This window comes from Thermoclostridium caenicola (genome assembly GCF_900142095.1).
GTDB lineage: Bacteria > Bacillota > Clostridia > DSM-8532 > DSM-8532 > Thermoclostridium_A > Thermoclostridium_A caenicola.
In genome coordinates this window covers 1-57,671 of sequence record NZ_FQZP01000010.1, presented here as the reverse complement: position 1 = coordinate 57,671, position 57,671 = coordinate 1, and the positions used below count along the sequence as shown (strand labels likewise).

Annotated in this window: 46 protein-coding genes, 1 pseudogene and 2 riboswitches (1 of these 49 running past the window's edge); of the genes and pseudogenes, 12 read left to right on the top strand and 35 right to left on the bottom strand. The window is 51.1% G+C overall.

The genetic code is table 11. The features are described from left to right. Positions 1–666, bottom strand: the 5' portion of a protein-coding gene (locus F3H12_RS04710) for a hypothetical protein (RefSeq protein ID WP_149678206.1). 168 nt of this gene lie to the left of the window's left edge; the window shows 666 of its 834 coding nt (coding positions 1–666); the start codon lies at positions 664–666; its stop codon lies beyond the left edge, outside the window. Between the two features lie 291 nt (positions 667–957). Here F3H12_RS04710 and F3H12_RS04705 point away from each other — a divergent pair, with 291 nt between their 5' ends. Together F3H12_RS04705 and F3H12_RS04700 are read left to right on the top strand one after the other, a co-directional pair. Beyond that, on the top strand, positions 958–1,203 hold the full coding sequence (locus tag F3H12_RS04705) for an AbrB/MazE/SpoVT family DNA-binding domain-containing protein (protein ID WP_149678205.1): 246 nt from the start codon (positions 958–960) through the stop codon (positions 1,201–1,203). A gap of 239 nt (positions 1,204–1,442) precedes the next feature. Further along, positions 1,443–2,585: a type I phosphomannose isomerase catalytic subunit gene (locus tag F3H12_RS04700; RefSeq protein WP_188118383.1), complete on the top strand. Its 1,143-nt coding sequence runs from the start codon at positions 1,443–1,445 to the stop codon at positions 2,583–2,585. 24 nt (positions 2,586–2,609) lie between these two features. On the opposite strand, the gene F3H12_RS04695 is transcribed toward F3H12_RS04700, so the two are convergent. Further along, a complete protein-coding gene (locus tag F3H12_RS04695; RefSeq protein WP_188118382.1) occupies positions 2,610–5,060 on the bottom strand; it encodes a beta-mannosidase in 2,451 nt (816 codons plus the stop codon). Positions 5,061–5,368: 308 nt separating this feature from the next. On the opposite strand from F3H12_RS04695, the gene F3H12_RS04690 reads away from it, so the two are divergent. After that, on the top strand, positions 5,369–5,923 hold the full coding sequence (locus F3H12_RS04690) for an NADH peroxidase (protein WP_149678202.1): 555 nt from the start codon (positions 5,369–5,371) through the stop codon (positions 5,921–5,923). A 104-nt stretch (positions 5,924–6,027) separates the two neighbouring features. Here the strand turns inward: F3H12_RS04690 and F3H12_RS04685 are convergent, their stop codons facing one another. The 12 genes from F3H12_RS04685 to F3H12_RS04630 all read right to left on the bottom strand — a co-directional run bounded on the left by F3H12_RS04685 (position 6,028) and on the right by F3H12_RS04630 (position 19,658). Next, on the bottom strand, positions 6,028–7,491 hold the full coding sequence (locus F3H12_RS04685) for a methyl-accepting chemotaxis protein (RefSeq protein ID WP_149678201.1): 1,464 nt from the start codon (positions 7,489–7,491) through the stop codon (positions 6,028–6,030). A gap of 163 nt (positions 7,492–7,654) precedes the next feature. Next, positions 7,655–7,915, bottom strand: a complete 261-nt coding sequence (locus tag F3H12_RS04680; RefSeq protein WP_149678200.1) for a glutaredoxin family protein — start codon at positions 7,913–7,915, stop codon at positions 7,655–7,657. Between the two features lie 126 nt (positions 7,916–8,041). Further along, on the bottom strand, positions 8,042–9,106 hold the full coding sequence (locus F3H12_RS04675) for a WG repeat-containing protein (RefSeq protein ID WP_188118381.1): 1,065 nt from the start codon (positions 9,104–9,106) through the stop codon (positions 8,042–8,044). 102 nt (positions 9,107–9,208) lie between these two features. Next, a complete protein-coding gene (locus F3H12_RS04670) occupies positions 9,209–9,949 on the bottom strand; it encodes an NAD-dependent protein deacylase (protein WP_149678198.1) in 741 nt (246 codons plus the stop codon). 175 nt (positions 9,950–10,124) lie between these two features. After that, on the bottom strand, positions 10,125–12,662 hold the full coding sequence (locus tag F3H12_RS04665; RefSeq protein WP_188118380.1) for an ABC transporter substrate binding protein: 2,538 nt from the start codon (positions 12,660–12,662) through the stop codon (positions 10,125–10,127). Between the two features lie 309 nt (positions 12,663–12,971). Continuing rightward, positions 12,972–13,199, bottom strand: coding sequence for a DUF1858 domain-containing protein (locus F3H12_RS04660; protein ID WP_149678196.1), 228 nt, complete (start codon positions 13,197–13,199; stop codon positions 12,972–12,974). A 208-nt stretch (positions 13,200–13,407) separates the two neighbouring features. After that, positions 13,408–14,253, bottom strand: a complete 846-nt coding sequence (locus F3H12_RS04655) for an SAM hydrolase/SAM-dependent halogenase family protein (protein ID WP_149678195.1) — start codon at positions 14,251–14,253, stop codon at positions 13,408–13,410. A gap of 19 nt (positions 14,254–14,272) precedes the next feature. Beyond that, a complete protein-coding gene (locus tag F3H12_RS04650; protein WP_243133195.1) occupies positions 14,273–15,115 on the bottom strand; it encodes an SAM hydrolase/SAM-dependent halogenase family protein in 843 nt (280 codons plus the stop codon). Positions 15,116–15,164: 49 nt separating this feature from the next. After that, the gene (locus F3H12_RS04645; protein ID WP_149678194.1) at positions 15,165–16,511 is read right to left on the bottom strand and encodes a Sapep family Mn(2+)-dependent dipeptidase; all 1,347 of its coding nucleotides are present in this window, start codon (positions 16,509–16,511) and stop codon (positions 15,165–15,167) included. Then, positions 16,508–17,362: an energy-coupling factor transporter transmembrane component T family protein gene (locus tag F3H12_RS04640; protein WP_188118379.1), complete on the bottom strand. Its 855-nt coding sequence runs from the start codon at positions 17,360–17,362 to the stop codon at positions 16,508–16,510. The genes F3H12_RS04645 and F3H12_RS04640 overlap by 4 nt, the downstream gene beginning before the upstream one ends. Beyond that, positions 17,340–19,067: an ABC transporter ATP-binding protein gene (locus F3H12_RS04635; RefSeq protein WP_149678192.1), complete on the bottom strand. Its 1,728-nt coding sequence runs from the start codon at positions 19,065–19,067 to the stop codon at positions 17,340–17,342. The genes F3H12_RS04640 and F3H12_RS04635 overlap by 23 nt, the downstream gene beginning before the upstream one ends. Positions 19,068–19,070: 3 nt before the next feature. Beyond that, positions 19,071–19,658, bottom strand: a complete 588-nt coding sequence (locus tag F3H12_RS04630; RefSeq protein ID WP_149678191.1) for an ECF-type riboflavin transporter substrate-binding protein — start codon at positions 19,656–19,658, stop codon at positions 19,071–19,073. Positions 19,659–20,130: 472 nt separating this feature from the next. Further along, positions 20,131–20,304: riboswitch (Lysine riboswitch) on the top strand. A gap of 87 nt (positions 20,305–20,391) precedes the next feature. Here F3H12_RS04630 and F3H12_RS04625 point away from each other — a divergent pair. Then, positions 20,392–22,047 (top strand): Na+/H+ antiporter NhaC family protein, encoded by a 1,656-nt coding sequence (locus F3H12_RS04625; RefSeq protein WP_149678190.1) that lies wholly within the window; start codon positions 20,392–20,394, stop codon positions 22,045–22,047. A gap of 85 nt (positions 22,048–22,132) precedes the next feature. Here the strand turns inward: F3H12_RS04625 and F3H12_RS04620 are convergent, their stop codons facing one another. The 3 genes from F3H12_RS04620 to F3H12_RS04610 all read right to left on the bottom strand — a co-directional run bounded on the left by F3H12_RS04620 (position 22,133) and on the right by F3H12_RS04610 (position 23,883). Continuing rightward, positions 22,133–22,396, bottom strand: a complete 264-nt coding sequence (locus tag F3H12_RS04620; protein ID WP_149678189.1) for a hypothetical protein — start codon at positions 22,394–22,396, stop codon at positions 22,133–22,135. Between the two features lie 208 nt (positions 22,397–22,604). Then, positions 22,605–23,627 carry a zinc-dependent alcohol dehydrogenase family protein gene (locus F3H12_RS04615; protein WP_149678188.1) on the bottom strand — a complete coding sequence of 341 codons (1,023 nt, stop codon included), beginning with the start codon at positions 23,625–23,627 and terminating at the stop codon, positions 22,605–22,607. Further along, on the bottom strand, positions 23,599–23,883 hold the full coding sequence (locus F3H12_RS04610) for a hypothetical protein (protein ID WP_149678187.1): 285 nt from the start codon (positions 23,881–23,883) through the stop codon (positions 23,599–23,601). The genes F3H12_RS04615 and F3H12_RS04610 overlap by 29 nt, the downstream gene beginning before the upstream one ends. An 80-nt stretch (positions 23,884–23,963) precedes the next feature. Here F3H12_RS04610 and F3H12_RS04605 point away from each other — a divergent pair, with 80 nt between their 5' ends. Beyond that, complete coding sequence (locus F3H12_RS04605; RefSeq protein ID WP_149678186.1) at positions 23,964–25,112, top strand: ROK family transcriptional regulator; 1,149 nt, start codon at positions 23,964–23,966, stop codon at positions 25,110–25,112. A gap of 50 nt (positions 25,113–25,162) precedes the next feature. On the opposite strand, the gene F3H12_RS04600 is transcribed toward F3H12_RS04605, so the two are convergent. After that, the gene (locus F3H12_RS04600) at positions 25,163–26,638 is read right to left on the bottom strand and encodes an ABC transporter substrate-binding protein (protein ID WP_188118378.1); all 1,476 of its coding nucleotides are present in this window, start codon (positions 26,636–26,638) and stop codon (positions 25,163–25,165) included. Positions 26,639–26,935: 297 nt separating this feature from the next. Here F3H12_RS04600 and F3H12_RS04595 point away from each other — a divergent pair, with 297 nt between their 5' ends. Continuing rightward, positions 26,936–27,190, top strand: coding sequence for a CPF_0552 family protein (locus F3H12_RS04595; RefSeq protein ID WP_149678184.1), 255 nt, complete (start codon positions 26,936–26,938; stop codon positions 27,188–27,190). A 108-nt stretch (positions 27,191–27,298) separates the two neighbouring features. Here the strand turns inward: F3H12_RS04595 and wrbA are convergent, their stop codons facing one another. The 9 genes from wrbA to F3H12_RS04550 all read right to left on the bottom strand — a co-directional run bounded on the left by wrbA (position 27,299) and on the right by F3H12_RS04550 (position 38,315). After that, positions 27,299–27,913: an NAD(P)H:quinone oxidoreductase gene (gene wrbA, locus F3H12_RS04590; RefSeq protein WP_149678183.1), complete on the bottom strand. Its 615-nt coding sequence runs from the start codon at positions 27,911–27,913 to the stop codon at positions 27,299–27,301. Positions 27,914–28,129: 216 nt separating this feature from the next. Further along, entirely contained in the window at positions 28,130–28,924 is a 795-nt protein-coding gene (gene thiD, locus F3H12_RS04585) for a bifunctional hydroxymethylpyrimidine kinase/phosphomethylpyrimidine kinase (protein ID WP_149678210.1), read from the bottom strand. 77 nt (positions 28,925–29,001) lie between these two features. Beyond that, positions 29,002–29,658 (bottom strand): HAD family hydrolase, encoded by a 657-nt coding sequence (locus tag F3H12_RS04580; protein WP_149678182.1) that lies wholly within the window; start codon positions 29,656–29,658, stop codon positions 29,002–29,004. After that, the gene (thiE, locus tag F3H12_RS04575) at positions 29,655–30,296 is read right to left on the bottom strand and encodes a thiamine phosphate synthase (protein ID WP_149678181.1); all 642 of its coding nucleotides are present in this window, start codon (positions 30,294–30,296) and stop codon (positions 29,655–29,657) included. Before thiE ends, F3H12_RS04580 begins: the two co-directional genes overlap by 4 nt. Beyond that, positions 30,283–31,104: a hydroxyethylthiazole kinase gene (thiM, locus tag F3H12_RS04570; protein ID WP_149678180.1), complete on the bottom strand. Its 822-nt coding sequence runs from the start codon at positions 31,102–31,104 to the stop codon at positions 30,283–30,285. Before thiM ends, thiE begins: the two co-directional genes overlap by 14 nt. A gap of 78 nt (positions 31,105–31,182) precedes the next feature. Further along, a riboswitch (TPP riboswitch) is annotated at positions 31,183–31,293 on the bottom strand. Positions 31,294–31,409: 116 nt separating this feature from the next. Continuing rightward, positions 31,410–34,757 (bottom strand): DEAD/DEAH box helicase family protein, encoded by a 3,348-nt coding sequence (locus F3H12_RS04565; RefSeq protein ID WP_149678179.1) that lies wholly within the window; start codon positions 34,755–34,757, stop codon positions 31,410–31,412. A gap of 17 nt (positions 34,758–34,774) precedes the next feature. Next, the gene (locus tag F3H12_RS04560; RefSeq protein WP_243133194.1) at positions 34,775–35,902 is read right to left on the bottom strand and encodes a restriction endonuclease subunit S; all 1,128 of its coding nucleotides are present in this window, start codon (positions 35,900–35,902) and stop codon (positions 34,775–34,777) included. Beyond that, positions 35,895–37,364, bottom strand: coding sequence for a type I restriction-modification system subunit M (locus F3H12_RS04555; RefSeq protein WP_149678177.1), 1,470 nt, complete (start codon positions 37,362–37,364; stop codon positions 35,895–35,897). Before F3H12_RS04555 ends, F3H12_RS04560 begins: the two co-directional genes overlap by 8 nt. A gap of 66 nt (positions 37,365–37,430) precedes the next feature. Beyond that, entirely contained in the window at positions 37,431–38,315 is an 885-nt protein-coding gene (locus F3H12_RS04550; protein WP_149678176.1) for a radical SAM family protein, read from the bottom strand. Positions 38,316–38,505: 190 nt separating this feature from the next. On the opposite strand from F3H12_RS04550, the gene F3H12_RS04545 reads away from it, so the two are divergent. Both F3H12_RS04545 and F3H12_RS13625 read left to right on the top strand, forming a co-directional pair. Beyond that, complete coding sequence (locus tag F3H12_RS04545; protein WP_188118377.1) at positions 38,506–39,936, top strand: extracellular solute-binding protein; 1,431 nt, start codon at positions 38,506–38,508, stop codon at positions 39,934–39,936. 45 nt (positions 39,937–39,981) lie between these two features. Continuing rightward, a pseudogene (locus F3H12_RS13625) lies at positions 39,982–40,050 on the top strand (DUF4256 domain-containing protein); the annotation flags it as partial. A gap of 75 nt (positions 40,051–40,125) precedes the next feature. On the opposite strand, the gene pgmB reads toward F3H12_RS13625, so the two are convergent. Further along, positions 40,126–40,782 carry a beta-phosphoglucomutase gene (gene pgmB, locus F3H12_RS04535; protein ID WP_243133193.1) on the bottom strand — a complete coding sequence of 219 codons (657 nt, stop codon included), beginning with the start codon at positions 40,780–40,782 and terminating at the stop codon, positions 40,126–40,128. Positions 40,783–41,034: 252 nt separating this feature from the next. Here pgmB and F3H12_RS04530 point away from each other — a divergent pair, with 252 nt between their 5' ends. Continuing rightward, on the top strand, positions 41,035–43,260 hold the full coding sequence (locus F3H12_RS04530; RefSeq protein WP_149678173.1) for a methyl-accepting chemotaxis protein: 2,226 nt from the start codon (positions 41,035–41,037) through the stop codon (positions 43,258–43,260). A 119-nt stretch (positions 43,261–43,379) separates the two neighbouring features. Here F3H12_RS04530 and glgP read toward each other — a convergent pair whose 3' ends face one another. From glgP to F3H12_RS04500, 6 genes are all read right to left on the bottom strand, one after another. Next, a complete protein-coding gene (gene glgP / locus F3H12_RS04525; RefSeq protein WP_149678172.1) occupies positions 43,380–45,020 on the bottom strand; it encodes an alpha-glucan family phosphorylase in 1,641 nt (546 codons plus the stop codon). Between the two features lie 49 nt (positions 45,021–45,069). Beyond that, positions 45,070–46,758, bottom strand: coding sequence for an alpha-amylase family glycosyl hydrolase (locus F3H12_RS04520; protein ID WP_149678171.1), 1,689 nt, complete (start codon positions 46,756–46,758; stop codon positions 45,070–45,072). Between the two features lie 35 nt (positions 46,759–46,793). Next, positions 46,794–47,633 (bottom strand): sugar ABC transporter permease, encoded by an 840-nt coding sequence (locus tag F3H12_RS04515; protein ID WP_243133192.1) that lies wholly within the window; start codon positions 47,631–47,633, stop codon positions 46,794–46,796. After that, positions 47,633–48,964, bottom strand: a complete 1,332-nt coding sequence (locus F3H12_RS04510) for a carbohydrate ABC transporter permease (RefSeq protein WP_149678170.1) — start codon at positions 48,962–48,964, stop codon at positions 47,633–47,635. The genes F3H12_RS04515 and F3H12_RS04510 overlap by 1 nt, the downstream gene beginning before the upstream one ends. A 129-nt stretch (positions 48,965–49,093) precedes the next feature. After that, a complete protein-coding gene (locus F3H12_RS04505; RefSeq protein ID WP_207706802.1) occupies positions 49,094–50,365 on the bottom strand; it encodes a sugar ABC transporter substrate-binding protein in 1,272 nt (423 codons plus the stop codon). Between the two features lie 425 nt (positions 50,366–50,790). Next, positions 50,791–51,822 carry a LacI family DNA-binding transcriptional regulator gene (locus tag F3H12_RS04500; RefSeq protein WP_149678169.1) on the bottom strand — a complete coding sequence of 344 codons (1,032 nt, stop codon included), beginning with the start codon at positions 51,820–51,822 and terminating at the stop codon, positions 50,791–50,793. 269 nt (positions 51,823–52,091) lie between these two features. On the opposite strand from F3H12_RS04500, the gene F3H12_RS04495 reads away from it, so the two are divergent. The 3 genes from F3H12_RS04495 (at position 52,092) to F3H12_RS04485 (ending at position 57,397) form a co-directional block, all read left to right on the top strand. Continuing rightward, complete coding sequence (locus F3H12_RS04495; RefSeq protein WP_149678168.1) at positions 52,092–53,855, top strand: alpha amylase N-terminal ig-like domain-containing protein; 1,764 nt, start codon at positions 52,092–52,094, stop codon at positions 53,853–53,855. 198 nt (positions 53,856–54,053) lie between these two features. Next, entirely contained in the window at positions 54,054–55,070 is a 1,017-nt protein-coding gene (locus F3H12_RS04490) for a LacI family DNA-binding transcriptional regulator (protein WP_149678167.1), read from the top strand. 29 nt (positions 55,071–55,099) lie between these two features. Beyond that, positions 55,100–57,397 carry a family 65 glycosyl hydrolase domain-containing protein gene (locus F3H12_RS04485; protein WP_149678166.1) on the top strand — a complete coding sequence of 766 codons (2,298 nt, stop codon included), beginning with the start codon at positions 55,100–55,102 and terminating at the stop codon, positions 57,395–57,397. A gap of 163 nt (positions 57,398–57,560) precedes the next feature. Here F3H12_RS04485 and F3H12_RS04480 read toward each other — a convergent pair. After that, positions 57,561–57,671 (bottom strand): transposase (locus F3H12_RS04480; protein ID WP_149677403.1); only part of this gene is annotated, 111 nt, incomplete at its 5' end.

Genomic DNA, 57,671 nt, shown 5'->3' with positions numbered 1-57,671 from the left:
CTGACCGCCAATATTGAGATATTCAATATCCCCGGACTGTTCTACGCCCTGGGCCTTGAGTCCCTGGACGGCCATGTTCATATAAGTTTTGAGGTCCTTAATCAGGCTTCCGTACTGGCTGATGTTCTGCGCCGTGCATGCCAGGTTGGAATTGGGACCGATACTGCTGGACGGATCCTGTTCAGCAATAATAATGAGGGGAACGATCTGCAGCGTTTCCAGATCAATGGTTCCGGCTCCGGAGTCGTTTTCCAGATAGTCCAGCGCAGCGTTGAGGAGCTGGGCCAGCTGTTCCCTGGTCGCGACAAACCATCCCTCGGGGATGGGCAGGGTGAAACCAAAATAGCCGTTGGTGTAAGTGTTGCCTTCCACGGTTCCCAGCACCAGGTCGGCTTCCACTTCGCCGGTCTGTGCCGGTTCGGAAGCGGACTCGGGCGTATCGGTTGCAGGCTCTTCTGCAGGCTCTTCAGTGGGCTCCTCGGAAGCTTCTTCGGGTGTGCTCGCCGGGGTCTCCTCGGGCTCGGGAGTGGATGTATCTTCCACCTTGTCTGCAACAGCCACATCAGGGGTGTCTTCGGGTTCTTCCTTCCTCCCGCAGCCGGCAAATGCGGTAGCCATCAGCATAACTACGAGAAAGATTGCGAATACTCTCTTGATGCTTTTCATCGATTTTTCCTCCAAATAGCTTTGTTTCTCTCATGGCCACTTCTGTTTCTATAGCCCATGAATGTAATTATTACATATTTTTACTTCGAAGGCAAGTGCTTTTGGGATGGGGTTTTCCGCAACCGGTTGCGACAAAATGAACTATTTTTTCGGCCGATTCATCCTAGATTTATAACATATTTCAATAAATTCTTTCTGTATTGTTAAAATATTTCACCGAAATCTTGACATATTTTAGCCATAGCGTTAAAATTCAAACGTATCAAAATAAATTTGGGGGGGGTACTTAAGATGAAGGCTACAGGTATGATCCGAAGCCTTGACCAATTGGGCAGAATCGTCATTCCGATTGAACTGCGCAGAGTGCTGGACATAGAGATCGGTGATGGACTGGAATTCTACTCGGATGATGACGCCATTATATTGAAGAAGTATGAGCCAGCCTGCATTTTCTGTGACAACGCCCGTGACATCAGGCAGTACAAGGGTAAGAACGTCTGCGGAGAATGCTACGAACTCCTTAAAAACAAGGAGTAAAGCCATTGGTCTGTTAGGTGAGGAACGTACAGTGGATGCGACTGTACGTTCTTTGTTTTTGGGGAAATCCTGCGGCCTGTACGGGGAAATGCCTTCCCGGGAAATTCCGGGCATCCGGCCTTGACATCTGTCTGAACCTACAATACAATGAACCCACCAATTCATTCCTTTCTATGCCTAATGACTCTTCCAGGGAATTTTATGCGAACACGACTTCAGAAAGTGGGGTGTCACTGATCATGTATCGCGAACAGTCGGAAAACGGCATATCGGCCAATAAGAAGGTACTTCAGGGCATTCCGCAGAATGATGTTCCGTTGTACCCGATAAAATTCCGCCCTCTCTATAAGAACTACATCTGGGGAGGAAGAAATCTGGAGAGACTGGGAAAGGAACTGCCCGAAGGCAGGGTTGCGGAGAGCTGGGAGATATCCACCCACCCGGACGGCATGGGCATCATCGCCAACGGGCCTTTTCAGGGGCATACCCTCCAGGAGCTGATCCGTGCGCATCCCGTAGCCATCGTCGGAACAGCCAGCTATCAGGCATACGGGGAACACTTCCCGCTGCTGCTTAAGCTCATCGACGCCAACGACTGGCTCAGCGTGCAGGTCCATCCCAACGACCGTTACGCCGCCCTTCATGAAAGGGACACCGGCAAGACCGAAGCCTGGGTGGTGCTTGAAGCGGAGCCCGATGCCACGATCATCCACGGCCTCAACCGGGATATCAGCCGGGAGGAACTGAAGGCTTATCTCCAGGAAGGCAGGCTGAACCAGATCCTGAAGTACCGGCCGATCCGGAAGGGGGATGTGGTCTACATACCCGCAGGAACCATCCATGCGGCCGGCAGGGGCCTTCTCCTTGCGGAGGTCCAGCAAAATTCCAACGCGACCTACCGCCTGTATGACTATGATCGCAAAAACCCTGACGGGACTTCCAGGCCGCTGCATATAGAAAAGGCCCTGGACGCCATAGACTACGGCAGGGTCCGCCAGGACGGCTTTGTGGATGGACTTAAGGTTTGTCCGGAACCTGGCCTGTGCGTGGAATACCTGATAGCCGATCCCCATTTCTTCATCCAACGCCTGACCGTCACGTCGGAAGCCGCATGCATTGCGGACGGCCGATCCTTCCATGCCCTGATCATCCTGTCCGGCCAGGGCCAGTTGTCCTGGAAGGGCGGAACGCTTCCCTTCAGGACCGGCGAATCCATCCTCATACCGGCAGAACTGGGAAGCTACCGAATCCAAGGCCATGCCGCCATCCTGAAATCCTTCGTGGGCGACCTGACCAGGGATGTCCTGGAGCCCCTGGCGGAAGCAGGCTATTCCCCGGAAGCGATCCGGGAAAAAGTCGCCGGCTTCCAGCGTCAGGATTGACCTTTCTGTTGCATCTTCATTCGTTTATGCGATATCAAACACGCTGTTGACAGACAACAGGCCCGCTAGCTCATGGGCTGAAAAACCATCGGGCAGCTGGGCCTTTTCGACCGTGACAACCCATTCCCGGCCGGCGGTAAGATCAAAATAGTTGTCGCTGAACACAAGATCCCTGTCCGGCACCGAGAGCTCCACAAACCGGGCATACGCTTTGGACTGAAGCCTTATCACAAATGCCGCTTCGCTTTCCTCCACGCGCCAGGTTATTCCGGGATCCGAAAAATGATAATGCTTGGGCTTGACGAAGAGGCTGGTTCCCCGGGAAATCACCTGTCCTCCCTCGAGCAGCTCGTACTCCAGGTACCGGTTCATCCGCACTTCCTTAGCGGCGATTTCCTCCGCCAGATCCAGCTCGGCAATATTCCGGGCCGAAAGAGCGGGAACCTCCGCGGGTGCCGAGTCCTCCCTGACAACCGAGCCATCGTTATTCCGGATAAACCACCTGACAACCCCTGAAAAGGGTATCCTGCGTTCATTGCTCACGTTCAGAATACCCACGCCTTCCCCCAGGTCGCAGGACAGCAGGACGGGCGCAAAGAAACGTTTGGCCGCGTAATGGAGGGCCTTCCAGCGGCCATGGTAATCGATGCTGGACCAGGAGGCCACCGGCCAGCAGTCATTGAGCTGCCAGTAAAGGGCGCCCATGCACCGCCCCCTGTTCCTGCGCATATGCTCAACGCCGAAGGCGATGGCCTCCGCCTGGAGAAGCTGGGAAGCGTAAACCAGTTGGCGGAGATCCCTGGGATACCGGTAGTTCTGCGACAGATAGGCCAGTATTCTGCCGTTGGCGGTTTCATTTTTCTGGTGCCGCTCCATAACGTAGGAAAAGATATTCCTGTCCTGGGGCAGGGTAAAGCTTTCGATGGTCTTCATGGCGGGAAAGGACTGGAAGCCGAATTCCGAGCAGAACCTGAAATAATGGTTCCTGTAGTCCTCAAAGGGTTTCATGCCATGCCACACATCCCAATAGTGGGTATCGCCGCAATTGACATCCTCCGGACGCTGGAAGCCGCCGAAGCTGGATGGCGAGGACGGCCAGTAGCTGTGCTCATCGTCATGCTGGGCCAGTATTCCGGGTATCAGGCGCTCAAAAAGGTCTATATAATCGGCTCTCAGCTTGTCGTTTGCGGGTATGTCCCAGTTCACAAGGCCTGTTTCAATCTCATTGTTGCCACACCAGAGGGCCAGGCAGGCATGATGGCGCATCCGCCGGACATTGTCTTCCACTTCCCGGGCAATATTCTCCCGGAAAGCCGGGTTCAGATCATACAGGGCACAGGCAAAGGCGAAATCCTGCCATACCAGGATCCCATAGCGGTCGCAAAGGCTCAGCAGATAATCGTCAGCATAGTGTCCGCCGCCCCAGATGCGCAGCATGTTAAAATTGGCCCGTACGCAATCCCGGATCAGGCGTTCGGTCTTTTCGGGGGTACGGCGCCCCAGCAGGCAGTCTTCCGGGATATAGTTGGCCCCCATGGCGAATATCCTGACCCCGTTGACCACAAAGGCGAACTCTCTTCCCCACTGATCCCGGCCCGTGCTCAGTTCAACGGTCCGAAGCCCGATTTCATATTCCCGCTCATCCAATATCTCCTGATCCCTGATGATGACCTTCACCCGGTAAAGGGGCTGATCGCCGTAGCCGTTGGGCCACCAGAGCCTTGGGTTTTCCACCATGGTTTCAAGAACGCAGCCTTCCTGTTCAAAGCCTGTGCAGGCATGGGTTACGCTGCCGTCGGGATGCAGAATCGTCATTTCCGCCGTCAGCCGTCCTTCCCGGAAACGCTTCACCGTGATTTCCGCGGAAAGCTCAACCCTGTTCTCCCAGTGGCGCTGCCTGAAACGGACATCCTCCAGGGCTGCAATCCGGTATCCCTGGATGGCAATGCTTCTCCAGATGCCCATATCGGGCAGAACCGGTCCCCAATCCCAGCCAAACATGCAATGGGCTTTGCGGATATGCTGGTAGCCGGGCATGGTATGGGATGCACCCCACACCGGGCGTTTCCTGTCCATCTTCCGGACATAATCCACGGGAGAGGAAAACCGGATGCACAGATGGTTTTCCCCCAGGCGCAGGTAATCCTTTATGGGAAATTTGTAGGTCCTGTGCATGTTCTCAGCCTTTCCGACAGTCCGGCCATTGAGAAGGACGGTGGCCAGGGTATCCAGCCCTTCGCAGACAAGCCATACCTCGTCCTGGGAAAGCAGGGCTTCATCGGCCTCAAAGGTCCTCGAGAAAGCATAATCCTCCTCGCAGACCCTATAGGCCTCTTCTTCGTTGTCGCGCCAGAAGGGATCAGGGATCAAGCCTGCGTCCAGAAGGCTCTCGTATACGCTGCCGGGAACCTTTGCAGCCGCTACGGGCCGCCTTTCCTTTTCCAATGTCCATGTACCGTCAAGCATACGCTTCATAGCCGACATCCTTTCAAAAGGTATTTCCCATATTTCCCGCACTCAAAGAGGATTTACCGTTGATGTCGTCCGGGTTATGCAATCTCCGGAAGGCGCTGTGGGCAGTTGCAGCATGCGCAGCCCGAATGATGATATCGCCTTCCTATCATATACCACAGTGCATCAGGATATAAATCTTTATTCATCCGCCTTCCATATGGAAAAAAATTTTAATTTAGGTGTTGACACCGATATCATGTTTTGCTATTATATATTTGTAACGATTTCAAATATGTAATAATAACATAATTCATGGAGGGGTTTTTATCATGAAGAAGTTTGTATGTTCCGTATGCGGCTATGTTCACTATGGGGATGAGGCTCCTGAGAAATGCCCTCAGTGCCAGGCCTCAAAGGAAAATTTCAGAGCGGCAGTTGATCTTTCCAACCTTGAGTTTGCCGACGAGCACAAAGTGGGCATTGCGGCAGGGCTTGATCCCGAAGTCGTAGAGGGACTGAGGGCCAACTTCATGGGAGAATGCACCGAAGTGGGCATGTACCTGGCCATGAGCAGGCAGGCCGACAGGGAAGGTTATCCCGAGATAGCCGAGGCTTACAAGCGCATTGCCTTTGAGGAAGCCGAGCATGCGGCCAAATTTGCTGAGCTTCTCGGCGAAGTTGTTTCCGCCAGCACAGAGGCCAACCTGAGGACAAGGGTTGAGGCCGAGCACGGCGCAACCCAGGGCAAGAAGGATCTGGCTACAAGGGCCAAGGAACTGAACTATGACGCTATCCATGACACCGTTCACGAGATGGCCAAGGACGAAGCAAGGCATGGAAAGGCATTCAAGGGCCTGCTCGAAAGGTATTTCGGCAACAAGTAAAAATAAGACCCATATCGGCAAATATGGGCTTTCTGATAGCAAAACCGGAATGGTGTAGACCATTCCGGTTTTGCTTTTCTTCCCACGATATCAGCCCGTGCGGTTCAAGCGCTGAACAGTTGCTCGTTCCGCCCGGACATCTCAGTAACCTTTTGCTCAACAACCTCAAACAGCTCAAAGATCCTGCGGGAGCATGCCAGGGTCTCCTCCAGCAATTGCTCGGCCTCCGTCCAGCGATTCCCCCTGATGGCCGCCAGCACCTTTTCGCCCTTCCTGTGCAGTTCGTCGTGAACTTTTCCGATCTCCGACCATTCATAAGCAATGTTTTCATGTTTCACATGCAGAACATGGTAAATATGCCCGAAGGCACACTTGGTGCTGTCGGTCTGCAGGGGCTCAGGCTTCCGGTTGGCAACGATGCGTCTGAGCTTTTCTATCCACTTGCCGTGCGCCTCTTTTGCGGCATTGATGTGCGAGAGGAACTGTTCGTTGTTCATGGCATGGATACCGCCCATGACCAGATTATAGATATCCGCTGTCAGCCTGGACATATTGGCATCAATGACGGAGATGATTTTTGCCGACTCTGCCGCCGTCCGGGATTGCTCCACGATGCCCTCGGTCATGAAGGTTATGCGCTGTGTCTCCTCACTGGTGTTCTTCATGGCTTTATTGATTTCATTGGCGGCAAGGGCGATCTCATTCATGGCCGAGGCCAGATCGTTGACGCCGTTCACAGTCTCTTTCAGGCTGTTGACATTCTCATGGATGGATTTGCTGATGTCCTCAATCCTTTGCGACATCTCCATTGTGGATTCAATGGTGTTCGACATGCTCTGTCTGCCCTCGTTGGCAGCTTTCTGGATACCTTGTATAAAGCTTCTCATGCCCTCGAGGTTGTTCTTGGTGTCATCGGCCAGTTTTCTGATCTCATCGGCAACCACGGCGAAGCCCCTGCCCGACTCCCCCGCGCGGGCAGCCTCAATCGCCGCGTTCAGGGCCAGCATGTTGGTCTGCTCGGCTATCTCCTCAACGCCTGCCACAATCTCGTTCACCTTGGCGACCATTTCAACCAGGGCCTCTATCTTGGCGGACATATCGTTGGCATCTTTTATCACGTTGTCCTTGATTTGATTGATCTCCTCGATCTGTCTGATACTCCTGCCATTCAGTTCGATCAGATCCTGGGATTGCCTGGTGATCTTATTCAGCGTTTCGGTGTGGTTCTTGATGGAGTCATTGACATGATCCATGCTGGCGGTCGTCTGCTCCACGATGGCCATATTGGTTTCGCTCATCGCGGTCATTTCCTCGGCAAACTGGCTGATGGACTCCGCCAGAAACGACATGTTCACATCGAAATCGCTGAGTTTTGATATCTCGCCGAGCATTTCCACCGATGTGGAAGCCAGGGACTCCTCATTGTTCAGGAGCCTTTCAAACTCATTAAGAATGCGCTGATGGATAGGGCGTTGAACCACCGGTTTTTCGACTTGCTTGCCGCTTAATCTGGCAGTGACATAATTGATAATCAGATCAGCTTCATGACAGGCCTTGGCTCTGAGCATCCTGCATCCCCCCGCGAACGATTTAAAATGAACTGATCAACATACTTTGAGTAATTGTTTTATACCCAGATTCGCCCGGCCAATAACAGAGGATGGCCCCGGATGCTCATTGTAAGGCATCTGTCTGTTATTACAAAAAAAGCGGGCTGCCGCCCGGTTCATCTTACTTCAGGGCGGCTTTCAGCACAGCCTCCACTTTTTCCAGGGTGGGCACGCCCTCATGCAGCTTTTCCCTGCCGATATAGAAGGCCGGAACATACCAGTAATCATATTGATCCGCAATATCAGGTCTTGCGGTCTCGTCGATCCGCTCTATCTCCACAGCACGGTACTCGGGATTCTTCTCCATCAGGTTTTTGAGATATTCTTCCGCCTGTTTGCAATACGGGCATCCTGGAAGTTTGAACATGGTTACCCTTTTCATAAAGTCACCTGCCCCCTTAATAGCTTTTATAATTATATTTTCCCCAAAACAACGGGCTTGCAAGCGTTTTGCTCGGTCCGCAAGGATACCGCAGGCTTGCTGATGCAGCCTTACCGCTTTCCCCGCTCACTGGACCCTGTAACGTCCGGAATGGACAACCTTCCCGTTCCCATCAAGAATATAATAGGTAAAATCATTATATTTATACGCCCTGGCATAGCCGGTCGTGAAATCCTCCACCTCATCGTAAACCGCATCGACGACCATGTTACCGGAGGTATTGATGAATCCCCATTTTCCTCCGGCCTCCATCCGGGTCTGGACAGCTGCCAGCCCGTTCCGGAAATCCTTCGCCCAGGCGAACCGGGGTTCTATGGCGATTTTCCCGTTCCTGTCGATATAGCCGTACAGATCATCTTTCCGGAAGACGGCCAGTCCGTTGGAAAAGGTACCGAAGGCATGTTCAACGGCGGCCACAGGGTTACCTGTCTTGTCGATGATGAATTTTTCGCCGTCCTTCTCCGCGTAAGCCAGGCCTTCCCAGAAATCGCCGGCATCCGTGTACCGGGGCTCAATGGCGATGGTATAGTCGGCACCGATATAGCCAAACAAATTGTCCTGCCTGATCAGGGCCAGTCCGTCTGAAAACCGGGAGCAAATCTCATAATCCTCCGGAATGAACACCTCACCGTCGGTGTTGACAAAGCCTCTGACCACTTCCTCCCCGCGGAATGCCCATACCAGCGCCCGCCCCTCGGGCGTGAAGCTTTCGGCATACAGAAACCGGGGTTCGACGAGCTCCCGTCCCGTGGCATCAATAAACCCCCACAGGGCGTTCCCGGACTCCCAGTCGCCTTTGCATACCACCGCATATCCGTTGACAAACGCATCGGCACCGTCATATCCGGGCGGTATCACAACCTGGTTCTGCTTGTTGATATAACCATACCGCTCCCCGTCGGAAAAGATGGCCAGCCCTTCCGAGAAATATCCGGCATAGGCGTAGACCGGCTCTATGACCGTCTCGCCCCGGGGATTGAGATATCCCCATTTGCCGTCTGCTTCAAAGGGCAGCAGGACCTCATCCATATCCCGTGATAAAACCGCTTTCCCTGTCCCGGATCCGGAACAGGCACCCAGGCACAGCATGGCTGCCAGCAGGCAAAAAATCCGAAGAATACGCTTGTTCATGAACCGTCCTTCCCGTTTTCGCAAAATACGGAACAGCTTGATGAAGCCATCGCGGAAACTGCAGCGGACATCCGGCATCAGCAAGGGGCTGAAAGCCCCGAATCAGCCGAATACCGCCTCACCCAAAACTTTTCCTATGGCATCGGTGATGACCAAATCAGCCCGCTGGTCATAGGGCGTGGGGGATTTATTGATCAGGACCAGCCTGTTCCCGCTGTAGTAGTCGATGAGGCCGGCCGCCGGATAGACGGCCAGGGATGTTCCCCCCACAATCAGCATGTCCGCCTTCTGGATATGGGAGGTGGCCCTCTTCAAAATACGCATGTCCAGGCCTTCCTCATAAAGCACCACATCCGGACGGACCATTCCGCCGCATTGGCGGCATTTGGGGACTGTCTCCGGATAATCCACCACATACTTGAGGTCATAATTCTCCCCGCATTTCATGCAGTAGTTCCGGAAGACGGAACCATGGAGCTCCAGAACCTCCTGGCTTCCGGCCATCTGGTGCAGTCCGTCGATGTTCTGGGTGACCACCGCTTTCAGAATCCCCCGCTTCTCCAGTTCGGCAAGGGCCTGATGGGCCCGGTTCGGTCTGGCTTCAGCGAAGATGAGATTGTTCCGGTAATATTCGAAAAACTCCTCCGGATGGGCCATAAAAAAGGTATGGCTCAACAGTTGCTCGGGCGAGCGCCCGTATTTTGTCAGGGTTTTGTAAATCCCGTCCTCGCTTCTGAAATCGGGTATATTGCTCTCGGTGGAAACGCCGGCCCCGCCGAAGAAGACCACATAGCTGCTGCTTTCAAGCATCTCCTTCAATGCTGCCAGTTTATCTGCACTCACCGCAAACACCCCCTTCTGGCAATGGAACGCCGCATCTTTTATCCGCAGCCTTCCGGGCAGGGTATCCCGCCCCTATCATTATAGCACTTTTATCCTGTACAGCCCGTCCATTCCGGGGAATAACAGAAAAGGCACCGATAGGGGTTGCTATCAGTGCCTCCGTCATTGCCCGGCGCTAAACGGTTTCCTTCACCAGCGGGTTGCTCCAGTCCCTGCAGAGCACAATGGCCTGATCCTCGGGCATCGGCTTGCTGATGAAATAACCCTGAGCCCGATGACATTTTCGCTTGATAAGGTACTCTATCTGCTCTTTCTTCTCAACGCCTTCTGCCAGGACCACAAGGCCCATCTTGCGTCCCATCATGACAATGGTATCGATAAAGCTTTCACCGATTTGGCCCGTGCTGATGCTGTCGACAAAAGACTTGTCGATTTTCAGCGTATTGATGGGCAGCTGCTTGAGCGAGCTGAGGGACGAAGAACCCTTTCCGAAATCGTCCAGGGCGATCTTCACGCCGGCCTCCTTCAGCTGGAGCAGCCTTGTCCTGATGGTCTGATAAGACTCCACCAGAATCGACTCGGTGATCTCCAGCTCCACCTGTTCCGGCTTAAGCCCGGATTCTTCAATGGTGTTCAGGACCATATCCACAAAGTTTTCCTGGAGCAGCTGGAGTATGGACACATTAACGGCTATCATCATATCCCGATAGCCCATATCATTCAGCTTTTTAAGGAACATGCAGGCATTTTTGAGGACCCACTGGCCGATGGGAATAATAAGATGGGTCTCCTCGGCAATGCCAATAAAATCCAGAGGCGGGACAAACCCCAGTTCAGGATTCTGCCAGCGGAGGAGGGCCTCAAACCCTGTAATTCTGCCATCCAGGATATCCATCTGGGGCTGGAAGTACAGGAAGAACTCATTGTTGTCCATGGCACCCCGCAGGTTCTTCTCAATCTTCATCCTTTTCTCAAAGGCGATTTGTAGATCCTTATTATATATAAAGTACTTGTTCTTGCCGGTGGCCTTGGCCCGGTACATGGCCAGATCCGCATGCCGCAACAGTTCCTCGGTATCGGTTCCATGATCCGGATAGATGGCAATGCCAATGCTCACGGTGACATATAACGTACTTCCGCCTATGGTAAAGGGCTTGGCAAAGCTGTGAATGATCTTCTGGGCGAAATCTTCCACCGCCCTGATGCTTCTGGGAGAGCAATAACAGATGATGAACTCGTCACCGCCCAGCCTGTAGATGGTCTGATTCTTTCTCAATATGGCCGACAGCCTTTTGCCCATCTTGACAATCAGCTTGTCACCATTGGTATGACCCAGCGTGTCATTGATAAACTTGAAATTATCGGAATCCACATACAGGAGCGCGCACAGCTCGTCTTTTCTGGTCTTGATGATTTCCTGCATGTTCTCAAACAGGGACAGCCTGTTGGGAAGCCCGGTCAGGGAATCATGATAGGCATTCTGGCGGAGCTTTTCCTGGATGTCCTTCATTTCCTCATACTTGACGCTCAGCTCACCCTGGGTGGCAAAAAGCTCCTCATAGGTGGCTTCCATTTCCTCATAGCTTTCCTGGAGCTTCTTTTCGGCCACTTTCAGACGCCTGACATAGATGACCAGGACAACGATCAGAACGGTGAGGATGATGATTACGCCCAATACAACCAGGACTTCCAGCTTGTATTCGTCGAAAAAGGAGAACGGACTGTTGATGACTTCACTGTTTGGGTCTATCCGGTCGAGGGGAATGCCGAACCGGGCCAATTGCTTGTAATCATAGATCGTTCTCACGGTTTTTTCCCGGGATACGGGTATGTCGGAGGCGGATTCCCCGTTCAGTATGCGCAGAGCGATCCTGGCCGCATGCTCTCCCTGCAGCCGGCCGCTCAGCATGCTCCCGCCTATTGCGCCGTGCCCTATGGTGAAATCATACAGGTGGAAAACAGGCACCTTGCTCCGCTGGCTGATCATATGGCACAGCTGCTCAAAGCTCATGCTGTTTCCGTCCTTGTCGGAATAGAAAGAGACGATGTAGATGGCGCTGTCGGATTCGATGCGCTCAACGGTATCAAAGATCTCCTTGTAGGTCATGTTGTTGAGGCTGATGCCCTCGATGTCGGGCCTGATTTTCTTCAGCGTGGAAAGGGCAAGTTGCCCGGAAGACATGCCGCTTTCGGTCGTGTCATAAAGGATATAGATCTTTTTCAGGCCGGGCATGGCTTCAATAGCCAGCCGGACCGTGTCACCGGGATCAACCTGTTCAAGGATGCCCGTCACATTATCATGTCCGGATACGATGGCGTCCATTCCCATCTCATTGACACCGCAGAACACCACCGGCGCATTGGAAAACAGCTCCGCCCGGTTCTTCAGGGCAAACTCCAGGGCGGCATCATCCGAGGTGATGATCACATCGAGCTGCCGATCCCTGTACTTGTAGCGGTAATACTCCGCCAGGCGCCTGAGGTTGTCCTCGTTGGGGTAGTTCTTCCAGTCCATGTATTCGACGGAGATATTCAGGATATAATCGGATTCATGGAGGGTATCGAGAATCCCGCCGACGATCTCGCGGGTCCATGTGAAGCTTTCATGATAGGAGTTCAGGATAAGCACATGCTTTTGCTCGTCCATTGGGCGCGCATGGGCAGAAACCATGACAAACATGGCAAGCATTACAAGGAGAATAGCAAATATCAAGATATGTCTAGTCCCTATCCTGAAACTCATATCATCACCATAATCAACATAAATCATCTTTTTTTGCACTTCTCTGTGTCTTTATCTTTTTATCTCTATGCAGATAATTCACACAGGCATATGCCAATCATTACAAGAAGCCATGAAATTTTTACCACAGTTTTACGGGGCCGAAACCGGTTATTTATTACTTTTTGATTGCATAAATATGTAAGTCGCCGTAAGTATCGGGCCTTCGGGCGGCAAAAAAAATCTCCTTGCGCTCTCACGCAGGGAGATTTTTCTATGGGAAATATGCTTATGGGACGCTTACTCAATCACGTCGTACCCTCTTTGCCGGAAAGCTTCCTTAACTTTTTCCAAATCGATCCCTTTCATGGCCGCTCCCTTCGGGATGGTCATGTAACGGCCAACCGTGCGAAGCATGGCAGGATTCGTGATACTTTTGAACCCCAGCTCATTCATGATATCCATGATTTCCGGGTTTTCGCTGCAAAGCTCATAGACGGTTTTCCTAAGATCGATCTGCCCGGCCATATCCTCCCCTCCCCGTCGCAACCGTTCGCTGAATAAGAACTTACATTTTCTTCTTACCCGGTTGTAGCCCGTCGAATCAGCCGCAGACCAATTCTCCCTCATCTATTTTCCGATAACCGGCGCAAGAAAATACAATGGGGCGGGATTTTTATTCCCGCCCCGAATGACCAATTAACCGTTTCCATTGAACGCAGGCTGAACCTGCGGATCAGAGCTGTGCCTTTTTAATGGTGATCTTCCAGTTGGTTCCCGACGAAACATTATACGCTTTTGAGAAGGATCCCTGGTTGATGGCCACAGCAATATAGTCCAGCGAATTCACATAGACCAGGGGCTCGCCTATGTAAACATCGGCAAAGGATTTTACATACCGTATGATATTGCGGTAGACTTCCCGCGTATCATTCATGATGGTTATCTCCACCCTGCCGCCATAGGGGACATCCAGCGTTTTGAACAGATCCCTGCTGATGTTTGTCCAAAGGCTTCCAAACCGGACGTCCAGGATGTCGATGGTGCCCGTAATGGTGTCTCCTTCCTTAACAGGCTCCGATACAGGAAGCTCCACGATGCTGTCCACATCAACCAATGGTCCTATGTCCTCAAAGCTGATGATGCCTGCCGCCAGCCTGGCGCCGGTGTAGGCATAGATATCCCTGCCATGGAAGGTATAAGACTCGCCGGAGTTGGGAAGGCGGTTGGTTTCCTCGTCTATCTCCCTGGCCTCCCGGATGCCCAGCATTCGCTTGATATGGGTCAGCGTGCCGTTATCCGGCGTGATGATGTACTGGCCGTTTATGGTCCTGGCTGCAATGCTCCTTCTCGTGGAACCCACGCCGGGATCCACCACCGAAACGAACACCGAACCCTCCGGCCAGTAGTTAACAGTCTGAATCAGGCGGTAGGAAGCCTCCCAGATATTGTACTGGGGTATTTCATGGGTCAGGTCGCATATCTTCAGATCCCTGCATACCGAGTAGGCCACACCGTACATGGCACTGACCGCGCCGTCAGCTATACCGAAATCGGATTGGAAAATCAAAAGACTGCTCATAACGTTCACCTCGCTCACATTATGCCTTCTCAAACACAACCGTCCAGTCACTGCCAAAGTCCACATGCCAGGTTTCGCGGAAATTGCCCATACAGGTGGCGACCGCGATGCGCATGAGCTCATTGGTATAGATAACGGTTTCCCCTTTATTGACATACCCGAAGGACCTGGCAAAGAGCGCCTTTTCACGATGGACTATCCTGCCCTCATGGCATATGGTCATGTCCAGCATATCGCCATATTCGAATCCGTTGCTCAGAAACAGGTCCACGGGGATATTGGTCCACATGTTCCCGAAATTGGGATCGCAGATCTCAAAGATGCCTTCGGCCCGGTTCGGGCTGACCCTGGGTTCCATGATGGGATGCATGACGATCTCTTCCACAGGATAGTTTGGTCCCACTTCCTCGTAGGTAATGATGCCGCTTGCAAGCCTTGCGGCGCAATAACCGAACAAATCCCTGCCGTGGAAGACGCTGGTCCCCTCCGTGCTTTTCAGACGGTTGCGGGTCTCATCGATCTCGCGTACTTCCTGAATGCCCACATAGGCTTTCAGATGGGTCAGCGTACCGTTGTCAGGGGTGACAACATAATAGCCGTCGCAGGTTTTTGCCACGCAGGCCCGGCGTGATGTGCCCACACCCGGATCCACAACCGAGACAAAAATGGTGCCTTTCGGCCAGAACCGCATGGTCTGGTACAGGCGATAGGAGGCACTCCATGTATCAAAATGAGGGATTTCATGGGTGCCGTCAAAGATCTCCAGGCTGCGGTCCACCGATTTGACCACGCCATACATGGCGCAGACCGCGCCTTCCTTATAGGTAAAGTCTGTCTGAAATACGAGAATCGGTTTCTCCACGTTCTCACCTTCTCCTGTCGATGTCTTTCCCGGGATGCTATTTTTCGGCTCACAAAGTTGCCAGCCGGATCATGGCGGTGGTGTATATCTCGAAAAGCTGTTTGACTCTTTCAATTTCTATCCGTTCATTGGCCTGGTGGGCCAACTCCTGTTCGCCTTCCCTGAAGGGTCCGAAGGCAACACAATTACCGATGGCCTTCCCATAGGTCACACCGCCGCTTATCACAGGCTCTGCCCCGGCGTCCCCGCTGAGCTCCCTGTAAGTATCCAGCAGGATTTTCAGCCAGGAGGAATTCTTATCGGCCAGGGTGGGCCTGTCGTCATACCGCAGGGTCACCTTCAGGGGCTTTAAGACCTCCTGTAACCTGCCTGTCAGGATATCGGAGGTAATGCCATAAGGATACCGGCAGTCCACCTCGGCCGATACCTGGTTCTCCCTGACTTTGAGCACCCCCAGGTTCATGGTCAGTTTGCCCATGGGCGCGATGTCATAGTCCAGGCCTGCACCCTTGCCGTTGTGATCAGAGAAGCACCGATATAGAAGATCCGCCAGCGGATCGGCGCTTACACAGGCAACCAGCTCCAAAAGGCGCACCGTGGCATTGGCTCCGTCCTCGGGCCTTGAGGCGTGGGCCGCCTTGCCAAGGACCCGAAGCCTGATCCGGTCTCCTTCCCGGGACACCTCGCCCGGATACCCCTTTTGCTCCAGCATGTTCCGGTACGCGTCAGCGCTTTGGCCGCACCGGATCAAAGCCCAGGCCTCCGGGCTGACGACATTGCACTGGATGCCGCCCTCCAGCGCTTCCATGCAGGTCTCCATGTGCCCTTCAACAGACCACATCAGGGCGCCCTTCTCGCCCAGGGTGTAAGGGAATCGGCCGTCAGGTGTGAAGGCGAACGCCGGAACTCCCGACTTTCGGGCATAATACTTCATATCTTCCATGGTCCGCTCCTCATCGCAGCCGATGACCACACGGAGTTCCCTTTTCAGCGGTATCCCATGATCCTTTATATATTTCAGGGCATAATAAGTCAGCATCAATGCGGCCTTCATATCCTGGGTACCCCGGCCATGGATGAATCCGCCCGAAACCTCTCCGCTGAAGGGATCGGCAAGCCATCCGTCGCCGGGGGCTACCACATCCAGGTGGGAAATCACGTCAATCCGCTCACCCGTGCTGTTTCCGGGGATGCGGATCGCCAGGGCATGGCCATCGAATTCCAGCACCTCGAACCCGTCGGAAAGGGCCTTCCTTTTCAGCCACTCATACCCTTCATGGATGTATTTCCCATAGGGCATGATCGGCGTCACCGATGCCGCGTCATAGACCGTGGGTATTCTGACAAGTTCGGATATGCTGCTGATGATATCAGGGTAATACTGTTCCAAATTCATGCGAATGGGTACCACATCCTGAAATCCTGGGGCATGGTGTTGTGGGTGATGATCCAGTATGCGCAGAACAGCAGCAGGGCAACGTAAATGACCTTGAAGGCCTTGTCGGCTTTCAGCTCTTCATGCTCGCTGTAATAGGTCCTGGTCTTTCCCCTGCCGTATCCCCTCAGATCCATGGCATTGGATATATTGGCCACCCGGTCGAAAGAGGAGATGATGAGGGGGATCAGGATCAGCACGTTCTGCTTCAACCGGTCTTTCAGGGACGCCTTCTTGGGATCCAGCTCCACGCCTCTCGTTTGCAGGGATACCTTGATATTCTGGAAGTCACGCCCGATATCGGGGATATACCTGAAGGCCAGCGAGAAAATGGTGCATATCTTGTAGGGCACCTTGATGGAATACAGGCCGGCTGCCAGTTCCGACGGCGTTATGGACAGGATGAATACCACCGAAACCATGAAGGAAGTAATCATCTTGATGAAACGGACCATCAGATACCAGAGGGTCTCGGCTGTCAGGTAAAAGCGGTCGGTCAGCTTAAACAGCACCGTATGGCCTCCCCCGCACCAATAGGCCCCGATGTCCGGATCCGCCAGCCAGAAAAGCACAATGTTGAGCAGGTTGACTGCCACAATGATGATAAAGAAATACTTAAGCGTCTTCCAGGCTGGCTTCAGCGACTTGAGACCGATGATGCCCAGGATGAACAACGGCAGAATCAGCCGAAGATCAAAGGACATGATGAGGTAAATCAGGAGCACGATAAACGTGCGGACCTTGGTCTTGCCGGTCAGCCTATGAAGGAAGGTGTCGCCGGGGATCAGGTTAATCAGCAGCTTGTTTTCCATGAACCCGCACCATCCTTTCATAATTGATGAAGTGTTCGATATAGGCTTCCGGCTCGAACCCCAAACGCCTGGCCAGGGTGTAGAGGGAGGTTTGCTTCAGGTTGGCCTTGGTAATGACCTCATCATTGGACAGCACCCTGAAGACCGAATCATCGGCCACCAGTTCGCCCTCAGAGAAGACAAGCGCCCGGTCGGTGTACTGGATGGCCAGGTGCATGTCGTGGGTGACGAAGAGGATGGTGATGCCATACTCCCTGTTGAGTTCGTCCAAAAACTCCATGATCTCGGTATAATGGCGGAAATCCTGCCCGGCTGTGGGTTCGTCCAGGATGATGATCTCGGGCTGGAGCACCAGGATGGATGCAATGGTGGCCCGTTTCTTCTGCCCGTAGCTCACCGCCGAAACCGGCCAATTCCTCATGGGATAGAGTCCGCACATCTTAAGGGTCTTTTTGACAGCCTCATCGATCTCCGCCCGGCTCTTTCCCCTGAGCAGCATGGCCAGCTCAACCTCATCCTTGATGATATCCTTCACCAGCATCTGGTTGGGGTTTTGCATAACATAGCCGATTCGCTCGCCGATCTCCTTGATGGAATACTGTGTATAATCGGTGCCGTTAATCAGCACACGCCCTTCCCGGGGCCTGACGATGCCGCAGAGCAGTTTGGCCAGGGTGCTCTTTCCGGCCCCGTTCTTGCCCACAACGGCGATCTTTTCACCCTTTCTTACCGAGAAGGATATGTTCTTAAGAACCGGATCTTTATCATAGGCGAAGGTAACGTTTTCAACCTTCAGGATCTCCTCGCCGAGCCTGGGAACATATTTCTCAAGCTTCATCATCTGCTGCTTTTTAAGCTGCTCTTCAAAGGGGGACAGATCCACCGTCTGGATGTCCGCCAGTTTCTGTTCGCTCGACAGCTCGCAGCCGGCATATTGCAAAGCCTTGATATAGAGAGGCTCACGAATACCGTAACGGGTCAGGAGATCGGAAGCCAGAAGCCTGTCGGGATCGCCGTCATAGACAATGCTGCCCTCGTTCATCAGGACAATCCTGTCCACGCTGCGGTGCAGCACATCCTCCAGCCGGTGTTCCACGATCAGGACCGTCTTGTTCTGTTCCTTATGGATGCGGTCGATGAGCTCCACCGCGGTCATGCCCATCATGGGGTCCAGGGAAGCCAGGGGTTCGTCAAAGATCAGGAGGTCCACATCACCGTGCAGGACACCAGCCAGGGCCACTTTCTGCTTCTGTCCTCCCGACAGCTCGTAGGGCACATGCATGAGAAAATCGGACATGCCCACAACCCCGGCCGCCCATTCCACCTTCGGCAGCATCTCTTTCCGCGGCACGCTCTGGTTTTCCAGGGCAAAGGCGATATCTTCCCCAACGCTCAGGCCCACAAACTGGGCATCCGAATCCTGGAGGACGGTTCCCACCACCTTGCTCAGAGCAAAAATGCTGGCATTTTTGGTTTCCATGCCAGCAACTTTGCATGAGCCTGTGATAACCCCATCGTATGAAAAAGGATTTAAACCGTTGATGCAATTTGCCAGCGTCGACTTTCCGCTTCCACTGGGGCCAAGGATGAGCACCTTTTCCCCCTTGTAGATGGTGAGGTTGATGTCGTGAAGCGTTGGTTCCGACTGGGATTTATATCTGAAGCTGAAGTTCCTGAATTCTACAATGGGTGTACGCACTGGCATCTGTTATTCCTTTTCTTCCTCCATTTTCAGGTTTGTGCTGTGGGCGCTGCGCCTTGCGAGGGCATACAGGATGGGAATACCGATTATGACCAATACGGCTGTGTTGGCAATACCGCCTGCAAAAGCCTGAAGGAAAGTGATGGTCAGTTCACCGCCATAAAAAGCGACTGTCATCAATGGAGTGACAACGCCAAATGCGAGCGCATTGCCAACGATACATGTAATGGCATAGATAACGGCATGGACGGGCTTGAAGATTCCCTCGTTGATCCTGGCGCCATAGAACGGCAACAGTCCCACGATAAAGCCCAACACGCCATTACCCACCGACCAGTCGAACCAGAAGCCCCAACCGCCGATGAGATCCGCGATGGTGTTGCCGACAAAGCAGGTGATGAACGCCGGAACGGGACCAAACATGGAACCCACAATAACAGGAACGATCATGGCCGTCGTCAGCCTGGTGTTTGTGTAAATCGGGATTCCGCCGAAATTCATCAGCACGCCGAAAAGGGCCGCACCGATGGCGATGGCAACGACCGTCTTGGTATTCCATACACCAAGCAATGTTTTGAGAAAGCTCTTCTTCATCTTTGACCCTCCAATTCCAAATTTCTATTCACGTATGCATAACCCGCACATCCGGATTATGCATATAAAAAACGGTTGAGCCATGATGCCATGAAAATCCTGTCTATTGCAGGAATATCAGCCGATCATGGGAACAGGAGGTTTTTCCCACTTTTCATCTATGTTTAATATCATGTCTTTAATACCAATATGGCATTTTTCGCGCGTTTAGTCAATAGAATATTACTTGAAAGCTATTATTTATAAGCGTTTCCGAGTATTTTCTGCAAGTTTTTCATTTTTCTGAATACCACCCTGCTTTTCAAAACGGCTCCCTTGCGACTTGCGCCTGTATTCCTTGACTTCCGCTGAAACATGCTTTCGTTCCGGCACGGGTGCATACGCCACAAATTCTGCTAAAAACCTTATACTTATTGACATTTGGCTATCGCATTGAATATGCTTAAGAAAAGAGCTGAAAATCGAATCAGGAAGGAATGATAGAGGCGCGGTCCTTACGAGTAATCTGTCCTTCATGACCTGGCAAACGGGGCAGACGAAAAGAATGACCGCCGAGGTTTCGGTTTCCACCAGGAGGAGCCGTTGCCGGGCTGGCACAGAATATGTGTCAGACTGTCACTTTTTAAAGTGGAGCGCTATCATGTCTGTTGATGTATGTCGACTGCAAACATGAGGCCCCCGGTGCCTCATGTTTTTATATAGGCCGAAAATTCATGATTTATGGAGGTAGGTTATGAAACCAAGAAAACTGCTCCTGCTGCTGCTTGTTCTTGCAGCCATACTCACCGTCTTTGCGCTGCCTGTCTTTGCCGAAGACGCCTCCGGTGAAGAAAGCCAGAGCTTTGTTTATGGCACATTCTGGGCCCTTCTTCCGCCAATTATCGCCATCGTTCTGGCCCTCATCACGAAGGAGGTGTACAGCTCGCTCTTCATAGGCATCCTGAGCGCCGCCTTGCTGTATGCCAACTTCAATCCTGTTAATGCCTTCACCGTCATGTTAAATGACGGCTTTATCGCATCCCTGGCCGACAGCTGGAATGTAGGCATCCTCATTTTCCTGGTGGTGCTGGGAACCATCGTATGCCTGATGAACCAGGCCGGCGGTTCTGCCGCCTACGGAGAATGGGCCAGCAGAAGGATAAAAACCCGAAAAGGTGCCATCCTGTCTACCTTTGGGCTTGGCGTCCTGATCTTCGTGGATGACTATTTCAACTGCCTGACCGTTGGCAACGTAATGCGTCCCATCACCGACAAGCACAGGATCTCCCGCGCAAAACTGGCCTACCTGGTGGATGCCACGGCCGCTCCCATCTGCATGATCGCTCCCATCTCCTCCTGGGCGGCAGCCGTTACAGGCGTAGTGGAGGGCTATGACGGCTTTGAGCTCTTTATTCGCGCCATTCCATACAACCTGTATTCCCTGCTGACCCTTGCCATGATTCTGATCATCGCCTTCCTGGGCATTGAGTACGGGCCAATGAGAAAACATGAGGAAAACGCCCTGAACGGGGATCTTTACACAACGCCCGATCGTCCCTTTGAAGGGCAGGAAAACCAGGCACGGAACACGAAAGGAAAGGTGCGGGATCTGGTCATTCCCGTCATTGTCCTCATCGTATGCTGCATCCTGGGCATGCTCTATACGGGCGGCATTTTGGAAGGTGAGAACATTGTGAACGCCTTCGCCAATTGTGACGCTTCACTTGGCTTGTCGCTGGGCTCGGTTCTGGCCCTGATCATCATCATTATCTATTTCATTGGCCGAAAGGTGCTTTCTTTCAATGAATGCATGGCATGCCTGCCCAATGGTTTCAAGGCCATGGTTCCCGCCATCCTCATCCTGACCCTTGCCTGGACTTTGAGCGGGTTAACCAAGTCTCTTGGTTCAAGCGAGTTTGTAAGCGGCATTTTCAATGAAAGCGCCGCCACAGTATTCCTGCCGGCCATCGTGTTCGCCATAGCCGTAGGGATGTCCTTCGCAACCGGCACCTCCTGGGGTACTTTCGGCATCCTGCTGCCCCTGGTGGTCGATGTCTTCGATAAGTCCGCAGCCTTTTCCGGCGGAACTCCCGAGCTTCTGATTGTTACCATATCCGCCTGCCTGGCCGGAGCGGTATGCGGCGACCATTGCTCACCGATTTCCGATACCACCATCATGTCCTCCACCGGAGCCATGTGCAGCCATATCAACCATGTCTCCACCCAGCTTCCCTATGCCCTCACAGTGGCTGCTGTCTCCTTCCTGGGCTATATCCTGGCCGGATTCATCCCCTCCGCGTGGGTTGTCCTGCCGATATCCCTGGTGGTCCTCTTCAGCGTGCTCATGATCATCCGGGCTGCTGTACCTTCCATCAAGGGCGGAGAAGCCGGGAAATCCGCAGCGCGTTAAGACTTTTCACTGCAAACATGTCCATAAAAAAGGAGGCATCCTTCCCGGGATGCCTCCTTTGCATATCTTGAATGCTTCGATCATTTCAACGCTTTCTTTGCCTGTTTTTCCGGCTTTGGCTGCCCAGCCTTGATACAACCCAGATAAGCCCTGCCACGCCTGCCAGGGGGATAATGGATGAGGGATTTATAACGGCCGCGATAAAGCCCATTATGATGATGACGATCCAGAAGTAGCCCTGACCGCTGAGAAACGCGGCTTTCCTGCCGGACTCTTGCCCGGACATCAGCTCGCAATAGGGACAGTTATCGTAATAATAGTTCCTGCCGCAATGTTCGCAGCGGCGCATAGGCGTTCACCCCCGTTTACACAAGATGGTCTTATCGTGGCCTATATATTTATTATACCATGCATACCGTCCCGCAGCTTTTTGCGTCAGGCAAAAGGCCTTCACAATCTGAACATAAAAAAGGGGACTCCGTATGGGTCCCCTTCCCCCCCCCCATGCCCCCGGGCAGAAATCCCGGCGGTCATACGAGAAAAAGAATGTTATTCTTTCAGCCCCCGACAATCACCTTGATGGATTCATCCGACATCTGCATCAATATGGCTTCTTCAAGCTGATCAATCGGGTAACGGTGTGTGATCAAAGGCTTCAGCTGGATACGCCCGCTGTTGATGAGCTGCACCGCCCGTTCATGGGTGTCCGGATTGATCTTTGAACCCATGATGGTCAGTTCTTTATGGAAAACATCATCCAGGCTCAGGGGATAGACCGATCCCACCTTGGGCACGCTGAAGAGCAGCACGGTTCCACCGTGCTTGGCAGCCTCAATGGCCTGGCCGGTAGCTATGACGTTCCCCACGCACTCGATGACCACATCGGTACCCTGGGTGCCCAGCAATTCCTGAAGCCTCTGGGGCAGTGATTCATTGACAGGATCCACCACATAATCGGCGCCAACCGAAAGGCCGATCTCCCGGCGATGCTGGACCGGTTCGCTCAGAACAACCCTGGATGCGCCCGAAAGTTTCGCCAACTGCACCATCATCAGCCCAATTGGACCTCCACCGACAACGCAAACGGTATCGCCCTGCCTCATGTTCAGCCGGTCTATACCGTGCAGGCAGCAGGCCAGAGGCTCAGCCATGGCACCATTTTCAAGGGGCACGGATTTATCCAGCTTGTAGCACTGGGACTGGGGAACATAGCAGTATTCCGCAAATCCCCCGTCGCGGTTGACGCCGACGGCAAAGAGATTCGTACACATCTGCTTCTTCCCGATTCCGCAGAAATGGCATCTCCCGCAGTAGATGTTGGGATCGACCGAAACATGATCCCCTACCGCTACCTTATCCACCGCGCTGCCAACCTTCTCAACCACACCGGAAAACTCATGGCCAAGAATCACAGGCGGTGTCACCTCGGCAGAGCCCTTGCTGCCGTGGTAAATATGGACATCGGTTCCGCAAACACCGCAGGCTGCCACCCTCACGAGAACTTCGTCGGGAGCCAGGTCGCGGCTCGGAATCTCCCGGGTTTCAAATCGCTTATTTCCAAGAAAATAGGTCCCCTTCATGTTTCCTCCCCCGCTTTTCATCAAATTGCAATTCCAAAAGAAAGACCTTGTAACGCTCAGCGCTCTTTCTTGATCCAATCTTTAATAATGTTACTTTTATAAAGTGTTTTTCCTTAACCCAGTCCATTGTAACACAATGGTAACCCGTTTTCAACAGGCTTGCTTGTTCTGTCAGTCCACCCCGGCCAAATATCCGCTGAGCCGGAAAAATTTGCGGCTTTATCTTTGCTTCGTGCATCAGGCGGGCTTTTGACAATATTGTTGCATTCTATTAATATAATAATTAGCCAAATTAAGTATGATTAGTATGCTTTACGTTATCCGGGAGGTCCACCCATGGGCAGAGCGGTAATAAACCCCACAGAAAAAAAACTTACGCCAACCGAATTAAAAAAGTTGAACCGCAAGAAAGTATATACCTATATTTACGAGTCCCGACAAACATCCAAGCAGGCCATTGCGGAAGCGCTCAGCCTCAGCCTGCCGACCATTACGCAAAATCTCAACGAATTCATCAGGCTTGGGCTTGTGGAGAAGAACGGCGAATATGAATCCACGGGCGGAAGAAAGGCCCAGATCATCCACTGCAATGAGAAAGCGCGCATCGCGATAGGCGTGGAGGTTTTAAAGGAATGCTCCCAGATTGTGGCTGTGGATCTCTACGGCAACATCCTCCGGGAAGACACTCTGCCCGTGCGTTTTGAAAATTCCGAGAGCTATTATGAACGCCTGGGGAACTGGATCAACGACTTTGCCAAAAGCCTTCCCTATCCTTCCGATCGTCTGCTGGGCGTCTGCATCGCCCTCCAGGGCCTGGTCTCCCATGACGGCGAGACCATCACCTTTGCGGAAATCCTGCAATGCACCGGGGTGACGCGCGCCACCTACCAGAAATATATCGATCTGCCCTGCCATCTGATCCACGATACCGAAGCCGCCGCTGCCGCCGCCCTCTGGCAGAATAAAATCGAAAATGCCGTGTATTTATCCCTGAACCGCAATTTCGGCGGCATTCTCATCATCAACGGCGAGGTGGTGCAGGGGCGTGAACTGGGCAGCGGCATCATCGAGCATATGTGCCTGCGCCCCGACGGCCCTCTCTGTTACTGCGGCAAACAGGGATGCGTTGAAACCTACTGCTCCGCCGGCAGCCTGAAAAACATGGCAAACATGGAACTTGATGAGTTTTTCCGGCGCGTGCACGCAGGGGATCCCCGCTGCTCCAAGATCTGGCGGACCTACCTTAAAAATCTGGCCATCACCGTTGACAACATCCGCATGGTCGTAGACTGCGATTTCATCCTGGGCGGCTATCTGCTCCAGTTCATGAACCAGGACGATATCGAGATGCTGACCAATTATGTTAAGGAACAGTGCGCTTTCGACACACCATCCTTCAGGTTCCGGATCAGCCGGTACGGGGAAAAGTCCACCCAGCTTGGCGCGGCCCTGACACTTGTTAAAAAGTTTCTTGACACCATATAGGTATCCGCTTCATGGATTCGGGCAGACAGGGCTGATGGGAGCATCTGCTCCTAATCCCCGGCACGACTGCCGTCATTCTGCCCGGTTCCTGTGCTTTCCTTTTTCAGCAATCCGGAAAACCATGCATACCTGTCGGCCGCATTTTTTTTAAAGTCTTCGATGGCCTCGTTCCGGGATTTCTGCCCATTCGCATACGCCATGGCTTCCTGGATAAACTCGTGGCTGATATAATCGTCATGTTCCGACAGGCCCATGCCTCTGGCATGCTCTGAGGCTGAAAGGTAGGCTTCAAAAAGATCCTGTCCCCCCATAAAAACCGTCCGGCATTCCAGCTTTCCTGCCACAGCGGCAGCTGCGGGCAAATCCCTTTTTTCACCAAAGGCACCGGTTGCCCATAAATACTGTAATCCGCTCTCCGATGTATCCAGGGTGATCCAGCGGATGATCTCGCCCACCGCTTCCTTGTGCTTCGTGTTCTTATTGGCCAGAATCATGGGGCCTGCCCAGAAAAAGCCTTCCGGCGGATCACACACGGCCCAGTCGCCGTATGTCCCTTCCCCGGGTTTTTCACCACCGCTATAGCTTTCGAGAATGTAATGGACAAACCAAACTGGCCCGAAGAACCCGAAGATTTGCTTTTTCCCTTCACCCCGCATATCGGAATACCATTCATCGCTCCATGATGCAGTATTGTTGGTATAACCGTTTTCAACCAGGATACGGGCATAATCAAGAAAGGCTTCCCGTTTGGGATCAATCACAATATCGCCGTCCTTTATCCACCCCTGCTCCGAGTTCCTTTCAAAGGGCATCCAGATATCCTCGATACCGGAGCAGATACCGTATCCCTTTGCTTTGAGATCAGCCGCCGCTTTCAGGAATTTGTCCCAGCCCGGGCCGATGATATTCCCTATCACATCCGGATCGTCGGTTCCCCACACCTTCTTGGCAATGGAGCGGCGATAGATGAATGCTCCCGCGTAGTTTTGGTAACCCAGTGCCACCAGTTTGCCATCCCTGTTGGTCCCTGCTTCCACCATGTACCTGGGAATGCCGGCCTCCTTGACAAGCGTGTCTACGTCGATACCCAGCTCCTCGTAGGGCGCTGCAAACCGGTAATTGCTTCCGTGGGTATAGGGATAGATATAATCGACCTCGATGCTGAACATATCGGGGGGTTCCATATCATAGGCCCCGTTCATCAGATTGTTGACAATCACACTGCGATCGATGCAGCCGAAGGCGTATTCGGTGATGATCTTTATGTCATACCCAAAGTCCGGATGAAGTTCCATGAACTTTTCTATGATTTGCTTAACCTCATCGTTATAGCAAAAAATACGGATAATCTTTTCCTGTTCCTCTCCCTGCCCGGTATTCTCATCAATTGGCTCTACTTCTGTTCCTTGGTTTTCCTGCGCCGCCTCGGGCGTTGGGGAGGGTATAGGCGTGTTTTGTACGGATGAGCAACTTACCAGGCTCAGGCAAAGAAGGATTGCAACAATCAGATGTATAACCCGTTTCATGACCATGCCTCCTTGGCATTTCACAGATGGCTCTCCCGGAAATCCAACCTCTATTATATTGTACTATATTTTGTCATGATCGGATTAACATTTCAGTTACATTTCCATGACTATCCCCTCTCCCCTTGCCGCATCTCCGGGGCTGCTTCCGTCCAACCAGGGCAGCAGGATGCTTTCCGGATATCTGGCGCATGGCTACAAGACACCCGGACTTCCTTGCAGGAAAGCCTTTGTTTACGAATGGCATGGATGGGTATAATGGTATAGAACATGCATTGGTGATGGGGAGGAATTATCATGTCTTGCTATTATATCATCGGCATCCGGCTGGATAACCGGGTGAACAACGCCGTCAAGTTCCAGGAAGTGCTCACAAGGAACGGATGCAAAATCAAAACGCGCCTGGGATTGCACGAGGTAGGCGAAAACGCCTGTTCAAACGACGGGATCATCATCCTGCAGCCCTACGGTAAAAAGGAGGATGTTGAGGCCCTGGTCGAAGAGCTCAACAGCGTAGAAGGCGTAACCGCAAAATACATTGATCTCAACTGAAATAACCGAAAGAAATAAACCTCCATTGTCAGCCATCGGGTAACCGGCAATGGAGGTTTTGCTTTCACTTGTCATCCCGCTTGCTCAACAAGATACCGCGCTGCGCTTTCAACATTCTCTGCCTTTCCTGAGCCAGCGGGCTACGGTGACGGTGCGTCTTGCCTGGTGCTTCACCGCGGCCTCGACGTTTTCAACCATTTTCCCGTCTTCATCCACCGTTACCGTTGTCCCATAGGGATTCCCGCCGGCTTCAAAAATAACCGGATCGGTAAATCCGGGCGGCACGATGATGGCCCCCCAATGGCACATCATGGTATAGATGGACAGTATGGTCGCTTCCTGGCCGCCGTGGGGGTTCTGAGCGGAGGACATGGCACTTACCACTTTGTTGACCGTCTTGCCCTGGGCCCAGAGGCCTCCGGTCGTATCCAGAAACTGTTTCATCTGGGAGGCCATAACGCCGAAGCGGGTGGGTGTGCTGAAAATGATCGCGTCCGCCCAGTCCAAATCGTCGGTTGTTGCTTCGGGTATATCTTTCGTGGCTTCAAGATAGGCTTTCCAAACCGGATTGTTGTCGATTACGGACTGCGGGGCCAGCTCGCGGACCTTGAGCAATCTCACTTCAGCCCCGGCCTCCTTGCCGCCTTCAGCGGCCCATTTTGCCAGCTGGTAGTTGGTTCCGCCCATGCTGTAATAGATCACCGCCAGTTTCACATCACTCATGGTTCAACCCTCCTTCATACGATGAACTAAAGATCTTTATGGCAAATCTGAATCATATGATGGCAAACCATACAGGTCTGTCGCCTCGGAAGTCCATCAGGCTGTCTGATCCATACTTACCCATCCCGATAAAAAAATCTCCCCCGGCAGTCCAAACATCATCCTAACCGGAAGAGATTTTTTCTATACCCGCAATATGGTTTCACGTAAAATCCTTTATTGCCCTGTGTTGCCCATCTGCCACATATGGTTGAGCGGCCCGCTTCCCTTGCCCAGATCCAGCATGGCCTTCAACGCGCCCGCCACATAATCCTTCGCCATCCGGATGGATGTTTCCAGGTCCATGCCTTTCGCAAGGCCGCAGGCGATGGCGCTGGACAGGGTGCATCCGGTTCCATGGGTGTTGGGGTTATCAACCCGCTCCCCCGTGAACCACTTGAACCGGCCCTTGTGGTACAGCAGATCATTGGCATGGCTCATGCAATGCCCGCCCTTAACCAGAACGGCGCACCCGTATTCATCCCCGATGATTGCAGCAGCCTTGAGCATATCGTCCTCAGTTTCGATAGGAATACCTGCCAGGACTTCCGCTTCGGGAATATTGGGCGTCAGGACCACCGCCTGGCGGAACAGGCTGTTTTTCAAAGCCTCGATGGCATCGTCACGGATAAGCTTCGAACCGCTTGTAGAAACCATAACCGGATCCACAACAATGTTTTTTGCCTGGTAAAAGGCCAGCTTCTCCGATATGGTCTTAATCAGCCCGACCGACGCAACCATTCCGACCTTGACCGCGTCCGGAAAGATATCGGTAAAAATGCAGTCCAGCTGCTTGCCCAAAAATTCCGGGGTTACCTCCATGATGTCAGTAACGCCCAGGGTATTCTGTGCGGTCAGCGCGGTGATGGCGCTCATGGCATATACGCCGTTGGCGGTCATGGTCTTGATATCGGCCTGGATGCCGGCACCCCCGCTGGAATCGCTGCCCGCTATCGTCAATGCTGTTCTCATATCGCTTTCACTCCATCTTTTCATGTTAATTTCTCCGGCCTCTATGAGATCAAGATGTCGCTTGGTTCCGAAAGGTATTAAGCGGATGCCTTCTCCAGGAAGAACCGGATATCCATCTTCTCCATGTGGATATCGCTGACCCGCTTAATCTCCTCCCAGTCACCGGCGCTGCAGGAATCATAGACCCCGGCCGTTCTGAAACCGGCGTTTTTGGCTGTCTGGATGGCATACAGCGCGTCTTCAAAAACCCAGGTCTCCTCCGGGAGCGTCCCCATGAACTCGGCCGCCACAAGGAAGATATCGGGCTTTGATTTGCCCACACCGATTTCTGAGCAGGTAAAGATCTGGTCGAAACAGTCGAACACACCCAGCCGTTTCAGGGCGCCTTCAAACACCTGCCGGTCATTGGAGGTGGCTATCACCATTTTGATGCCGGCCTGCTTAAGGCCTGCCAGAAACTGTCCCACGCCTTCCTTCAGCTGAACCTGATGGGCATAGAAATCCTCAATGACGTGGCTGACACCCGCTACGATTTCATCAACGCTCAGCTCCAGTCGGTACCTGCTCTTCAGGTACTCGCCACCTTCCGTCATGCTCATGGGATACAGGATCTGCCGAAGCCCGGGTTCGGCTTCTATCCCCAGGCTGTTCAGAAATCTTTCTGCCGCGTCCTCCCAGATGGGCATGGAATCCAGCAGGGTACCGTCCAGGTCAAAGATCGCACCCCTGATCATGGCATCACCAACTTTCCGGCCAGTGCTTTCAGCTCAGCGGCTGCCTTTTCAATGTCGGGCCGGGCAAATATGGCGCTGATCACAGCAATCCCGCTAATGCCGGTACCTGACAGGGCCAATACATTATCCTTGCTGATACCCCCGATGGCCACCACGGGAATCCTGACAGCCCGGCAGATTTCCTTCAGGGTTTCATGGCTCACCTCTTCCGCGTCCGCCTTGGAACCGGTGGGGAACACGGCTCCCACGCCCAGGTAGTCCGCGCCCCGCTGCTCTGCCAGAAGCGCCTGCTCCACCGTCTGCACCGAGACGCCCAGGATCTTATCCGGGCCAATGAGGCGGCGCACATTTCCTGCCTCCATGTCGCTCTGGCCCACATGGACGCCGTCCGCATCCACCGCCAGGGCGATGTCCACATTGTCATTGACCAGGAAGGGCACGCCGTATTTTTTGCACAAAGCCTTTATTTCCCTGGCTTCTTCCAGGAATTTATCGTACGCCAGCTCTTTTTCCCTGAGCTGGATGAAGGTTGCGCCACCCTTGAGTGCCTTCTCCACAGCATGGGCGAGGGTGTCGCCACCAAGCCAGGACCTGTCGGTCACAGCATACAAAAGCAAATCCTTCTTATCGAGTTTCATACTTCGCCCCTCTTTCCAATGTTTCTCCGTCCATATGGTAAATGGCGTCGATGATCCTGCTCCGGTACGCGGTGTTGCCGTCGGAAGGCTGCATGCTCTGCCAGCCCAGCTCTCCCGCAAGGCCCATGGCGCAAACAGCCGCCGCAGCCGCTTCAAGGGCGTTTTCCGGGTTTGCCGCAAGGTACGCGGTTATCAATGCGGAAAGCTGGCAGCCCGTACCCGTAATTCTTCCCATTTCAGCCCGGCCGTTGCGGATCACATAGCACTTCCCGCCATCGGATACCAGGTCAATGGCTCCCGTCACAATGATGATGGAACCCGCCTTCTGGGCGAATGCCTTTACAAACGCTACGGCTTCATCCAGGGAATCCTCCGTGACGGCATCGGCCACATCGGCGTCCACGCCCTTCGTTCTGCCGCTTCCCAGCGCCAGGGTCTTGATCTCCGAAATGTTTCCCCTGATAGCATCAAACCGGATCTCGTCCATCAGTTTGACGGCCGTATCGGTGCGCAGCTTACTGGCTCCCGCCCCGACCGGATCCAGCACCACCTTATGCCCCAGCTTGTTGCTGGTTTTCCCGGCAAGAAACATGGAAGGTATGGTTTGCTGATTCAGGGTTCCGATGTTGATGCACAACCCGCCGCAAATGGACGTGATCTCCTCTACTTCCTCCGGATCGTCCGACATGATGGGGCTTGCCCCGCAGGCAAGCAGCACGTTGGCCACATCGTTGACGGTGACATAATTGGTGATATTGTGGACAAGGGGTTTTCTCAGTCGGACATTTTCAAGGCAATCCTTCAGCATACGGTTCTCTCCTTTCCAATCCAAGGGGTTCTAAAATATAAAAAAATGCATATACGCCAACAAGCAGCATATATGCAGCATCCTCTGCACCATATTTCCCTGCGTTGGCATTACCCAAATCAGGTTCGATGGGTCTAAGCGATACAGCTTACTCTCAGCCTGCTTCAGCAAGCTCCCCATTGTCATTTTCAATTAATTGTAATTATACTACTGTGGGGAAATAAATCAACCTGGATATACTCAAAATTTTCAGTATGAGTTCTCAAAACTCGAAGCACCACCCTTATATCCCCGCAATCGCATTCTTAGCCAACTATCTTAGTGGCGTTTTCCTTTATCTTGTTAATTGTTTCAACCATTTTCCTTTGCTTCGTGCTGTCAAACAGCCTGATAAAGCTTTGCGGCTTGTCAAAGGGCGGTTTCATCAGCTCCGATATGTTTTCGATATAACCGTTTTTGACAATATAGTCGATAACTTTTTTCACAAAGACGATTTGCTCCTGATTGAGGGACTGGTCGTTAATAAACTCGCTGAAAGCCTCACATGCCGCCTGATAATCCAATTTGGCAATTTTCCTGACAAGCAAACCGAAGGGCGTATCCTTAAACTCCCTTTGATAATCTTCAGCCGTACCAAGCTCTCCCGTAAAGATGCGCTCCAATTCCTTATAATCGGCCTGGGTAAGAGGTACGTTATGCCGGAGTTTATAAATGGCGATGTGGTCTTTATTCTCCTCAATATAACGGTTCACTTTAAGTTTGTAATCTTCAAAAGTAAAGCCGGGATCAATGTTTTTACCCTCCTGAACGGAAATAACCTCATCCTGGAGATTGGTATAGATGATCTTCCTGTCTTCGCCTTCCATGATAAACTTGATGAGTTCCCGAAGCTCAACACGCACCTTTTCAAAATTTAAAATGTTGGCATTATCCCAGAATTCATTACTGCCAATAGTTTTGATTAGCTCAATCTTGCTGTTGACTTGGGGAACGGTTGCCTTTCTTTGCAGGCTGTTGCTGATATTTATAAGTTCTTTCCTGCCCCTGCTATACTGCGCTTTGCCTTCCAGCAAGGCAAGCATGAGCCCATACATGAAATTGTCAAACCGTTTGGCATGTTCATCGGCATCATCCATGTAAACCAAGGGTGCAAGGCATTTGATCAAATTCTCTTTGTCGTTTTCCGAAAGGCAAACAAACGCCTCTTTGTGCTTATATTTCTCCACATGCTGCAGTTGCAGTTTTACCGATATCAGTTCCGGATTCAGCGCATTGATTTGCGCCAGCACTGTCTCCACGAGGGAATCGCGCAGCGCCTGATGCGCTTCATCCATATAATCAGCGTGCTGGAGATGATGAATCAAACGTACCCTTTTTGCAAATATCGCCTCAGTCAAACTCTGTACTTCACTGCCTTCTATCCCCTCTTTATGGGTCCTGAAAAACTCAAAATTGCCAAGATAGTCGAATATCAGGAAGTACTGCTTGTCCTTTCCCGGCCCGAACAAATCCTTGCAAAGTCTTGTTCCGCGGCCAATCATCTGCCAGAACTTTATCTTGGAGCGGACACGCTTGAAAAATACCAGATTAACAATCTCAGGGACATCAACACCGGTATCCAGCATATCAACCGAAACGGCGATATGGGGCTCTTTATCGGGAACCTTGAAATCTGTGATGATGGTTTGTGCGTAATTGTCGTCACAGACCACTCGCTGCGCAAAGCCTCCTTTATATTGGGGATATAATGCATTAAATCTCTCCACGATGTATTGGGCATGCCTTTTGTTTTGCGCAAAGATGATGGTCTTCCCCAGCCTGTCTCCGCCGGCAACCTTCAGCCCCTTTGTCATCAAATCTTCTAGAACCGTATCGACGGTGGACTGGTTAAAAATGAATTCGTTGAGCTCAGGAGAAGGGATATACTCAGGCATCTCTCCATCTTCGTCTGTGAAATCCTCTTCATACCGTTCCTTATCCTCTTCGGAGAGTTCATCATAGACAATGCCCTCCTCAAGGAACTTCAGTTTGACCTCGATATTTCGGTATGGAACCAGCACATGGTCAACATTGACCGCTGTTTCATATTCATAGGCGAAGGTCGGGACACCTCTTTCCAACTCAAAGAATTCGTAAGTATTTCGGTCCACATCATTCCTGGGCGTGGCTGTCAAACCGACCAACATGGCATCGAAATACTCAAAGATGGCCCGATATTTCTTAAAGATGCTTCTGTGCGCTTCATCAACGATAATCAAGTCAAAATGGGCAGGCGAGAAAAGACGCTGTCCCGCCTCATTTTTTGCCGTATCAATCGCATTCAGCATGGTAGGATAGGTTGAAAAAACAATGCGCGCGTTTTTATCTTCCTTGTTGTTAAGCAGGTTACAAAGGGACATGTCCGGAAGATAGTTCTTGAACGCATCCTTGGCCTGGCACACCAGGGCGGTTCTGTCGGCCAGGAAAAGCACATTGGTCACATAGCCTCCGCGGGACAATACATCCGTTAAGCTGGCGGCCGTTCTTGTTTTACCGGTTCCAGTAGCCATGACCAGCAGGAATTTTCTGTGGCCCTTCTGGATACTGTCGCATACGGCTCGGACAGCTTCCTTCTGGTAATAGCGGTCTGTTATTCTGTCATCAATGGGTACCTCGTTGAGCGGTTTCATTTCCGTGCGGCGGTTGATCAGCTTTTCCAGGTCAGCCTTGGAAAAGATGCCGCTGACCTTTCGCTGCGGAGAGGTGACATCATCCCAGATATATGTCTCAAAGCCGTTTGTGGTAAAGATAATTGGCCTTCTCCCAGTCATTCTTTCAAGGCAATCCGCATACAGCCTTGCCTGTTTTACACCAACATTTGGTTCTTTTGATGTGCGTTTGGCCTCGATGACGGCAAGGGGGAGCCCGTCCTTTCCGTAAAGGACATAATCGGCATAGCCGATTCCTTGCGGATTGGGCATACCATAGAGTTCAACTTCTTCCAGCACATCATCTCCAAAGGTCCAACCGAGCAGCTTCAGTTCCACATCGATATACGTCTTACGGGTCTGGTATTCGGTAATATCCACAGGCGTAAATCGCCGCTCTTCCTTTTTCGCATCCTTTTCCTCGGTGTATTTGGCGCTCATGGCCGCAATCTGCGCCCGCAGAGCCTCAATCTCCGTATCCTTCTGCTCGATCAGACTTTGCATCCTTTTGATTTTGGCTTCGTCGAGGATAACTTTTTCGGTCGGAATAATTGCCTCATTAAATTGACGCTCTTTATATTCGGTTCCGTAGCAGTAGTCAATCCACTGGATGAACTCAAAAAGAGCCGATAAAGCCAAAACAGCTTCGCCCCGGCTAACAGATTTTTCGGTATGAACAGCCAGATTGCCAAGCTTGATGATATACGGGAGCTTGCTCCATGTCTGCTTTGTAACGGAATACTTGAAGGTTGGCTCGTGGATCAATGCCTGCAAGTTATCCTTATAAGGCATCTGCATGGTGTTGTCTGCTGAATAGACCCATTTGACGGCAAGCTCCAAGGCCTTACGGCAGCCGATAGCCGCCATGGCGGGAGAGGTGGCCAATACCCGCTCGGCCTCAATGCAGGCTTGTGAGAATAGTTTATATTCAGGCTTACCGTGCAAGAAGTCAAAGTTTGCAGACATGATTCCGCACCTCAACTTTATTCGTCAAAGTATTGGCTCATCAGGCTGTCAAACAGAAGCTGTGTCTCTTGGATGGCTTTTCTCACGAGGGATTTTTGCTCTTCGATTTTACAAACTATTGTTGCAAATTGCTTTTGCAAAGAAATAGGTGGAATAAAAATACGAATATTTTGCAGTTCTTGCGCATTTATATTTGCCTGCCCAATAATTGCTTTACACATTCCATACAGTGTTTCCTTGCCATACCTGGAGTTTAAAATTGCAGACAAAAACTCGGGATCCGCCCGTTCATTTACTCTAATTCTAATAATATAACCAGCGATCACCATAGGTGTATCATTTTTGAATACCGCAGTTTTCCCTACCAATTCTTTGCTATTTGTACGGTTAAAAAGCACATCACCCTTCTTGACTAAATATTTCTCTACTTCATGCTCGGGTAGATCTATATATTTAATGTCTGAATAATCCATATCTCCGTCATATGTTATATTGTTCATGCGAAGATATATAAATTTCCCTTTTTCTTGAGCAGGTTTACTTGTGCCATATTTTACATCAGCAACAATATCTCGAATGGTACCTATATCCCAACCTTTCTCGTTTGTTGCCGGATCACCAAACATATCATAAAAGATAGACTTAGTCAGATTATTCAATTCAGCTAGCTGCTGTTTGCGCAAGGAAAGCAGCTCTGATATTGTGTCCAAGGTTTTGGCTATTTGCTTTTGGGTTTCGAGGGGCAATAAGGGAATTTTTATCTCTTCAAGAGATCTTCTGTTAATATGAGGTATAGTGGCACCAGTGCAATTACTTCTTAAATAATTAAACTTCTTGCGCAAAAGCATTCCAAGAAATCTAGTATCAAAATCCTCCCTATTCAATCTTATAATAGCCAGCGTACTTCCTATTGCACCACTTAATCCAAAACCAACTGTTCCTGCATTAGCCCCATCCCATGCAATAATAATATCGCGTGGATTTGCAATTACATAATGTTCTTTTTTCTCACAATACTTTATGCACTCATTACTTCTAAGATCCTCGATCTGAATATAACGTATAGAATTGCAGTCTTGTTCAGTTTGTTCAACCTTTGTTCCCTTAATAATGGTACAAATATCACCAAGCCTTGTTTTACTCACCAATAAGCCCCCTTAGCTCCTTCATCTTTTCTGCAATTTCGAGGCTCAGTTTGTCCAGGCGATCCATAATTACCACAGGCGGATCATATTGAACCTTCTCATACACCACCTCTTTGTACCGGTTGATGGACAAATCATAATCATTAGCCACAATGTCCGATTTATCAACAAAGAAGCTCTGATCGGTCCGCTTGCGATCTTTTTCTCCCTCAAGATTATGAAAACGCGCAAGAATGTCCGGAATGTCGTTTTCCTGAATAGGCGTGCGCTTATCGTCAAGTGAATAGCCATCCGCTTTCATGTCATAGAACCAGACCTTGTCGGTACCGCCAGAGCCAGTCTTGGTAAACACCAAAACAGCGGTACTCACACCGGCATAGGGTTTGAAAACCCCACTGGGCATGGAGATAACCGCACGCAGGTGATGGTTGTCAACCAGCTCTTTGCGCAAAGCTTTATGGGCTTTTGTAGAACCAAACAATACACCGTCCGGAACGATGCAGGCGCAACGCCCCCCTTTCCGGAGCATCCGCAGAAAGAGGGCAACAAACAGAAGTTCCGTCTTCTTCGTGTTGCATACGGCTTTCAGGTCATCATTGATGCTTTCTGCATCAACGGTTCCCGTAAAGGGCGGATTGGCAAGGATCACATCGTATTTTGATGAAATCATGTTTTGCTTGGAAACGCTGTCCACATAAGTAATATGCGGCTGGGTAACCGAGTGGAGCATCAGGTTCATTGCGGATATACGTAGCATGGTCCTGTCTGTATCAAAACCTGTAAACATATCGCCTGCAAAATGTTCCCACTGCTCATTGGTCATCACGGCCTCATATTTTTCCCGGATATATTCAGCCGAAGAAACGAGGAATCCCGCAGTACCGCAAGCCGGATCGCATATCTTGTCATCGGGCGAAGGCTCAACGAGGCGCACCATCATGTCCCGTATGTGCTTGGGCGTTCTGAACTGGCCGTTCTGACCTGCTGTGGACAGTTTGCTCAGCATGTATTCATAAACATCGCCCTGCATGTCCCGGTCTTTGATATCGTACTCATAGAGTTCATCCAGACCTGTTACGATTTTTTGTAACACTTGCGGCGTTGGTATCAGGAACATGGCATCCTGCATGTATCTGGAGAACGCCGACTCACTGTTTCCGTTAAGCGATTTAATAAACGGGAATACCTTATTGCTGACGATATCATACATTTTACGGGGATCCATGGTCTTAAACCTGCTCCATCGCATGGATTGCCCCTCTTCATCCTGCGGGAAGATTTTGGGCTGTTTTTCTCCTGTAAGCGCCTCAAATTGCTCTTTCTCCAACTCCTTTTCATCGAGGGAACGTATGAACATGAGATAGGTAAGCTGCTCTATCACTGTTAACGGGTTAGTAATTCCCCCTGCCCAAATATCCGTCCATATTTTGTCGATCTTGTTCTTGATTTCTCCGGTTATCATGTGTGCACCTCTCCAAGATGGCTGACTATACTTGATGCAATAATTATAGCAAATTCGACATGGACGCTAGAAGATCAGCGATGCCGGGTCGTCCCACTTGGAATACAGCTTGCAGTTGGGCTGCAGGATCACGTATTTCAAGGATTCCTTGGGAACGGTGCTCATGCAGTCGTCGTCAATGACGGTTGACATGCCCATCACGGAATACTTCACAGCCCCGAATTCCAGTATCTCAAGTGCCCTTCCTTTTTCGGTCACATACTTCTTGATGGCATCAAGGGTCTCCGGTGAGGCGCCGTGCTCCAGGATCCATTTATCCTGCTGGGTCTGGGCATTGACATCGTCGGTGCTGGTATACAGCACCCTGAAGGTCACCTGATCGGCCAAAAGCTCCTGGCGGGCATAGGTAAGGATTTCTTCCGGTGAGCGCCCGGTAAAGTAGTCCGTCATGTTGACGGACAGCCGGAGGTTGAAATCATATTTCTTGATGAGGGCGCACAGCTTGCGCAGATTCACTTTCAGCTGCGGCAGCGTACCGTTATACTCGGCATTGATGTCATCGTCAAAGGCCGAAAGGGAAACGCTGATGGTGCTGACCCCCACATGGTTCCTCAAAAAACGCAGATAGGATTCGTCCAAAAGGACGCCGGTTGTCTGCATCTCAATCCACCGGAACGGCTTGGACAGGTTGTTGTTCATAGTTCCAAAGGCTTGCAGGAAGCTGCGGTTTTGCTGGGGTTCCGAGTTGCCGGTCAGCATGACCGTATTGCAGCCGTTATCCCGCGCAAACTCCAGCCTTTTTATGTAATCCCTCTGGTAAAGGTCGAAGAACGGAAGGTTCTCGTCCATCATGTTCTTGTACGGGCTTTCATGCATGCGGCTGACACAGAAGCGGCAGTTATTGATGCATTTCTTGTTGGGAACGACGACGCTCAGGCTCTGGATTTTCAAGAAAAACGCCTCCTTGCCGGGATGTGCTCTCAGTTGCGGATTTCCCTTTATTATACCACATGGATTTTATGTTGCTCATAAACCTGTTGATGCAGGCGCATATGTAACTGCTATTTCGTCCCGCTATTTCATATTAAGTTAATATATGGTATTATCTTATTAAGATCGGATGTATAGGGGTGGCTTGCTGATGAAGAGACACACGATTATAGCCATCGTATCCGTCCTGGCCATAGCGCTCATCGCCGTGGCGGTCTTGACGCATCGTCCCGCCCGGGATACCGCCTCTTCCCCTGCGCCGGCAGATGAGGAAACAACGGCGGCGAATTCTGAAAACGCACAAAATTCGAATGGTTCAGAGCCAACCGGAACCGATCAGGCGCCTTCGCGCAAGGTAAACCAAATCAATATCTATGTGTCATATTCCGACTGGGATCTCTATCAGATGATCGATGCCTATGCAAAAAAGCATTGGGGCAATTGCTATATCAAAAAATATGATGGTTCAATATACTACAGCCAAACAGATATCCACAACATGGTCAAGCAGTCGCTGCTGAGCGGTGACGGCGCTGTAGACGTCTATGTACTCGACGAGCGGCTCGCCCCCTATTATCTCAAAGGGGAGTTTTCCCAATATGCCTGCACCTATAAGGAGCTGGGCATCGATGTGGAAAACGCCCTGAAGAAGGCTGACATCCCGGAATATGCTGTCAGGCGCAATCCGGACGGGGAAGTGATTGCCCTCCCCTATCAGTCAGCAGCATTTGCATTCCTGTACCGGAGGTCCATTGCCAGGGATGTTTGGGGAACGGACGACCCTGAAAAAATAGCCGAGATCATCGGAGGCGGTACGCAAAGCTGGGACAAGTTCATTGAAGCGGCAAAAGAACTGAAAAAGCACGGGTATTATATAGCCCCCGGCTACAAACACCTTATGTGGATGATTGATACCAGCTCATATCCCGCCTTGGATTATGCGCAAAATCAGCCAAACCCCTTATGGGAAGAATATATGGATATTGCGAAGTATCTGGTTGATAACGGCTATGTCTCTGATTTCAACGACTTGTTCAATAATGAATGGAGCAACGCTCTGGAAGGTCCGGGCAGCAAAGTGTTTGGCACAGTTGTTTTCCCTGACTATTTCGATGCCGATTATTTCATAAGTGAAACCAGCGGGGACTGGGCTATATGCATGCCACCGTTTACAACATGGTACACCGGTTGTATCGGAATCATGGTCAACAAGGCGTCGCCGAACAAAGACATCCTGGGGCCTTTGGTCGAGTGGATCACCCTCGACTGTTCGGAAGAAGGCGCCCAATACGGTCTTGCAACGGGTGATTTGCTTGGTTCCAAAACATCGGTGCTCTCCGGAACGGTCCTGAGAAATGCTGAAAGCCGCCGTGATGCCCTGGGCGGGCAGGATGTCAATCCCGTCATCTATAACCTGTTGAAACAGCCCCTGGGAAAACATGATGGGATGTCCATCTTCAACTTCTTGCTCGATGCCATGGAAGGTTATGTGACCGGGGAGACGGATGAAGATTCGGTCATGCGCCTCTTCAAGGAGGAGGCAGAAATGTCCGAAAGCAATTTTGGACCCCCGCCTTCCTGATATCCAGACGCACATCATCTTCGGTGATTATGTTACGGGTATGTCTTCATCTACCATAACGGCACCGAATCCTACCATAGCTCCAGGAGCTTCCGCGGCATGCTTAAGGTTTAAAGGCTCGGAACAACCAATACAGCCCGAAAAATATAGAGGGGACAGCTATTTTACTCAGCTGTCCCCTTGTCTGGTTTAATCCTGTTCTAATATTTCCCGGGGCTTCACTTCGTATAGCCCCCTGAATATCCTGTCATACCCATGAAGCTCGTCGGGCCTTCCTATGGCCACCGCTTTCATTCCCGCGCTTTTGGCGGCATCAATGCCCGCCTGAGCATCCTCAAAGACAACGCACTCTTCCGGCTTTACCCCTGCCTCTTTCGCTCCCAGCAGGAAGACCTCCGGATCGGGCTTGGCCTTCGTGACCCTGGTGCCGTCAATGATCACGTCAAAATAGGGAACGAGCCGTAGGTTATTGAGAATCAGCATGGCATTCTTGCTTGCAGATCCCAGCACGGTTTTAACCCCCAGAGCCCTGAAGCCGGCAAGGCATTCAACGGCACCCTCAAGGATCTCGCTTTCATCCATCCCTGAAATGTACTGGACATACCATTCGTTTTTCCTGGCGGCCATGGCTGCCATTTCTTCCGCGGTGAACCTGTCCGCGAGCCCGCCTACTTCCAGCAGGATCTCAAGGGAACGCATGCGGGACACGCCCTTGAGCCTCTCGTTATCCTTTTCCGTAAAGACAAAGCCAAGCTCCTCGGCCAGTCTCCGCCATGCCATGTAATGGTACTTGGCCGTATCGACGATCACGCCGTCAAGATCAAAAATTGCAGCTTTGATTGGCAATGGTCTAACCTCCAAAACAAGTATATTCGCAATGTCAACCGCTTGCATAAAAATGTGCAAAAAATAGGTTCGGGCAAGAACCTATTTTTATTTTATGAGGAACTGTGAGGAAATACAATAGAAAAACAAGGGACACAATATGACAAAAATACACAAAAAGGTTGTAAAAATAACGGGAATTTTGTATATTTGATATGGAGGCACGTGCAACCGATTGCCCTCAGCCGCGCATCATGTTAAGGAGGAATTGTGATGATTAAGTTGTTGAGCAGTAAACTCCCTTTCAGAAACGCGGGCAAAACCGGACCGGAGAAACAAAAGAAAAGCATCCTGGCTTCGATTTTCAGTTTTTTCAGTAAGCGGCTGGTCGTAAGGATTATCACCCTGATTGTATCGGTGGTTCTCGTCGGAAACATCATCCTATTAAGCTATGTCGTCGGCACCATGAGGGCAGGAAAACTCGATGAAGAAATACGCATCACCGAGAGCCTCGCCAATGAGAAGGCAAGGAGCATCGAGATCTTCATCGAAAACGTAACCGGTTATACGAAATATTTTCAGCAAATGATGATCATACAGCGCATCAGCAGGATATTGCAAAGGTCCGAAGTAAGGACAATTCTTGAAAGGAACCTGGACAGCTCCCCGGAACATATTTTTGGCATGTATGTGCTTGGCGAAGCGAAGGCTGCCGACGAGATCGACGTCAGTTTCGTCAACAGTGACCTTGGCGACAGCAAAGGGCGCATCAGGTTGCACGTCATCAAGCACTACAATAGATTAGGCAACATCAATCCCTATCTTTTGGATCCCGACCATCCCACCAACGCGGATGATACCGAAGCATATTCCCACATCAAGCAAACCATCAAGCCCTATATTACCTCTCCCTATGTTGTGGAAGAGGGAGACAAGCAATACACCGTCATAGCCTACAGTATGCCCATCACGACAAATGGCACCGATTTCCACGGCATTGTGGGAACCGAGATGTACGCCGATCACTTTAGCAGCCTGGTGAAAGAGGCAACACAGGAGATCGGCATGAGCGGCCTTGTAATGGACAACGGGGAGATCTTGTCGTACGGGTCGGATACTGGTTATGAAGGCCGGAACATCTCATCATACCTTAGCAAAGATCTTATGGCGGCATATCAGGAAGCCAAGGAAAAAGGAAGCACCGTCAGCAAGCTGAGCTATGCCGACAAAAAACTCTATTGCTTCTCCCCCGTTACCATACCCGGTACCGACATCCGATGGATATTCTGGTCGGAGATACCCATCGACGGCATCATGAATGAAGTCAACACCTTTACATCCATCGTGATCCTCATCAGCATTGCAACTCTCCTCATCGTTCTGATTGTGGCGTCACTGCTGGTATCCAGGCAGATCAGGCCCATCAAGGTGCTTACCGGGCATATCGAAAGGTTTGCTAACGCGGATTTCACATCCAGTATCCCTGCAAATTTAAGAAAGCGGAAAGATGAGATCGGAAAGCTTGCCAGTTCCACGGAGAAAATGCAGCAGTCCGTATCCGAGATTATCAGGAACGTGCGTGTCCAGGCCGATGAGGTTGCCGAAGCCGTCGCCACGGTCAGGAACTATATCAACAACCTGCATCTCAGTATAGAAACCATTTCGGCCAATACCCAGCAGCTGTCGGCCGCTTTGACGGATACGAACGGTTCTGCCGAGAACATGAACAAGGCGGTTTCCGATTTGACACAGGTTGTTGACACCATCCGATCCAACGCGGAAAAAGGCAATATATCGTCGATGGAGATCCGAAACCGTGCTCAGGAAGTGTTTAATAAGGTAAGGCTCAGCAGCAGCGAGAACCAGAAGATGCAGGAGGCAACCAAGAAAAGGCTTGAAGAAGCCATACGTGAAGCTGACTCGATCCATCAGATCACCCTGCTCTTGGATAACATCATGGCGGTGGCCTCCCAGACCAACCTTCTCTCGCTGAACGCGGCCATAGAAGCTGCAAGGGCCGGCAAGGCCGGTGCAGGCTTCAGTGTGGTTGCAGAAGAAATCAGAAAGCTGGCCACCCAGTCCAGAAACAGCGCATCCCAGATCCAGGACATATCGAACCTGGTGCTGCTGTCGGTAACCCATCTGTCTGAAAGCGCCAATGATCTGCTCAGGTATTTCGAGACCAATGTAAAGGAAAGCTTCAAGCTGCTGGATCAGACCGGCGAGCAGTATAACCGGGACGCCGCCCTGTACCAGGAAATGTCGCTCAAGCTGGCGTCCACCGCCGAAACCCTGTCAAATGCCATCACGGCACTGAAGGATACGCTCATGAAGGTTGTTTCGGCTACAAATGACGGTGCCCAGGGCGCCGCCGTGATTGCCGAAGAAGCCTCCAGGATACTGGCCGGCTCCGAAAACGTCCTTACGAAGGCCATAACTGCCGATGAAAGCGCTGCAAGGCTTAAGGATGCCGTCTCAATGTTCGTCATACCGGAATAACAGAAAACCCGCCTTGTATATAGCGGCTGTCGATATTGATAGAAACAAATGGCCCGGATCATGGAAAATCCGGGCCATCTTGTTTTCTTTATATTTCCTGGCAGGCACTCGCCGCCTGGTTATTTGACGATATACATCCTGTTGTAGTATTCATCGAGCATTCTCTTCATGCCGAACTGGTCCCTGGTCGTGTTGATGGAAGCGGCCATCATGTCAATCCACTTGTTCCTGTCCTGATAGTATGCAGGCAGGACTTCCCTGGTCAGGCAGTTCTTCAGCACTTCGAAGTCATGGGCGTCGCATTGCGCTTCATCCTCGAACTGCCTGCCATCTCCGAACTGCCAGCCGTTGACGCCGTGACGGCATGCTTCCGGCCACCATCCATCCAGGATGGAAACGTTGAGGACGCCGTTCATCGCCGCTTTCATGCCCGAGGTACCCGAGGCTTCCATGGGACGCCTGGGGTTGTTGAGCCAGACATCGGCACCGCGCGTCAATGCACGGCCAATTTCCATATCGTAGTTTTCAAGGAATACCACGCTGTTCGGATAAAGCTTTGTCACCTCCAGGATGTCGGAAACGATCCGCTTGCCTACGTCATCAAGCGGATGGGCTTTTCCGGAAAAGACGATCTGGAGCTTGCCGGACTTCAGCAAAGGTTCGATGAACTTCCTGTCGGTGAAGATGAGGTTGGAGCGCTTGTAAGGCGCCGCGCGGCGGGAGAATCCGATAAGCAATGCATCGGGATTGAGCCGTACACCGGTCCGCTTTTCAACAAAGTCAATGAGGTCTCTCTTGTTCTTCATATGCCTGTTCCATAATTCTTCCCTTGCCTTTGCGCTGCCGTCATATTTTTCGGCAAGTTCCAGCATCCGGCTGTCCACCCAGGTCGGGATATGGATGGCGTTGGTGATGCCGATGATTTCGCTTCTGTTCCTGACTTTTCTCCACATCTTGTTGGCGGTCTCTTTATGAAGCTGCGCCACCGCGTTGGACAGCCTGGAGAGCCTGAGGGCCCCGACCGTCATGTTGAAAGGCGAACCGCCGATCGCCTTCAGTTGCTTTTTGGTCATGCCAAGGTTGGCGCCCATATAGACCAGGCGCTCGATCGGATGGGATTCGTTGCCCTGTATGACTGGGGTATGGGTTGTAAAGACGACCTCTTTGCGGGTGTTTTCAACCGCTTCTTCAAAGCTCTGTCCTTTTGCCATTTTTTCGCGGATGAGTTCAAAGCCCGCAAATAAGGCATGGCCCTCGTTAAAATGGTAGACATCCGGTTCAAAGCCAAGGGCACGGAGAGCCCGGACGCCGCCTATGCCAAGGACCATTTCCTGGGCCACCCGTTCTTCGCCGAACCATCCGTAAAGCTGGCCCGTTATCCATCTTGCGTCGCCGTCGTTGCCGTCCACGTCCGTATCCAGCAGGTAGAGGTTGTTAACGCCATGGGCGTCGTATTGCCAAACCTTGACCTTCACATCCCTCTGATTGATCCTGACGGTCACGGTTATGCCCGTGTCTTTCAGGAAATCATAATACCTGTTTACATAGGCATCATAAGGCCGGCAGTTCTCCTTGTCGATCAGTTGCTCCCCGTAACCCTGCTTCCACTTGATGCCTATGCCGATTACAGGATAGCCGTTATCGCAGGCCTCTTTCATGTAGTCGCCGGCAAGTATGCCCAACCCCCCGGCATAGAGTTTCACATTGGATTCGATAGCGTATTCCATGCAAAAGTAGGCCACCTTAGGTAATTTGCGCATCTGTTCTACCTCCATTTACTTGTCGACTTACTGGTGTATACTTAATCACTCAATTTAAATCCCTGACAAATATGACGGTGCTTAATGGCGGCATCACAACTTGATTGCCGTCCTGGACAAACCCGTCCTTCTTCTGGCAGAATTCAAGGGTATAACCTGTCAGATCCAACGACGAGATGGACTGCTCGGTCTGGGCCAGGTTATGCAGGATAATCGCCGACTGTCTGTCGGATTTCATGTTATATGCGACGATGGAAGGATTCTCGGACTCAATCGGGCTGAACTTACCGGCATAAAGGGCATGGTTCTTCGTCCTGACCCGTATAAGCCGCTTATAATGGGTGAGAAGTGAATTCGGATCACCTTCCTGCTCAGCCACCGATTTGACAATGGCATTGTACTTGGACTCCCTCCACCTTGTCTGCAGGGGATCGTCGCCGCCCCAGACGAACGGGAGCCGGATATCTTCGTCGGGCTTACCGCCCACCATGCCGATTTCCTCGCCGTAATAGATGAACGGGATGCCTTCCAGCGTCAGATAAATGCTGGCTGCAACCTTCATTTTTTCATGATCGCCGCCCACAGCGGTTATGATCCTGTTCTGGTCATGGTTGGAAAGCATCGGTGCATCGATATAATCGGGATTGGCTTTCGCATACTGGGCATAGTTGTTGGCGATGAACGTGCTTATATAGTTGTTGTTGCTGGCGCCGCCCTTTACGACATTGGCAATCTGGGGCCCCAGGCCGATGTGGAACGTGGAGTCAAGCGCCGGTAAGTACGAGGCCCTGATTGACGTGCTTTCGTTGAGCACTTCGCCGACGATGAGACAGCCCGGCTTCTTTTCGTGGCAAAACGCCGTGAACTTGGTCCACCATTCCAGGGTCTTTTCGAGGCCGCTTTCACCGGGACGGACCTCAACCGAGTCAAACAGATGGGGAACCGCGTCAAGCCTGAACCCGTCAACCCCTTTATCCAGCCAGAAGGCGGCTATGTTCTTGGCTTCCTGCCGCACTTCGGGATTGTTGTAGTTCAGATCGGGCATTTCGCTCCAAAACAGGCCCAGGTAATAGGAATCGTTCACCTTGTGCCATGCGTTATGGCCCCAGATGGTGGCCTTGACATTATACTCGTCAGAGTTTTCGTCCGCCCACAGATACCAGTCCCTGTACGGGCTTGCGGGATCCCGGGCGCTTATGAACCATGGATGTGAGCTGCTGGTATGATTAAGGACAAGGTCCATAATTACCGAGATGCCTCTTTTATGGGCTTCCTCAATGAGCCTTTCAAAATCCTCCATGGTCCCGTACTCAGGATTGATGGCATAATAGTCGGTCACATCATATCCATGGTATGAAGCCGCCTTATTGATAGGCATGAGCCAGATACCCGTGATCCCAAGGTCGGTTGTCGTCTCGGGGTTGCCATCGTTCAGGTAATCGAGTTTCTGTATCAGGCCATTGAGGTCACCGATCCCGTCGCCGTCCGAATCGGCAAAAGCCCTGACAAATATCTCGTAATACACGCCCTGCCTGTTGCCTGATGCGTTCTGCGCAGTAGGAGCAAGCGCATAGACAGGGTCGGCGGAATGTACAGACGAGGTTTCAGGGTCAACCGAAGATGTCTGGACCGACGCTGACGGCTCCGGATTATTTGTGGAAGAAGAACCGGAACCGCAGGCTGCAAGAGCAAAAAGCAGCAGCAGGCATAAGCATTTTGACAACAGCTTTTTCAGCACTGTTTTTCCCCCTTAGCTATAATCCATGTTCAGCCTCACTCTTTAACCGCACCGGCCGACATTATCCTAACCAGGTATTTTTGGTTGATGACAAACAGAATGACGAACGGGACGGCTATCAACAAGGCTCCTGCCGCAAACTGGGTGAAATTGTCGTTGGACCGTCCGTTAATCATTTCAAACAGGCCGACAGCCAATGTCTTGTTTTTGTCGCTTCTTAAGATAAACCTGGGAAGTATGAAGTCCATCCAGGGCTGCGTGAAGCTGGTTACAGCCAGGAAGGCCACCATGGGCAGGGTATTGGGCAGGATAATCCTGAAGAACGTCGTGAGATTCCCTGCCCCGTCCACTTTGGCCGCTTCGTCGATGCTCTTGGGGATGGTGTCAAAATAACCTTTCAGCAGCCATGTGTTGTAGGGGATATTGCCCGCTGTATAAACCAGGATAAGTCCGAACAGATTATCGGTAAGGCCAAAACGGTTAAGGATGACATAAATGGCTATCATGCCGATGGTGCTCGGGAACATCTGAAGTATCAGGAAGCTCATGAGCATGGGCTTTTTCAGGGCAAACCTGTACCTTGAGAAAATGTAAGCCGTTATCATAACAAGAACCGTCGTCATAAGCATATTGCAAACCGCAATGATGAAGGAGTTCTTGTACCAGTTCAAATAGTTGGTTTTGGTAAACAGCTCGGTAAAGTGTTCTGTTGTTGGATTGGAGGGTATTGGCAGCACGTTCATCTGGAACAGGGACTTGCCCTTGTTGAAGGCACCGCTGATGGTGAACGCAATAGGATAGAGCACGATGAATGACAGGATAATAAGCATCAGGTACACGAAGAAGTACCGAACAACCGTCAATGCCTTTTTCACTACAGCTCACCCTCCTTGAACGACTTGGTCTGGGCGAAGTTATACAAAGCAAAGGGTGCCACAACAAGGAACATGATGAGCGCCACGACGGAAGCTTTGTTGTATAGCCTCTGATCCAGCGTCAGCTTATACATCCACGTGATAAGGGTGTCCGTCGTACCCGCGAACGACTGCGTGGTGATGGTATCCGGCGGGTTACCATTGGTGAGGAAGTAAACGCCCGCAAAGTTGTTCATATTGTACGAGAAGCTCATGATGAACAGCGGCATCGTCTGGTACATGAGCAGCGGGAAGGTGATGTACTTGAACTGCTGGAACTTGCTCGCCCCGTCGATCAGGGCCGCTTCAAAGATATCCTGCCTCATGGATGTCATGATGCCTGTGATCATGAGCATAAAATAGGGAAATCCCAGCCACAGGTTCACGAGAATCAACATGATTTTGGCAAGGAGCGGATCGGAAAGCCATGGGATGATGTCCTTTTGAAGGATGCCAGTTTTCTGAAGCCAGGAGATGATCCCAAGTTCCCTGAAAGCCCGTGTGATAGGCCCGAATTGTCCGTTTAAGAGAATAGCCCACATGAAAAGGCTAATCATGCCCGGAATCGCATACGGCAGTATGAAGATGGTCCTGAAAACGCCCGCAATCTTGATCTTTTTGTCCAGGAGTGCAAGGGCTAAAAACATCCCGCCGAAATAGCAGGTAGTCGTGGAGAGCAATGCCCAAACAAACGTCCAGATGGCGGTACGGGCAAATCCCTGGGAGTACTGCTTGAGACTCAGCATTTCCCTGAAGGTCTCAAACCCTACCCAGTCAATGGTGTTGTTCGGCGGTATATGATTGGGAGCCGAATAGTTGGTAAAAGCAATCAGGATGGCAAAGACCAGCGGAATGACCACAAAGAATGCAAGCATGACGAATGCCGGAGACAGGGCAAAGTACGCAAAAGCCTTTTCGCCTATTGCGCTGAGGCCATTCTTTCTGGATGGTAGGATACCGGTCTTCAGATAGATTTTCGCCGTTTTTCTGGCGTCCAGAATATTGTATAGATAAATGATTGCTACAATGATAACCACGACTACCGCGATCAGACCATCCAGCATCATGAACGTCGAGTTGTCCCTCTGGGCGACCGGCAAATGGGGTTTCGGCTCTCCGAGCGTAATCAACCCCTCAATTGCCTTGGCGATGGTACCTGTGTTGAGCAGTACAAGCACTTCGATCAAAGCGAGCAGTATACCTTTGATGTACTGCTTCAGAACGATGATTTGACCAAGCCCCATAAAGATGGCCGACAGAATGGGGGCAGTCAAATCGGAGCGTTTTTTCATGTTGAATGCTCCCCCTTTCGGCAACAAAACATGATGTGCTTGCCCAAGTTGAAACTTATACCTTTGATTTACAATATTATTATAAAAGGCGATTCCGGTTTCGGAACCGCCATTAGAATGTTACACCGCTTATGGTGCGGCTTCAATGGCTGCCGCGGCGAGATCCAGCTCTGTCTTAATGTCATTTCCGTTCCATATGTTGGCATATGCAGAAGCCATTGCAGGCCAGTATGTATTCATAGCAGGAATACTCGGCATGGGTTTGGAGTAAGCGAACTGGGCCAGGATACCCTCGTGTGCCTCATCTTCGATGTGGATATCCTTACGGGGAGGTATCTGGTTGGTAATCTCGTACCGCTTCTGGAGGGCTTCCTTGGATACGAGGTAATAAGCGAACTTCTGAGCCTCTTCGGGATACTTAGTGAAAGCGGATACATACATGGCACGGATACCGGAGAACGACTTCGGCGGCGTATCACTTCCGGGGAGTTTCGGCAGTGTTGTGACGCCAAAATCCACTCCGGCTTCCCTGTAACCGGCAATAGCCCAGGGACCTGTAATAACCATCGCTATTGTGCCGTTCTGGAAACCGGCGTTCATGAAGTCGGCGGTCAGGTCGGCAGCGTCAACGTCAAGGCATTCTTTTCTGAAGTTCTGGAAGTATTCCAGCGATCTGATGGCTTCTTCGCTGTTAACCATATGCTTGCTCTTGTCAGTGCCTTCCGGACCGAAAAGATCGGCCCCGTAGCCCGACAGGAACATATAGCTGAAGTAAGCATCGTCTACATCCCAAACGATACCGTATTTACCCTGGCTCTTGTCATTGAAATTTTTGCAGAACTCCTTGACTTCTTCCCATGTTTCAGGCGGATCGGAAACAAGCTTCTTGTTGTAGAAGAGTGCGTATGTCTCAACGCCCGTGGGGAAACCATAGAGCTTGCCTTCCGACGATGTTGCCGTGATAGCGGCGTCCACCGTGACCTGTCTTACTTCATTCGCGTAAGCGTTTTCAAGAATGATGCCGCTGGTAAGCATTTCACCCAGCTTGTCATGAGGTGCTGCAAACACGTCGGCGCCAACCCCGGCAGGACCGTCCAGCTGTAACCTCTGTGCCGCATCGGTATGGGAGACGGGCTCAACAATGATAGTCACATGGGGGTTCTCTGCCATGTAGGCCGCTGCCATTTCTTCGATGAATTCCTTCTCGGGTCCGTCAGATTCCCAAACCTTGAGGGTAACCGGTTCCTTTGGAGCCTCTGAGTTCGTAGATGCGGTTGTGTCAGCAGAAGCTGCGGGAGCACTTGGTGTGGCGACTGATTCTGCTTCCTTGCCGCAGCCGGCAAACAGGGACATCACCATAACTACTGCAAGGAACAGGGATAAAATGCTGCGCTTTTTCATTACTTCTTCCTCCTTTTATTTTTATGGCACTGTTAGAAAGAATAAAGCAAGCGGTTGCACTTTCTACAACATAGTATAATATTCCATTTTCCTTTTGTCAATGCAGTTTGTATAAAATCCCCCCTTCTTTGCAATGTATTTTGCAACATATTGAATAAATGCTTATGTAATAATATACTTTAGCTCTTCCTGAAAAATGCTCCGACACCCGTGAAGCGGTTCATAAAAAATGCAATCGGTTACACCAAAGTGCGGGAGAAGCTGAAATAAGAGGGTTTTGGCAGGGATGGGCCATTTCTTCCGACTCTCGACGTGTGGCGGCTCCGGGCAAATGAGAAGAAGTCTATCGGCGATAGGCCAGGCGTGAGCGCCAATACTCTTACTTGTAATCTTTCATCTAAAGCCCATTCAGCATGTGGAGGCGTTCATCCTGTGATTTTTCTGGCTGACGACTCCCTGATGATAAGGGACGGAGACAAAAGGCTGTACTGAATGGTCATGCCGGGATTGGAAAGCTTGTTGATGATGGCACGCGCGGACTGGACCCCCAGTTCGAAAACGTCTATGTCCACGGTACTCATGGGGGGCATGGTATAAGGAGCAAACGGATAGTTGTCAAAAGTGATCAGGAGCATTTCCCCGGGCACCTCAATGTTTTTTCTTTGCAGGTATTTCAGCGTTTCAAAGGCGATAAAGTTGTCGGAGCACACCAGCCCGTCAGGCCGCTCATCCATGCCGAGCAGTTCCTCCAGAAGGGCCGGGATGTTTTCACACGTTCCCTTCATGTCCTTGATGTAGCGCTCGTCCACCGCATACCCCATTGCCTGCAGGGCGTTTTTATACCCTTCGGCGCGGGCGGCACAGATTGAATGCCGGATCGCAACACCGTCTCCGATGAAGGCGATACATCTGCATCCCTGGTCGACCAGGTGATGGGTTGCAATCTCCCCTGCCTTCGCATTGTTGATATCCACCCAGCTGGCGCCAGTTGCGAAGTTAGGCCGCCCGATAAACACGTAGGGAAAATCGGCTCTGTTCAGGACCGCGGTGAGCTTCTCATCGAATCCTCCCAGATGGATGATGAGCCCGTCCACCCTTTTTTGAGCGATGAGCTTTTCCAGTTCGGCGGGATTTTCCGAAAGGGTGCTTGTATTGATGATGGACAACAGGTAGCCGTTCTTTCGCGCTACCTCTTCGATACCGCCCATTATCTCGTAGATATAAGGGTTCAGGAAAGCATCCTCTTTCTTGAGGCTCATGATCAGCCCGATATGGTATGAGCTCTGGCTCACAAAGCTCCTTGCAATGATATTGGGGTGGTAATTGAGTTCTTTCATGATTTCCAGAACCCTTTTCTTCGTCGCATCCGATATGGTGGGTGCGTCATGGATGACCTTTGAAACGGTGGATATGGACACACCGGCTTTCCTTGCGACATCTTTTATGGTTACACCCATATTAGCTCCTTCTTCCTTGTATATTCTTTAGGAAAACGTTGTATTTGCTCCCAAAAGGAAATGTACTGAGAATATTCTATCAATTATTGCCTGATCATTCAATGTCCCGTTGGATACGTCCCGTACAAAGCGCCGATATAAAGCCATACGCCGAAAGTCATAAGCATTTTCCATAGGCCTCCACGAGCTTGGTATTTACAAAACTTGCCGCAACATTTATAATAATTTCAGGAAAACGTTTTCCTAATAGACGAAGGAGGTTTTTCCCGATGAACAAGCATGCCGTGTTCCACCTGCCGGACTCCAGTTATTGCCATGCCCTTTCAGAGACCAGGATATGCATCAGGCTTAGGGCGGCAAAAGGCGATATAAAAAGATGTGTACTGTTTTACGGAGACAGGATGTACCCCGAACCGAGTGTTATCATGCATACGCAGGAAATGGAGCGTGTTGCATCCGACCGCCTGTTTGACTATTTTGAAGCCGATTTCCATACCGATATCAACAGGATATGCTATTATTTCTGGCTGACCGACGGAACAGAGGACTATTATTACTATTCGGGAATCTTCACCCACACCCCGACGCACAATCGGGTGGAATACTTCCAGTTCCCCTACGTCCACCGCAATGACATCGCTGTCGTTCCCGAATGGGCCAAGTATGCGGTGCTGTATCAAATCTTTCCCGACAGCTTTGCAACCGGAAAGAGATATATCAGCGGCGAGAAAAAGTCCGTGTCCGTAAACGGCGAGGATATGTCCCATTCCCGTCTCGGCGGAACCATCAGAGGTATAACCGAAAACGTGGACTACCTGGCCGACCTGGGAATCAACTGCATCTACCTGAATCCTATATTCACCGCCGAATCCTACCATAAATACGATACCATCGATTATTACACCATCGATCCGTGCTTCGGCACAATGGAAGACTTTAAAAACATGGTGAAAGCCTGTCACCAAAAGGGTATCAGGGTCATCCTGGACGGGGTTTTCAACCATAGCGGATGGAAGTTCTTCGCTTTCAAAGACGTATTGGAAAAGGGAGAAAAATCGAAGTACAAAGACTGGTTCTACAAGCTGAACTTCCCCGTCGACACCGAAAAGCTGAACTACGCCGCGTTTGCCTATGTCCGTCAAATGCCGAAACTGAACACCGGTCATCCTGAAGTGATCCGGTATTTTTGCGACGTCGGCCGCTACTGGATCAGGGAAGCCGATATCGACGGCTGGCGCCTGGATGTGGCCAACGAAGTATGCCATGATTTTTGGCGCGCTTTCAGGAAGGCTGTGAAGGAAGAGAAGCCCGATGCGTTCCTGATCGGGGAAATCTGGGAGGATGCGGAGCAATGGCTCTTGGGAGATCAGTTTGATTCCGCCATGAATTACAGGTTCGTTGATATCTGCAAGGCCTTTTTTGCAAGCCATGATATCAGTGTTGACGATTTTGACAACAGTCTCGGCTATATGCTGATGCGTTATAAAAAGCAGATAACCCTGGTCCAGATGAACATGCTGGATTCCCATGACGTACCCCGTTTTCTGCATTACTGCGGTGGGGATATTCGCCGACTCAAGCTTGCCGCCCTGTTCATGATGACTTATGTCGGCATACCGACTGTTTTTGCAGGGGACGAGAAAGCCATATCCGGTGCCGCAGAGCATGAATACCGCGCACCGATGGTCTGGCAGGACGATCGGGTGACCGAAGATCTCACGGCGTATTATAAAAAGATCATTTCAATCAGGAAGAAATACACGGACATTTTCACAGGCGGCGTAAAAACCGTCTTTAAAGATAACGGCACAGGCGTTTATGCCTTTTCAAGGTTTACCGATAACAAGGAAGCCATTGTCGTCCTGAACAACAGCGAAGAATCTCGGCTCGTCAGGTTCTGCGCGGGTGAATCGGACAACAGCGCTTCCGGCTATTGCGATATCCTGGAAGGTACGCCTGTCACATGCGAAGCCGGTGAGATCCGTCTTACACTGCCGCCGCTAGGAGGGGCTGTTATTATGCGGCACGAATAAGTATTACTGGCATTTTGGCGTGGACAACCGATACAGGAGCTGGTACAATAGGAAAGTGTAAGCAGCAACACCATTCTCCCAGTCTATCCGGATGGGATCCTTTGTTATTGACACCAAAAGATAGATTAAGATATAATACTAGTGCAAGCGTTTTCACAGCTTTCACAACATAGAAATTGGGGGAATGAGTGGGTCCAGATGAAGATCACGATAAATGATGTTGCGAAAGTCGCAGGCGTTTCCACTTCAACGGTCTCGCGTGTTATTTCGGACAGCCCGAGAATAAGCGAAGAGACGAAACGACGCGTCAGAAAAGTCATAGAGGAGCTTAACTACCATCCTAATGCGATTGCCCGGAGCCTGGCAAACAAATCCTCAAAGACAATCGGCCTCATTCTCAACACCGAAGCGGAAACCCTGGTAAGAAACCCATTCTTCATCCAGGCGATGACAGGCGTCAGCCAGTATACGCAGAAGAACGGCTATAACGTCATGTTTGCCTACAACAAAAGCGAAGCCGGCGATCTGGACATCGCCGTCTGGTATGTCAACAGCAGGTGTGTTGATGGCATCATCCTGTTCACCTCAAGGACAAATGATAAATGCATCGATTTTTTGAAAAAGAACGATTTTCCGTTCTCCGTCATCGGGCGGCCGGACCAGACCGAGGGCGTGCTTTGGGTGGACAATGACAACTTCCAGGCGACCTATCAGGTCACCAATGATCTGATAATGAAAGGCCATCAGCGGATCGCTTTCCTGGGAGGCCCCCGGGACCATAACGTGTCGCGGGACAGGTTTGAGGGATACAAGAAAGCCATGACCGTGCACGGATACGCCATAGATAAGGAACTGACCTTCCTGGACGGGAATTTCTCCGAAGAATTCGGCAGCGAATGCATGCTCAGGATCATTACTGCCAGTAAAAAAGGCGCCGAGCTTCCGACGGCCATTGTTACCAGCGATGATATGCAGGCCCTCGGGGTATTGAAGGCGATGCGGAAGAAGAACATCTCCAATATTGCGGTAACCGGCTTTAACAACACGCCGATAAGCCTGTATCAGAACGAAAGCTTTACCTCTGTCGATGTCAACGCAAACAAACTGGGCTTTTATGCCGCGAAGCTCCTGATCGGCAAGATAGAAGGCAAAAAGAATCTACCCACCCATTATATTGTCCCAACAAACATCGTGGAAGTCGAACCCTTTTATTGATTACAACAAAGTGCCAATGGAGGTTCCCTATGTGCAAACTGATCTCGGACAGTTGGAAGATAATCCAGGTAGGCTTTTCAGCAGAAAAAAACCGTTTCTTTGAAAGCATCATGTCTACCGGAAACGGCAGGATGGGACTTCGGGGAAACCACGAGGAGGATTATTCCGGCGATTCCCTGAAAGGAACCTACATTGCCGGCGTGTATTATCCTGACAAGACACGTGTCGGATGGTGGAAAATCGGTTATCCTGAGTATTTTGCGAAGGTGTTGAACGCCGTTGATTTTATCGGCATCAAGGTTGCCATAAACGGCGAGACTGTGGATTTGGCAAAATGCCGTTTCAAGGATTACAGACGCGAGCTGGACATGAAGGAAAGCATACTGAGAAGAAGCTTCACCTTCATTGGGAAAGACGGTTCGGAATTCAAAATAAACACCGAGCGTTTTTTAAGCTATGCGGACGGTGACCTTGCTGCCATCAAATATGCCATAACCAGCCTATCGGGCGAGGCTGAGGTGGTTCTCACGCCTTTCCTGAACGGCGACGTAAGGAACGAAGACGCCAACTATAACGAAAAATTCTGGGAATATGTGGCCAGCGGCACCGACGGTTCCATATCCTACATCACTTCCAGAACGCTAAAAACCCATTTCAACGTGACAGCCGCCTTTACCTGGGAGCTTTTCGGGGCCGATGTCCTGGAAAACAAAGCCGTGAGCGAAAACGGCGGCGAATTTGTCGGAAACAGAATCAGGACAAAAATCGGAAAAAACGGAACCGTGACATTAACCAAATATGTTTCGGTCATCAGCGACAGGTATTATGATGCGGATAAGCTGGCAGACATTGCGCGTGAAAAGGCATTGAAAGCCAAGGAGACCGGTTACCAGGGTCTCTTTGATGCCCACAGGGCTAAATGGGACAATATCTGGAGCATGGGCGACATCACCATCAAAGGCGATATCAAAGCCCAGCAGGGCATCAGGTTCAACATCTACCAGCTGAACTGCACTTATTCGGGTGACGATCCCAGGCTGAATATCGGGCCCAAAGGGTTTACCGGCGAGAAATACGGCGGGAGTACCTATTGGGATACCGAGGCTTTCTGCCTCTATTTCTACCTGGGTACGAGGGAGCCTCAAATTGCAAGAAGCCTGCTTGAATACCGCTATAACCATCTTGAAAAAGCGAAGGAAAACGCCAGAAAGCTGGGGACCCGGGGCGCCCTGTATCCCATGGTGACCATGAACGGCGAAGAATGCCATAACGAATGGGAGATTACCTTTGAAGAGATCCACCGGAATTGCGCCATTACCAACGCCATCAAGGTTTATACCGAATATACCGGCAACAAATCCTATCTCTATGAAAAGGGCATCGATGTCCTGGTGGAGACCTCCAGGTACTGGGTTTCGAGGGTAACTTACCATCCCACCAAGAAGGTTTATATGATTCTGGGCGTCACGGGGCCCAATGAATATGAGAACAATGTTAACAACAACTGGTACACAAACCGGATGGTGAAATGGAGCCTTCTGTATACCGTCGATACCCTGGAAGAGATGCGGGAAAACGCAAGCAGGCTTTATGAGGAAGCCATAAGGCATCTCGGCGTAACCGCGGAGGAAGTGGAAACATTCAGGAAGGTCAGCATGAATATGTATCTTCCCGAGGACAAGGAAAGAGGCATATTCTTGCAGCAGGATGGCTTCCTGGACAAGGAGATTGTTCCCGTATCGGCGCTGAAGCCGTCGGATCTCCCCCTGAACCAGAACTGGTCATGGGACAGGATACTGAGGTCCTGTTACATCAAACAGGCGGACGTCCTCCAGGGGTTATGGTTCCTCAATGAGGAATATTCGCTTGAAGAGAAGAAAAGGAACTTCGATTTTTATGAACCGCTGACGGTGCATGAGTCCTCATTGTCGCCCTGTATCCACGCGATTCTGGCGGCGGAGATCGGGCTCAGGGAAAAGGCCTATGCATTTTATCTGCGAACATCAAGGCTGGATCTGGACAATTACAATAACGATACCGATGACGGCCTTCATATCACATCGATGGCCGGTACCTGGATGAGCATAGTACACGGTTTTGGCGGTATGCGGATTAAGAAAGGCGAGCTGTATCTTGCGCCGTTTATCCCGGAACAATGGGAAGAGTACTCCTTCCGTCTGGTATTCAGGGGACGGATTATCAAAATAACCGTGGATAAATCCGGAACGACCATACGCCTTGAAAAGGGCGATCCGCTGGACATTCTTCTCTTTGACCAACGTATGCGGTTAACCCCGGGAACCGACTGTCATCATGTCCATAGCTGAATCAAACAGGCGCATACTATAAGACCATCCCGAAAATGATTCGAACGTATCCTGCATTATATCGGTTCTACGTCAATTGTTGGGGTGGAACTAGTAAAATGAAGCAGCTTAAGCTTTGTTGGCAGATGATCAATTTTGGTCATCTGCCTTTTTCTTGGCAGCTCTATGCCATAACATGCAGTATCCTGTTTCTGAACCTTGTGAAATTTCTTATCCCATAGGCATTTCGTTTGATCACTTTAATCTTGTTGTTGACACCTTCCGTGAAACCATT

What these genes read in the sequence shown, in the direction of transcription:
- F3H12_RS04700 (WP_188118383.1), top strand. Translation starts at nt 1,443, where the DNA reads ATGTATCGCGAACAGTCGGAAAACGGCATATCGGCCAATAAGAAGGTA.
- F3H12_RS04645 (WP_149678194.1), bottom strand. Translation starts at nt 16,511, where the DNA reads ATGAATTTGGAACAGTATTACCCTGATATCATCAGCAGCATATCCGAA.
- F3H12_RS04680 (WP_149678200.1), bottom strand. Translation starts at nt 7,915, where the DNA reads ATGAAAAGGGTAACCATGTTCAAACTTCCAGGATGCCCGTATTGCAAA.
- F3H12_RS04635 (WP_149678192.1), bottom strand. Translation starts at nt 19,067, where the DNA reads ATGCCAGTGCGTACACCCATTGTAGAATTCAGGAACTTCAGCTTCAGA.
- F3H12_RS04500 (WP_149678169.1), bottom strand. Translation starts at nt 51,822, where the DNA reads ATGGGTGTAACCATAAAAGATGTCGCAAGGAAAGCCGGTGTGTCCATA.
- F3H12_RS04695 (WP_188118382.1), bottom strand. Translation starts at nt 5,060, where the DNA reads ATGAAGCGTATGCTTGACGGTACATGGACATTGGAAAAGGAAAGGCGG.
- F3H12_RS04690 (WP_149678202.1), top strand. Translation starts at nt 5,369, where the DNA reads ATGAAGAAGTTTGTATGTTCCGTATGCGGCTATGTTCACTATGGGGAT.
- wrbA (WP_149678183.1), bottom strand. Translation starts at nt 27,913, where the DNA reads ATGAGTGATGTGAAACTGGCGGTGATCTATTACAGCATGGGCGGAACC.
- F3H12_RS04620 (WP_149678189.1), bottom strand. Translation starts at nt 22,396, where the DNA reads ATGCGCCGCTGCGAACATTGCGGCAGGAACTATTATTACGATAACTGT.
- F3H12_RS04660 (WP_149678196.1), bottom strand. Translation starts at nt 13,199, where the DNA reads ATGGCCGGGCAGATCGATCTTAGGAAAACCGTCTATGAGCTTTGCAGC.
- F3H12_RS04605 (WP_149678186.1), top strand. Translation starts at nt 23,964, where the DNA reads ATGGGCAGAGCGGTAATAAACCCCACAGAAAAAAAACTTACGCCAACC.
- F3H12_RS04565 (WP_149678179.1), bottom strand. Translation starts at nt 34,757, where the DNA reads ATGTCTGCAAACTTTGACTTCTTGCACGGTAAGCCTGAATATAAACTA.
- F3H12_RS04485 (WP_149678166.1), top strand. Translation starts at nt 55,100, where the DNA reads ATGTGCAAACTGATCTCGGACAGTTGGAAGATAATCCAGGTAGGCTTT.
- F3H12_RS04555 (WP_149678177.1), bottom strand. Translation starts at nt 37,364, where the DNA reads ATGATAACCGGAGAAATCAAGAACAAGATCGACAAAATATGGACGGAT.
- thiE (WP_149678181.1), bottom strand. Translation starts at nt 30,296, where the DNA reads ATGAAACTCGATAAGAAGGATTTGCTTTTGTATGCTGTGACCGACAGG.
- F3H12_RS04615 (WP_149678188.1), bottom strand. Translation starts at nt 23,627, where the DNA reads ATGAAGGGGACCTATTTTCTTGGAAATAAGCGATTTGAAACCCGGGAG.
- F3H12_RS04640 (WP_188118379.1), bottom strand. Translation starts at nt 17,362, where the DNA reads ATGGAAAACAAGCTGCTGATTAACCTGATCCCCGGCGACACCTTCCTT.
- F3H12_RS04495 (WP_149678168.1), top strand. Translation starts at nt 52,092, where the DNA reads ATGAACAAGCATGCCGTGTTCCACCTGCCGGACTCCAGTTATTGCCAT.
- F3H12_RS04595 (WP_149678184.1), top strand. Translation starts at nt 26,936, where the DNA reads ATGTCTTGCTATTATATCATCGGCATCCGGCTGGATAACCGGGTGAAC.
- F3H12_RS04600 (WP_188118378.1), bottom strand. Translation starts at nt 26,638, where the DNA reads ATGAAACGGGTTATACATCTGATTGTTGCAATCCTTCTTTGCCTGAGC.
- glgP (WP_149678172.1), bottom strand. Translation starts at nt 45,020, where the DNA reads ATGCGCAAATTACCTAAGGTGGCCTACTTTTGCATGGAATACGCTATC.
- thiD (WP_149678210.1), bottom strand. Translation starts at nt 28,924, where the DNA reads ATGAGAACAGCATTGACGATAGCGGGCAGCGATTCCAGCGGGGGTGCC.
- F3H12_RS04580 (WP_149678182.1), bottom strand. Translation starts at nt 29,658, where the DNA reads ATGATCAGGGGTGCGATCTTTGACCTGGACGGTACCCTGCTGGATTCC.
- F3H12_RS04685 (WP_149678201.1), bottom strand. Translation starts at nt 7,491, where the DNA reads ATGCTCAGAGCCAAGGCCTGTCATGAAGCTGATCTGATTATCAATTAT.
- F3H12_RS04675 (WP_188118381.1), bottom strand. Translation starts at nt 9,106, where the DNA reads ATGAACAAGCGTATTCTTCGGATTTTTTGCCTGCTGGCAGCCATGCTG.
- F3H12_RS04625 (WP_149678190.1), top strand. Translation starts at nt 20,392, where the DNA reads ATGAAACCAAGAAAACTGCTCCTGCTGCTGCTTGTTCTTGCAGCCATA.
- thiM (WP_149678180.1), bottom strand. Translation starts at nt 31,104, where the DNA reads ATGCTGAAGGATTGCCTTGAAAATGTCCGACTGAGAAAACCCCTTGTC.
- F3H12_RS04530 (WP_149678173.1), top strand. Translation starts at nt 41,035, where the DNA reads ATGATTAAGTTGTTGAGCAGTAAACTCCCTTTCAGAAACGCGGGCAAA.
- F3H12_RS04655 (WP_149678195.1), bottom strand. Translation starts at nt 14,253, where the DNA reads ATGAGCAGTCTTTTGATTTTCCAATCCGATTTCGGTATAGCTGACGGC.
- F3H12_RS04505 (WP_207706802.1), bottom strand. Translation starts at nt 50,365, where the DNA reads ATGAAAAAGCGCAGCATTTTATCCCTGTTCCTTGCAGTAGTTATGGTG.
- F3H12_RS04490 (WP_149678167.1), top strand. Translation starts at nt 54,054, where the DNA reads ATGAAGATCACGATAAATGATGTTGCGAAAGTCGCAGGCGTTTCCACT.
- F3H12_RS04510 (WP_149678170.1), bottom strand. Translation starts at nt 48,964, where the DNA reads ATGAAAAAACGCTCCGATTTGACTGCCCCCATTCTGTCGGCCATCTTT.
- F3H12_RS04545 (WP_188118377.1), top strand. Translation starts at nt 38,506, where the DNA reads ATGAAGAGACACACGATTATAGCCATCGTATCCGTCCTGGCCATAGCG.
- F3H12_RS04705 (WP_149678205.1), top strand. Translation starts at nt 958, where the DNA reads ATGAAGGCTACAGGTATGATCCGAAGCCTTGACCAATTGGGCAGAATC.
- F3H12_RS04630 (WP_149678191.1), bottom strand. Translation starts at nt 19,658, where the DNA reads ATGAAGAAGAGCTTTCTCAAAACATTGCTTGGTGTATGGAATACCAAG.